This is a genomic window from Flammeovirga sp. EKP202 (genome assembly GCF_014534745.1).
Classification (GTDB): domain Bacteria; phylum Bacteroidota; class Bacteroidia; order Cytophagales; family Flammeovirgaceae; genus Flammeovirga.
Genome location: NZ_JACVVP010000053.1, coordinates 1 through 53,487 on the forward strand (window position 1 = coordinate 1; position 53,487 = coordinate 53,487).

Below are 53,487 nucleotides of genomic sequence, written 5' to 3' on the forward strand. Positions count from 1 at the left end.
CTTCACCATAATGTCAAGAAAATAAGAATATTGAAGCATGGTAGAAGAGCTAAAAGTTTCTTCAAATATGGGTTAGACTATATCTCTGATAAGTTACTAAATCCAGTGGATAGAGATCAAAATTTTCTAACTACACGTTTTTTGTCATGTACTTAGAAAAAGGAGTTGAAATTATTATCACACCCCAAGCAGAAAATAAACCTGTTTTATACGAAGTTGAAAAAGAAGTAGCTTACGAAAATGCTGAATCACCTTATCAATTAGTAGAAGGTTTTACTTATGAGTGGGAGATAAACGATAGTCAATATACATTTGAAGAAGACAAAAATATTGTTTTTCGTTCTTCCATTGATTCTAATAGAGGGGTAATTAAACCCAATATTTTTGTTGGTTCTTTGTCTATTAATATTCTAAAGGCGGGTGTAAAAGTAGATAAATTGCTTTTGGAAGTACGATCTTTAAAAGCAACTTATAGAAAGGACTATCGTCAAATGCTTTCTGATATTTCGGAGTATTGTACTGATTTAATTATGCAAGTAAATGCACCAGTAAATCAAAGCTATACTATTGACCATAAAGAAAGTTCGAAGAGTCTTTATCAAAAGTTTTCTTTTGTGAAATCTATTGTAGATTCTGATGAATTCGAGGAATCCATTCATCAAGTTTTAGAAAACCCTAATAAGAAATGGAGTCAGGAAGAGGAGTATATTGATTCCTCAAGAGTTAGAAGAATAGATAACAGAATAGCAAAACAATTTGCTAAGTCAAATGATAGAGTTCCTGTTTCTAATCAGAATGGATTATCATCTTTGCCGAGAAAGGTTTCAACCTTTAGAAGAATAGATTCTGTTGATACCATTGAAAATCAATTCATAAAATTTGTATTAGAAAATTATCTCAATTTTTGTGTTGATCTAAAAAAGATAATCAAAGAAAAGCATTCTAAAGAAAGTAAATTCAGAACCGAACTAAATCAACTTATTTACACTTTAGATAGATATTGTCAGCAGCAGTTATTCAGAGAAGTAAGTAATTTAAAAATGATGCCTGGTAATAATCCATTATTACAAAGGAAATCGGGTTACCGTGAGATTTATAAATCATGGTTAATGTTTGATCTTGCTGCAAAACTAATATGGAAAGGTGGAGACGATGTTTATGCTGTAGGAAAAAGAGATGTAGCTACTTTATATGAATATTGGGTGTTTTTTGCTCTCTTAGAAATAATAAAAGAGATATTTAAAATCAACCCAAAACAAATCGATAATCTTATTTCTAATACTAAAGATGGATTAGGACTACAATTGAAACAAGGTTTTCAAACGGCTTTAGAAGGGGAATATAATGATCAAGGGAGATCATTAAATATTAGGTTCAGTTATAATAGAACATTTAGTAGTAATCAAAATATACATGAGAAGGGAAGTTGGACAAAACAAATGAGGCCGGACTATACTTTGTCAATTTGGCCATCTGAATTCGATGAAGATCAAGCTGAATCTAAAGATGTAATTACCCATATTCATTTTGATGCGAAATATAAGGTCAATAATATCTCAGAATTATTGGGAGAAGACAACATCGAGGACAAAACTAAAAACGATTACAAAAGAGTTGACCTATTAAAGATGCATGCATATAAAGATGCAATACGACGATCAAGTGGAGCCTATGTTATTTATCCTGGGAGTAATGAAAGTGATCAGATAAAAAGTTTTCATGAAATTCTTCCAGGTCTTGGTGCTTTTCCAATGAAACCTACCAGAGATAAATACGGTCAATACGAAATCAAGAAATTTATAAAAGAAGTTGTTAACCATTTTATCAATAGATCTTCACAAAGAGAACACTTGTCGTACTTCCAAAATCAGATTCTAGAAAAAGAGAAAAATATCAAAACAGATGTGTATTTACCTGAGATGATTGGAGGTGTTCGATTAATTCCAAAAGAGGTAAATGTTATTGTAGGTGTATTTAAAAATGAAGAGCACCTTCAGTGGATTCAATCTCAGATGAAGTACAACCTAAGAGCAGATGCAGATCGTATGGGAGGAATGCGATTAACTCCTGAGTTACTGTCTTCTAAACTTTTATTATTGTATGATATTAAAGATCATAATAGACAATATATCTATGAGATCAAACCTAATGGACCGTCTATTGACCTTAAGTCTAGATTGAAAAATTATCCTTCACAAGATTCTATTGAACGCCAATACTTCATTTTTGAATTGGGAGATTTAGAAGATGGGAGGTTTAAAGACTATTGTTTTGATATACAAAAAATGGTTGTAAATTCTCATGGAGTACCTAAAGTAACAAACTTAGAAGAACTAACATCTTAAGCATAATAATATGGCAAGAGTAACAATTATTTCCTCTTTTCATAAAGAAATGGGGAAATGTAATAGTGACGAATTAATAAAAATATTAGATCAACTAAAGCCTGATGTTTTATTTGATGAATTGGATGAAAAGACATTTAAAGAAGTTTTTTCATGGTTTGGAAAACCAAAAACGGTTGAGTCCCTTGCAGTGAAAAAATTTATAAAAAAGAATAAGGCTAGACATTACCCTGTAGATACTTATAATTTTAGTTTTGATCAATTGTTTTCTATGTCTAATCTATTTAACAGAAGAGACTATATACACTTACTAAATATTCATCTAGAAAATATTTCAATAAAGGGGTTTAAATATTTAAATAGTGATGAGGTATGTAAAGTACTAGATCAATTACATGCTTTGGAAGGGTATATTTTAGATGAAAATGGATTGGGAAGAGCTATTCGTGAATATTATAATGAAGAAGAAATTCATCATAAAAGGGAGGGTGTCATGATCCAAAACATTTTGAGTATTTATGATCAAAAACCCTTTGATCATGGTGTATTTATCTGTGGTGTTCAACATAGAGTTCCATTATTAAAAAAGATAGAACTATTACCAATTAATCAAAAAGATAAAATTGATTGGGAGTTTTTTACATATTAGTTTTCTTTTAAGAAGTAAAAAGAATATGTACTATTCAATAAATATTACCCCTCAATTATATAACTACCACTTCTCCATCCCCAATTCACCAATCAAATAATCAACTTTCTCAATCAGCTTCTCAAAGATTTTCTCATAAGAGAAGTCTTGTTTTGGAATGTTCAAGGTAAGAGCGACTTCCCTTTCAAATTGATCTTTGTATTCAGAATGAGTTTGTTGCCATATATTGATAAGTTCTTTTTTTCGGGAGAGGAGTAATTTTGCTGAAGGGATTTTAGCACTTTTGTTGTTATTGGTTTCTCTTGACGCAGGAACCAAATTCCATATATCATTATTTTTCCAAAATGACCATGGGATGATATGGTCGGTTTCAAAGTTTCCTTTTAGGGGTTTAAGTGTCCATAAGCAGAAGAGTTCTCCTTTGCTTTGGACTTTTTCATAATAACTTCTAGGAGGATCAACACTTCTGATATTATTGGAATGATAGAGCAACTCAACAATTTCGTTTTTCTTGAATGGGAGTGATTTATTTTTCTTGAAATTAAGCGTTAAGTCTGCCCAGTTATTGATAATAGAGTTTTCCCCAATAAGAAATGAACCGAATAGCTCTAAACCATATCTTACCTCTGCCCTAAAAGCGATATAGCCTAAATGATCATGAATGTCATTTCTGAAAATTTCTTTACTGATATCTAATTTTTTTAGGGATGGAATAGATTTTCTTTTTTGATAAAATTGATACTCACCTTTGAAATACTGGTTCAATGTATATCGCATAGGATTTTTGTAAATACATTGAGCTATTTCGTGAATACAAGTATGGTATTTTATTCTTCTATTGGGGTTGGGAAAACCGTTTTTGATGTCTCTCAGAATACTTTTTTCAATGTCTAACAGCTCCCCTTTATAACATTGTTGTAGCTCTTTTAAAGGTTGATAAAAGACAATGGGTCCGGCTGAGTTTTGATACACTTCATGATACACGAAAGGCAAATAATAGAATAACCATTTTTCAGTCAATGGACCTAGTGGAATAAAACAGTTATTCTCTTCTTCATAGACTAAAGCTTGATTTTCAGTAAATATCTCAATAATTCCTCTGAGTAAAGCTAATTTGTAAGACGATGATTTACTATCTTTCTGTAAAATATGGCTGATCAGTTGGAAAGCCTCATTACTATTACTACTCAAACGATTCATTATGCTAAAAAATACAACAGTTAAACATTATCCCGAACTTACGGCTATTCACCGAAAAAGTATATCCTTCCCCTCACGTTTTTTACTTGAAAAAAACTTATTAGTAGGTAAAGTCCTTGATTTTGGAGCTGGGCATGGAAAAGATGTTGAAGAATTAACCCTTAAAAGAATAGATATCGAATCGTATGATAAATTTTATATTCCTGAATTCCCCAAAAGTAAATACGATACGATCATCTGCCATTATGTTTTGAATGTAGTGGACAAGGAAGAACAAACTAGAATTTTGGCTGAGGTCTCTTACTTATTAAAACCTAAAGGGAAAGCATATTTTACCGTTCGTAGAGATCTATTGAAAGAAGGGATTCGAATGCATGCAATACATAAGTTACCTACATATCAATGTAATGTTGTACTTCCTTTCCCATCTCTTTTTAAGGCCAAACATTGTGAGATTTATGTTTATCAAAAACCTTCTGAAGAAAATCTTTTAATGGAAACTGTAAGTGTAAAAGTTTATAAAAGTAAATATGGGTTCGAAATTCTAGAAAAAAGAAAATATGCTGGAAAAGCTCAAAAAGCCAAAGTGATACTCCAAGAGCTTCTCCAGTTGAGAAAATATATGTGATAGAAAAGCTTTTACTAGCCTTCTAAAAATAAAACCCAAAGTTCATATTAAATCGCATATGCCAATCGGCGTCTTCAGTTCCGTAGGCCAAAGCTGTATTAAAATTGGGATCAATCCAAGGTTGATTTTTTCCTAGAGCTCCATCAATATAAATATACATCAAGCCTGCTGTCACTAAGCAGCCTGTCACATTTTGGAAGGAGTCATAGAAACTAGCTTCCGTTTTATCGACTACACCAAAATCATTGTAAAATTCTAGGGATGAGATGGGACCCCATTCTACAGGTTGGGTGAAACTAATACCTAGTGTATAAGTGGAAGCTTCAGCGGCTACAAGATAGGGAGCTCCGTAAGCCGTTAAAGCGATTACATCTGTTCTTTCTCCATCGGGAGCATCAGGTGATTTTTTATAATGAGAAACCTGAGCCTTCAGGTTCCATTTTTTATAGTTCATTTCATAGTGAAAAGCTGCAGCATAATGTGTACCTGTACTTTTTGTATCTAGGTTATAAAGTCCTCCAAACAGTCCGGACAGGCCAATGGAATGTGTGAAATCTTCTTTTCCTAATTTTCTAAGAATTTTCGCATTCAGTTGATTAACTTCTTTGTTTCTGTATTGTAGATCACCATCACCATTTTCATCCATTGAACCCACATCATAAGCATAACGACTATTGGAAATATCTGTATTTCCTCCAAAATCTAGCTCTTCCGCATTTTTAAAAAAAGCGAAATCATAAGCCCATTTTTCATCATTATGAATGAACTTTAACCCCATATCATGATCATCTTCTAAGCCAACGTAATAATTGATGCTAAAAAACCAGTTATGGGAGTTGTAGGTGGTGATTCCAAAAGGGACTTGTGCGAGACCAAGTTGTATTTGATTTTTGTCCGAAATATCATAATCAAACCAACCTTGTTTTAAGAATATTCCACCAAAAGACTGAGAATAGAAACGAATTTCAGCATTGAGCCCGATGCCTTTGTAAGAAGCAGTGGGTTTTATAGCAAACATATCATAGCCAAATTCACCACCATTATCCTGATGATGATCTTTCCAAGTTGAATTGTTATAATTAAACCTTAAGGCTCCTCCAACCTTGATTTCAGGTTTATCTTGTGCTTCTGAGGAAATTGAAATAGATAAAAGTATAATTAAGAAAGAGACGATGTATTTCATCTGTATAGCTTTTGAGAAGTTATTGAAGAGATGTAAAGTATTGATTGAAATTAGAAAGGTAAACACTAAGTACTAAGACAAAAAAAATCATAGTTAATTCTAATTTATTTTTGTCTTAGTACTTAATAGCCGCCTACATTTTAGAAATGAGCGAGCTGTACATTATTTTTTCCTTTGATAATGCTCATCGTAATAATCGGAGAGTGCTTTGTAGAAACTAAAACACATTATGATGATGATGATGGAGAAGGGGAGTCCGGTTAGGATAGAGGCTGTTTGTAATGCGGTTAATCCACCTCCCATGAGTAAAACACCTGCGATGAGTCCTTCCATAGAAGCCCAGAATATTTTTTGTCCTACCGGTGCATCATGTCTTCCTCCTGAGGTTAAGGTGTCTACCACAAAGGAACCCGAATCAGAAGAAGTAACAAAAAAGCTTGTCACTAGAATCACGGTGAGAATTGATGCAAACGTGGTGAAAGGGTACTGTTCCAATAGAAAATAAATTGCAGTTGCTACATTTTTATTGACTGCTTCAGTGATGGAATGATTCCCAATAAGTTCTTGGTATAAAGCACTTCCTCCAAATACACTCAACCATAAAAATGTAAGTAAAGAAGGAACAATTAACACACCCAATACAAACTCTTTGATCGTTCTTCCTTTTGAAATTCGAGCAATAAAAATTCCTACAAATGGTGACCAAGAGATCCACCAAGCCCAATAAAAGACCGTCCATGAATTCTGCCAGTTTTTATCTGTGCCAACACCTTTATAAGAGTTCGTCCAAAAGCTGAGCTCAAAGAATTCGTAAACATAATAACCTATATTTTGGACAAATGATTTTAATATAAATAGAGTAGGCCCTACGAGTAAAACCATGAGCATTAATCCTAAAGCCAAACGCATATTCCATTCACTTAACATTCTGATCCCTTTGTCGAGGCCCAGTACTAATGATAAGGTAGCGAACAATGTGATGATGGCAATTAAGATCAATTCAACAGCATTGGTGGTCGGAATATCGAATAAATAATTTAAGCCGGCGTTGACTTGTGATACCCCAAACCCGAGCGACGTTGCCAATCCAAATAAAGTAGCAATCACGGCAATGATATCGATGACATCCCCAATGGGTCCATATATTCTTTTACCCAATAACGGGAAAAATATAGATCGTACGGTTAATGGTAACTTTAAGTTGAAAGTAAAAAAGGCCAATGCCAGCCCAACCACTGCATATAAAGCCCAAGCATGAACACCCCAATGCAAGAATGTTATGCCCATTGCTTTTTCGGCTGCTACAGCTTCAGAACCTCCTTCTTTGAGGAAAGGGTTGCCATTGAAATGGAAAACAGGTTCTGCTACCGACCAAAATAATAATCCAATACCCATTCCGGCACTGAAAAGCATGGCAAACCAAGCCGTTTGAGAAAACTCAGGCTTTGCATCTTTTCCTCCAATTCTAACTTTACCGTATTTGCTAAAACCTAAATAAATAGCATAAAATAAAAGACTATTGACAAGTAAAATAAATAGCCATCCTACATTATTGGCTACAGTTGTTTGTGTTTTTTTGAACCATTCTTCCATCGGTTCACCGACAATCAAAGTGCTGACAACCAGTGTAAAGATGATAAGTATGGACGTAATGGAAACGGTGGCATTTGCTTTAATGCCCCAAAAGGTTTTTTGATCACTTCTTAGGTGACTCATAAAGGTTTTTCTTTTTTTAATGCTAAAAGCTGAGATGCTTTTATGATAAAATGAGACTATTCAATCTCTGGGAGAGGGAGTAGCTACCCTAAAAAGGTGATAATGTAATACAACCAAAATCATATATTATCTATTCAAATATTGAATGAAATAATACCTCATAATATCTAATCAATTGTTTTAAAAATAGGGATAATTGTATCAAAAATAAATATTATGAGACTTTATTAAGAAATAACCTCTATGAGTGTAGTATTTTATTGAGATAATCTATTTCTGCGTTAATCCTTCCTTTTCACAATTGTAGATCCTGGCTGATTCATCAAAGCGTTTTTACATGTGCCTCTGTTTAATACTTACGACATAAATTAATTATCTTTGTTGACCATCTTTTTATTATTAGCAAACATGAAACAACAGACTTCAATTCTTTTTTCAATTTTATTATTTCTTTTATCCTTTTCATCAAAGGCACAAGTAGAGGTAGGGTTACAATTTGATACTGGAGGTAATCCTATTCATGGTTATTTCGATCCTCTTTCTTTTTCATCTACGGTTTCGGTATCGAAATCATTAGGAAGGTATATACCGGGGAAAGTATATGATATTGAAGGAAATCAGAGTCAATATTTAATGTCCTACTACGATACCAAGTTGTATAAAAAAAGTGCTCAAGGATTCATTGGGAAGCTTGATCCTAAAAGATATACCTCTTTGATGATAGGTCAGGATTCGTTTTTTGTCGCACAAAATATTCATTTTAGAGGGAAATTAAAAAAGCGAAAAACCTATGTGCAATTTGTAGCGGAGTTTGATAGTACAGTATTTGCTAAAATCTATACTTTTGGTATTGGAGGATTGATATATCAAACTTACATAGCCAAAAAGTATGAAGATGAGATTTGGGAAGAAATTCATCCCAAGAAAAAGAGTATCGATCTGATGGTTGATCATTTTTTCTCAAAGTATGATAATGTAATTGCACAGAGTGACTCAATAAAAGAGACTAACGGAGGTTACATTTCCTATTTAGGTTTTCAATATGATGAAAATTCGAATTTGGATGACAATGAAGTAGCTGGATTAATCAATATTGCTCATATGTCTCAAATGTATAATGATGATGAAAAGGTTTATTATAATGATCATTTTAAGGAAGTAAAGGATGTTTCCATAGCTAAATATTACTCAAAAGTTAAAGGTATTTTCAAAGGATATTATACAAAGCAATATTATACACTTGACGATCAACTCGTCTATGAGATTGATTATAAAAATAATAGCATGAATGTACTTCATGGAGAGTACTTCATGTATTACAATGGGAAAATTGCCATTAAGAAAAATATAGAGAATAATAAAGTGATGGATGGTGATGTGTACAAAGATGGAAAATTGATTTACATCTACAAGAATGTGGAGTTTGACTTTGAAGGAAACATTACAAAATGTTTATTTGATTTTGGCCAAGGAAGAGACTTTACAGGTACTTTTGATTTTAATGACCCTTTTGATAATACCATGAAGCAGATTACAGTGGAGAAGGGTTTGATTAAAAAAATCACTTTTACGCATGATGAACAACTTAAAAAATACCATGTGAAATATCCTAAAAATCTAAAATTCAATAGGATAGGTAGTCTTTTTCAGAAATATATAGAAGATCAATTTTTTGTTTTCTATGACGTCTATCACCCACTATTAGTAAAATTTAATATTGATCTTGATGGGTATGCAAGAAGTTATCAGATTCTAAATAAAGTAAATGAAAAGTTTGATGCGAAGGTTGACGAATTTATTAGATCTGAGATACTAAACGGAGGAACTAACAATGTGACGTTAAGTCCTAAATCAAGTAAAGAAGATGCTGTACTTGAGGTGATATTACCATTTGAGCTCTCATTTCAAAAACAGTCTTGGTTTATCTATAATAGACCAGATAATTATTATAAACCAGAACCTATCAATGTATTGAAAGTAAATCAAGTACCTTTACCTACTTTTTAGAGCCGTTACAAAACCTATTTTCCATTTTTCTTATCGCAAGTGTTAAGCCGATACTTGACATAAAGATTTATTTGAAATTTCACTCAAAAGCAATAAAGTACACAACCCATTTTTTTATTAACTTAGATTGAATTTTTTAATGTAAGCGGACTTGAAAAAACATAGAGCTTTATATTGTGCTTTTGACTTGTTTCCTACAAGTAAAGGGGCCTCTACACATATCACTTATTTTGCCAATGCCCTTTTTGATTTTTTTGCTGGAGGAATGTTGTTCACTTTAGGAAATCAAGAGTATTTAAGCGAAGAATGGGAGGGGAGTGTGCAGCTGAAAAGAATGCAAAAGCAAATTCCAAACTTTTGGAAACGTACACAATACTATGCGAATGAACTTTATAAAGAGATACAATCTTTGCCGATTTTAGAAGTAGTCCACTATAGAGATATTTGGTCAGCTCAAGCCGTATTGAGAGGGGAAAGAAATTACAAAACGGTTTTTGAGGTCAATAGTTTTCCGTCGGTGGAATTGCCTTATCGCTATCCTTTACTTTCTAAAAGTTCGATTGAGAAGATCAGGAATTTAGAGAAATTATGTCTTGAAAAAAGTGATAAAATAGTGGTGCCTTCTCAACTCATTCAAACGCGTATCATCCAAAACTACGGAATAGAAAAACAGAAAATAGACGTAATTCCTAACGGTGCGGAAATTTGTGAACTGCACTACCCAAAGCTAATCCAAGAGGAATATATCATCTATTTTGGTGCAGTTCAAAAGTGGCAGGGAGTCGATATTCTCCTTAAAAGTTTTCCTTATTTGTTGAAAATGAAGCCTGATTTGAAACTGGTGATTTGTTGTTCGACAAGGCCAAGAGAATCAAAATTACTACAAAAATTGGTCAGAAGATTGGAGTTGGAAGATCACGTGATATGGAAATATCAATTAAGTAAACAAGAACTGTCTCAATGGTTGCAGCATGCCTTAATTTCAGTAGCACCATTGAAAGAGGATGCAAGGAATATTGAACAAGGCTGTTCTCCTTTGAAAATTCTGGAATCAATGGCGCATAAGGTTCCTGTTGTTGCTTCCAGTCTACAAGTGACACAAGAGATTGTCACACATGATCAGGACGGTATTTTAATTCAATCAGAACGTCCTCGTGAATTGGGTAGAAGTCTCTACTTATTGCTTTCAGATCCCAAAAAACGAGAGTTACTCTCTCAAAATGCTTTTCAGAAAATCCAAAATCAATATACTTGGGCAATTCAAACCCAAAAATTACAAAATGTGTATCATCAATTAATTGAAGAAAATATAGTATGCTAAACATGACGCAATACCCATTACGGATCAAATATCCTGAAGCAAAGGAAAAATACGGAGATCATACTGTTTTCAGACAAAATTTGAATGCTCAGGAAATCGAATTTATTGAAAGTAGAAAGCTGGAAGGCCGATTTTCATTAAAAGAACTCTACCATTTGATTCATAAATTTTCATTGTATTACACTTTGATCAAAGGCAAACGGGATTTTATCAATGGCTATGGTATTTTTGGAAGCCTGGCACTAGCAGCATTGGTTTTTGTGGCTTATGTAAAATATGCTTTTTTCTTAGGAATCTTTCTATTCGTTTTATTAGTGATTACGGTTGGGATGACGATTTACTTTAGAAGTCAGACAAAGTATTCCCCTTTTCAGATAAATAATGAAGAGGTGTTGAAGTGTTTAGTTTATATTCTACTTCAGGATTTCGGCCCAAAACAGAAAGTTGATCTAAGCCTAGATTGTACACCTGTAAATGAAAAAGAGAAAATAATTGACCGATTTAAAAGAGGTGTGAGGAATATAGTGATTTACAAAAAAGAGTACTTGAAACTGAAGTTTAGTATTGGTGATAGTGTGAAAGTTGTTCTTCATGATGATTGTTTTTTTAGAACTCAGAATTGGAAGAAGAGGAGTAGATCAGGTAAATTGAAATACAAGAAAAAGGAAAATGCATTAGACAAAATCTCTTACAAAGTACTTTTTGATTGTCAATATTATGATGTGATGAAAAGTGAATATGCCCATTCTTCAAATAATAATTCAGGTGGGAAATCTAATTTATTTGAATTGAATAATGGAATGTGGGAATATAAAAGTAAACTCAAACTGCAAGATAAAAAAGCAAATTCAAAGGATGTACTGAATCAATGGATAGGGTTTCTTCAACAACCATTTTTACAGATCAAAAAGAAATAAACATGAATACTTGTGAACAAAAGGTAGGGATCTTTACATTGAAAAAATGTGAGAACAAGGCCGAACATCAATGTGAAGAATGTGGGAAATATATTTGCAATGATCACTTTACAGAAGAGGGGTTGTGCAAATCCTGCTATAGTTTAAGAGAGGATGATAATAGCTTGTTTTTATATGATAATTGGTATTGGTACATGCAAAGGAGAAGGTACCATGAGCAAGAAGAAGACATGGAGTTGATGGCTTATACCGATTTGATATCTGATGAGGCGGGTATAATGGTGGATGAATTTGAGCAGCAAGAAATGGATTCAGATGAATTTGATGAATCCGATGTTTCCTTTTTTGATAGTTAAACAATGAGAAAAATACTTTGGCTCACTGAAAATTATCCTCCTCAACAAGGTGGAATGGCAGAGTCGTGTGATAGAATAGTAGAAGGGCTAAAAAGTAAAGGTTTTGAAATTCATATTATTCATTTTTACAGAAAAGGAAAGCCTTTTAAAACATTGACGAAGCAGAGTGGATCATACACCTATATTCCATTTGCTCACTCTAAAGCACATACACTTCACCTTACGGCGACTTATCTGGATAATAATTTTGATGGAAAAGTGGACTGTATCATGGGATGGGGAGGTAATTTGGTCAAAGAAGGGATCTATGTTCTTCATAAATTATTAGGAGTCCCTTACTATTTTTGTTTTAGAGGAAATGATTTTGATGTTTCTTTATTCAATGCCAAGGATGCGTTTAATTTAGAACGCTTGATCCAAAATGCATCGGCCATTTTCACTAACAGTACAGATAAAATCAGAAGGATGGAGAAAGTCTTTGATTATAAAAAGGCGTATTTCACTCCCAACAGTATTGATTTGAATTTATGGAATGCTACCCCCCAAGAAATACAACAGGCCAATGCATTTAGAAGTGCTCATAATGGAAAAATCATCATTGGACTTTTTGGTTTTATCAAAGAAAAGAAAGGGTTTACTTTTTTTCTAAATGCCTTAAAACGCTCATTGGTTGCTCATCAGTTTTTATTTTTATTTACTGGAGAAATTACAGCTTCTGATCAGGCATTATTAGATGAAATAGGGGTGAAGTATGTGCAGTTGGAAAATGTAAGCAGGTACGAGTTGATTCCTTATTACTTGTACTGTGATTGGCTGAGTATTCCCTCTTTTTATGAAGGTATGCCTAATGTTCTATTAGAAGCAGGAGGATTGAAAATACCGGTGATTGCTAGTGCTGTAGATGGAATGAAAGATGTAATTGACGATGGTGAAAATGGATTGCTATTCGAAAATCTCAATGAAGAGGATTGTGCTTTAAAGCTTCAACACGTTGCTCAGATGAACGAAAATAATAGAATCCAATTAGGGGAAAACCTTTATCATGATATCAAGGAGAACTATACTTTGGAAAATGAGATAAAATCATTTGTGGAAAATATAGCAGATTAGTGCTTGAGCAAAATAACAATCACCATGAAATTATTCTATATTCTAGGAGGAGGTTTAGGACACCTTACAAGAGTCCAAAAACTTATCTCAATGCTAAATATCGATGAGGATTATCTCATTTTCTCTACAGTTTGGGCCACAAAAGTTTTTCCTAGTGATAAATGTATCGTGATTGATCCAGAAGATTTCCAAAATAAAAAAAGCCTTTTCCCTTTCTTACTTTTACAGCTTAAAAAATATTCAATTTCTGATCTGTACCTTGATACCTTTCCTTTAGGCTTATTCAAAGAAATCAACCCAGGTTTAATTCCAAATCAATGTCGATTGCATTATATAGCCCGATATTTAAGATGGGACATTTACTATGGAGGTTTAAAGAGTTTGAAAATAAATTTTGATCATACGTATATCATCGATTTCTTGGATAAAAAGCAGTTTCAATTTATTGAGGATAATGCCCAAACCATTCATCATTTAAAGCTTTATCCAACAGACTATAAAATCAAAAAGAAAACCATTGAGGAGAAATTTTATCTCATTAATCATTCAGGTCCTCAACAAGAAATAGATGCTTTGATTGATTTACTTAAAAAACATGAAACGTATAAAAAAATACCATTGCCTATAATAATCAATACACCAAAATTAACATTACAAAATGATTCCATAAAAGTGATACATCAGTACCCTGCGTTTTCATTATTTGAACAAGCAAAATTAATCGTGACAGGTTGTGGCTATAATAGTATGTTGGAAACAATTCCTTATCAAGAGAAACACATTTTCCTTCCCTTTAAACGCAGATTTGATAATCAGTTTGAAAGAGCAAAAAGAAGGAGAAATGAAAGTAGATCCTGTAAATACCTGTAAAAAAGCTGATTAAAATTTGACGAAAACTTAGTCTAGATCGGCTCGCAAGGATGTTTTTTAAAGAGCAGTAAAAAGTAAACTCCGACAAAGTCTCCACTATCAATTTTTAATTATTGTTTTTTCTTTGTTAATTTCGGCTTTTAGTTTTTTATGAATTAAATAAGAAGTGAGAGAACTTCTACCACTATTTTTTAATAATACATTGTGCACTCTCAACTACTCTAAAATTATGAAATACTTCCTACTTTTGGCTTTCTCTTTATTGTTGGTGAACATTTCTAGTTTTGCTCAAAAAGTAAAAAATGAGAAAGTAAAATTCAGTTATTTACAATATCCTTCGAAGCCTTTCCCTAAAGCAGAAAGGAAAGTAAAGTTTACTACAGAATCATCAAATAAAGAGACTGTGGCTAAAATGAAAAAGGATTATGAAACAATAATCGCTAATATCGATAAAAAGTATGCTCAGGATCTCGCCGATTTAAAAAGAAGACAAGCAGCTTATGATTCGTCATCAACAGGAAGTAAAATCATGTCTAATATTATATTAGGTGATGGTAGACCTTCAGATACTTTAGTAAAAAAGCAACCTTATCCGTTAGCTCCTGTTTATCCAAAAGTGATAGATGGCTCAGCACAAGTACATTCTCGTATTTCTTTAAAAGGGATATCAGTAGATGAAAGTGCAGCGACGACCATTAAGTTTACTTTTCTTGGAATGGAACACACTGACCGTCAATTAGTGGTTGAAAATGATACCGTTTATCATGGGTATGTGTATACGATTAAAAACCCGGTAAAAGTAACGGCAACTACCAAAGACGGAAATATTTTATACGATGGCTTTGTCAATGACTCAAATAACTTTACACGTGTAATTCGTGATGAAGAAAAAGATTCAGTACAGTTGGAAGAAATTTGGTTAAGAGAAAGAGTAACTGACATTCGTAAAAACGAAGATATGTTACTCATGCTGACGATGAACAAGGCCAATGATTTATTGAATGATTTGTTTGGTTATGTTGTAGAGGAAAAAAGCATTAAGGTGTTTATGGGGGCAAGTAAAAAAGATATTTACCCAGAACACGCTGAGGCTTACAATAATGCCATATTAGGTTATCATTTATTGGAAAATGAGTCAGATTTCAATAAAGCAAAAGAGTACCTTGATCTATCAATTGCAGTTTGGGAAAAATCTTTAGAAGAAAAGAATACAGGAGATAAGAAAGCGAAGATCAATGCAAAAGTTGCTGGAGGTTTACATTTCAATATTGTAGCAGCAGCATTATTTACTAGAGATTTTGAAAAGGTAGCAATACATTCGGCACAGTTAAAGGTGCTTGGAGAAGGAAAATACAAAAGACAACTTGCTTCAATAGATAAATTTATTGATGACTATAAAGCAAGATATACTGCTTACGTTACAGAAGCAGGAATGACAGAGTAAATTACTTTTCGCCTATACGCTTAGGTTCATGGACTTGAGCGACCAAAGAAACCTCATAAAACGATATTTCGTTTTGATGAGGTTTTCTTTTTTATTGAACAAGTTTTTTAGGGGCAGTATTTCTTAAATTCTTCTCTAAAAATTGCAAAGCATTTAAGCGAAAAATCTTATCGATCGCAGTAGATGGAGCGATCTTATTTTGAGGTTGAAGAGGGCAAGTTGGTGAAGTAAAATAGTTTTTCGCATGTGTGACAAGATTACTATATAGACTTTCTGTCTCTTTCGCTGTCCAAAAGCCATTAAGAGGGTTAATTATACCATCATAGTCACTTCCAATTGCCATATTATCCCAAACATTTGAAAGGTGTGCTCGATCTAATACTTCTACAAAATGTTGAATTTGGTTCCAAAGTAACCTCGATCTGTTTCTTAACATTCCTCTTTTGGTGAAACTCTTAGGAACATTTTTAATATCCTTTATGAGCCTTCTTTCATCTAGTTGAAAACAAAAAAGACCTTTGCTTTTTGCAATCTTGACCACTTCATCATCATAGAAATTAATTTCTCCTCCCATAAAAGATCTTCCAACAGGAATTGCATTGATAGGGCTTTTGTGACTTTTCAAACCATTTAAGGCTCCATGACTTACAATGATGGGAATATTCTCATTTGGGAAATTATATTCTAAATATTGATAATAGGCATTTCGAGATTTTTTATTCATATGTTTTACGTCGACTAGGATTCTATTTCCATTTTGGTTGTCAAGCAACTTATCAATGACCTCATAACCTAAAGTGGTAATCCCTCTATCTAACCCATAATCTTGATTTGTAATCCAATCCACAATTCCCCTTAAAGAGTTCGCATGCCCGCAGAGTTCGTTCCAAAAATGATGTGCTACCGTAGCGTACAAAACTTTATGGTCCCATGCTTTTATCTTGTCTACATTGGCTTTGACTTCGAGAGGATTACATTTACTTTTTTTGGCATTTAAACCCGTGTTTAAGGAATGTAACCCTTCGATGGAAAGCACTATAAAGATGGTTTTAATACCATTTTGTAAGTGAATTTCTTTTTCAATCTCTTGATAGTGATTGACAATTTTATACCTCACCTTTTTATTTCTGACCGTCACAATCTTATTGTCGAGTTCCTTGTAAAACTCGTACTCCATTTCAAGGTCCTTAAAGTAATTATCATGATCTTGAATAAACCCTATTCTTCTTTTTCCAACGCCCATGGCCAAACTTCCTATGGTATTGGTGATAATGCCTTTCTTGAAACGGTTGATTAAAAACCCTTTTTCAATAGGGTACATGGAAGCACTGATGACGTGCACATTACCTTCTGCCAAAGTCATTAAATCAGTTTGGGTAAACTTTGTTAAGGATGAAATAAGGTTTAATACTTTCTTAAAAACATTGGGTTTAATTTGGTGAAATATACTATTGTTCTTTTTATAATTTTGATGGTTTCTTCCAGTAATTCTATTGTCATTAAAGCTTTGTCCAAGTGGTTTTAAAGCAGGGTGACAATGGAAGTCAATGAAAAATTTACTGTTCATAAATAGTTTTTGGTGTTGAAATAGGTTTCTTGAATAATCAGTAGTGGTTTGTCTCAATAATCACAAACCTACTTTTTGTATCAGGGTTAGTCACACAAATATTTTCACTGGTCAATAATCCTATTTGTGTGTATTTTCTAAATAAATATTAGGTCTTTTTTACTTATTCAGAATGTTATATGAATATACAAAAATTAAAGTGAAATCTAATATTGTTTCAGTAAATTACTGAAAATAAATGGCTTAGTGTTTTTAGGCGTTATGAATGGATATCGTTTATCCAAGCTATCTTATCACTCCATTTAAATCAAAGTGATAAAATAGTTTTAGATAGACCAATATAGTTTACAATGTAATTTGCTACACTGTAAACTAAGCTTTCGGCCATTTGTTTTTTTTAGAAATCGGTAGGTTTCTACAGATCTGTAGGACACGAATATCGCTAACGCTTAATATTCGCGCCAGTGGACATTCTACCCAATTCGTTTGGTACTGCTTTCCTTGGCCTTGAAGGGAAAAGCGTGAAGAATTTCATTTAAGGAGCCGTTAAAAATGATTTTCTTGTTTGAGCTTTAGCGAGTTTAAAATCATTTAGGCGAGAGAAATGAAATTTAGCTTTTGACTTCAAAGCCTTGACTTTTTTGCTTCGTTTTTGTGTTAAGACAAAAATGAAGAAGAAGGAAGTTTGGAAGTAGCCTCTATAAAGTCTAGTAGGAATATGGACTGAAAGCTAACAAAAACTTAGTTTACAACTTTACTCTATCTACACCATTAAATTCTCTACTTTCTGAGTGAAATTCTTTTTCATAAAGCGTAAAGCATTCGAACGGAATATTTTGTCAATAGCTTCCGTTGGTGCTATTTTATTTTCAGCTTTTAAAGGACAATTGTTAGATTGTAGATAACTAGAGGCGTGTTTCACCAAATACTCAGAAAGACTAGCATATTCTTCTCCTGTCCAGAAACCATTTAATGGATTGACGACTCCATCAAAGTCGCTACCAATTGCCATATGATTCCATACATTAGTATAACCTCTGGATTGTAAAACCTCCACAAAATGTTGAATCTGTCTCCAAAGAAGTTGTGACTGATTGAATTTCATTTTATGCTTTGTCAAACCTTTTTTGATGTTTTTTGGATCATCGATCAAGCGTCTTTCATCAAGTTGAAAACAGAATATTCCATCACTCTCCACAATTTTAATAATTTCATCATCATAGAAGTTGATTTCACCATCCAGAAATTGACTTCCTGTAGCATGATCATGGATCGGGTTCTCAAAGTTTCGTCTACCATTTAAAGCACCATGACTTACGATTAGAGGAATATTCTCTGATGCATAGTTTGTTGAAAGATGTTTATAATAAGCCGTTCTTGACTTATGATTCATATGCTTCAGGTCAATCAACATTCGCTTCTGATAGGAGTTGTCAAGCAGTTTATCGATAACTTTATAACCTAAAGGGGTAATGCCTATGTCCAAACCATGTTCTTGGTCAGTTGCCCAACCCACAATACCACTTAGAGATGGTGCTTGCCCACATAGTTCATTCCAGAAATGATGAGCGAGTGTCACGAAAAAGATCGGATGTTCCCAGTTTTTAATCGTCTCTAAGTTCCTAAGTACTTCTTGCTCGTCGCAATTACTGTCTTCCCAATCTAATCCCGTGTTAAGTGCATGCATACCTTCCATGGATAAAACAATATAAATGGTTGTATACCCTGGCGTGGTTTCCATATTTTCGAGTTCATGGTAACCTTTCACAATTTTATACTTCACTTTTTTACCTCGAATATCCACAATTTGATTATCCAATTGCTTGTAGAAGTCGTATTCCATTTCAAGATCTGCAAAGTAATTACGATGTTCTTGAACATGATCAATACGTTTTTTACCAATTCCCATGGCTAAGTTGGAAAGTGCGTCAGAGATGAGTCCAGTTTTCAGCTTATTGATCAAAAAACCTTTTTCTACTGGATATAAAGCGGCACAAATAACGTGTACATCACCTTTTGCAAGTGTCTGTAAATCAGTTTGTGTAAACTTTGTCATGGTAGTGACAATGTTGAATAACTTGCTGATAGGGTTTGTTTTTTTCTTATGAAATAGGCTATTATTTTTTTTGAAATTAGGACTATTTTTCCCTTTTGTTTCTGAGTTATTGAAACTTTTTCCGAAGGGTTTCATTGAAGGGTGACAATGGAAGTCAATATAGATTTTCTTATTCATTGTGAAAAGTAATATTTTGATGAAGTTCTTGTCTGTTCGAATTAGTCTAACAAAATTCATAAAAAATATTCTTTTTTTAATGATAATCCTTACCAGTGATTAAAAAAATACAAAAAAGCACCTCAAACCATTTTTGATGATCTGAGGTGCTCTTAAGATGTTTAGAAAAACTAAACTAGACTATTGAGGGTTTTTAAGGTTGAAAACAAATTCACCGCCTTCATGTCCAACATTCTTTAAAGGTTTTCCCTGAGGTTCCTGCATGGTGTTACTCATTACAGATTGTCTTACGTAAAGTGCCAAGCTTGAGATTGTCAATTTCTCATTAGGGTTGTTGACAAGGTATTTTGTAAGATAAAGGTTAAATGGGCTATGTTCTCCTGCATTACCATCAGAAACTTCTGTTAATCCACCCGAAGATAAACCCCATCGTGATTTAAAGGATTCCACTCGGTCAGCATACATCATACCTCTAGAGGTACTCGCGAACATTGAACCTGAAAAACATGCATCTGAAATCAGTAAAGTATGTTTTGTTTTTAATGCTTTGATATATTTCAAGATCGTTCCATTGGGTAAGTATTGAGACATATCATCTTGTGTCATCTCAGCATTTACCGGTACCCAATAACCTTCTTCAGTAAATTCATCATAATAACCATGTCCGGAATAATAGATCAGCACCTTGTCTTCTTCACCTACTTTTGTGGCCAATTCCCTCACTAATTTATTGATTTCGGCCTTATTCACTTGTTCATTATAAAGTTCAAAGACATTGGCTTGATCATAATGATAATGTTCTAATAAGACTTTTTTGAAGTTTTGCGCGTCATTCACCGCATTGGCTAATGGCGTCCAGCTAGTATAATTATTACAAGCAATTAATATGAGGTAGTTGGTACCTTTTTGTACTGTTTTAGCAACAACAGCACCAGCATCATCAGCTCCTGATTGATCCAAGCTTAACATGAATTCTTGCATGTCAGAGCGATTTCTCAAAGAATCTTGTACCATCACTCTAAACTTGTTCTGAGGAGCCTTAATCGCTTTAAATCCTCTTGAAACGGCATTAGGTTTTGCGTAGCTTACTTCAATTTCTACATCCATTCCATCACCTGGCTCAATATTCTTTAGCTTTACAGATCTGTCGAAGTTTAGTCCAGGAACAGACATCGAAGCTAAAAGTTTAACTGTAGGAGAGAAAGACGTTCCTTTCCCCCAGTTGTCTACACGAAGTTTTATTTTGCCAGATCCACCTTTTGAAAGCGTTGTTACACCGCCATCATACACAAATTGCAAGTCAGACATCACTAATTCAGCCGGTAAAAGCTTTTCAGCCGGTTTCTTTTCTTTCACAACAGCTACAGCAGGGGTAGGTACAACAGGAGTTGTTGGAGTGGCCACTGAAGGTGTAGTTGTAGGAACAGAGGCGTCTTCTTTTTGAGGAGTTTCGGCGATGTCTACAGTTCTTTCGTTACTACTTTTCTCTGGTTGAGATGTCGTAGCTGCTATAGATGGAGTTGAAACGATGGCACCAACTGTAGGTGTTCCCATATTTAACTCTCTTGCTTGAGGACTCACGTTATCATTAAAAGAAACAACACTATTGTCTTGTGCTTTTACAGAAGCCATGGTCTCCATCATATTTTGAATATGATCAATGAGGACTAATGTAGTTTGCAGGAATTCAAATGCGTCTGTGGCATGTTTGTCACCTGAAGCCGCTTTGTCTATAAAAGGTTTCGCTTTCTTTAATAAATCAAGTGCTTCTTGGTTAAGAGCTGCACTTTGGCTTTCAAATTCTTTTAAACTCAAGTGATTCAACTTATTGATTTCACCTACTGCCTTGTTATAATAAATAGTACCAATATTGTAGTTGGCATCTAAATGGTTTGGATCTTTTTCCAAAGCCTTATTGTACATCTCTAAGGCAGCATCAATTTTATCATTTTGCTGATAAATAACCCCTAACGTATATGGAAATTCAGCATTTTCAACTACCGGAACTAATTCTTCCAATAATTTAGTAGCTTCTTCAATTTTATTTTGTTCAAAATACATTGAGAGAAGTGGCCCCCCATACACTTCAGCGTTATGAGGATAATTTCTCAGACCTTCCTTTAGTTGTTCTTCCGAAACATTTTCGCCATTGCCTAATGAGGCTTGGAACATAACTTCAGAATACTCATTAAAAGAAGGAGAGGTGTATTTGAATACCGAATTAAACTCACTTTTCAATTTTTCAAAGGCAGCATTATCGTTGGCATAGGCTGCGGCCAAAGCTCCTTCTAAATAGGCAACAGAGTCAGTTGGTAGCGTTTCTTTTGCCTTAATATAATCTTGTAAAGCATTTCCAAACTCGTCAAGTTCGTACCATTCACGAGCATTCTTCATGTGCTTTTCCCATACTTGTTCAACGGTTTGTGCTTTTGCGTTAAAAACACAAAAAGAGAAAAGTAGAAGTAGATGATAAAATTTAATTTTACTTTCCATTATTGAATGTTCTTTTCAACTACTTTTAGATTGTTTATTTTAAGTGTGATAAGCATTATCTCACTTTTACTATAGTCTTGATAATTCCTATAATCTCCCTTCACACCAATAAGATTCAGTGTATTGTCATAATCGGTGAGGGCAAAAATAGTTTGATAGGATTCACTTGAACTAAGAACAGTACCATTAATAGGTGTTCCATAATAGTCCAGTTTAAGAATACCTGTATTGAATGAACCAAAATTGTTTTGTGTACCCGTCAATACTCTTGAACCATCTAAATTAGATAGCTTGTTAATGTTGGCAACCACTAAATACTCATTAGGCAAAGCAATGATTTCATTGACCATCCCTTGCATCATTAAGTTGGTGTTCCAAAGTACTTCTCCGTCCACTTTGATGTTTTGAATGTTCAAAGTGTCATAGTTATTAATATTGTTTTTTGATCGGCCCTTGTAAGCTACCAAATAACTTTTTTGCTCTTGCATATACTGGAACACTCGTGGGTATTTATTGCTGAATAAAGACATCTCTCTCAGTAATTTGCCTGACCTTTGTTCAAAAATCAAAACTTTATTATTCAAGGTCAGCTGATTTTCTCCCACTTTAACTCCTTGTACAGTTACCATAAGGTGTAATGATCCACCTTTTAAGTTGATATATGGAATATCAATGGTTGGCAATCCTTGGTATTCTCCCTTTTTGTACGGATATCTTGTTACCCAAGAAATCTCATTAGCCGAGTCTAAATCAGCCACAAAGACTTCTAAAGATTTCTCATCCTTTATCGTACCAATTAATAGCTTATGATCATCTCTACTTGGACGAACATGCAAAGTATTGATCCTTCTAACTAAGAACTCATTACTTTCATGAACAGGTTCTAAACTGATAGAGTCTTTTTCATAAGTTACGAAATCTGCAGAATCTGCCAGGGTAGAAGAGAAGTAATTCACAATAATTTCCTTCAATAATTTCTCCGCGTTTTGTTGTTGTTCATTGATAAACTTCTTCTCATTTGAGATGTACAGAGGAAGGTTGTCATTGTATTTTGATTCGAAATACTTGGCGTGTTTTTTATATCCAACACTTTCTTTGTCTGTTGGAATGCTATTGATTCGGTCTTTTGCCTTTTCACTTTCTGTCCAAACGTCGGCTTGTGATCTGATGTATTTTAAATCTCCTTTTAGTCCTGAGTTGATCACCTTAGAATAAGCAATCTGATTTAAAAGGTTGATTTTTTGTTCTTTGTACTCGTAAATATTGACAGGGTAGGCATTCGGGTCATATTTTTTGATTTTACCTACTGTATAAAGATCCAAATAGAAACGTTCTTCGCTTGGTGTTGCTGTATTTTGTTTTTGTAGCACCAATGTCTCTAATTTTTCATCATAACTTGTCACCATTGAGCGCATCGAGATGATTTCGTCTTTGTAAAATTGCAGTACTTCATCATGCCATTTTGAATAATCCCACAAACGAATATCATCTGTTAAGAAGCTAGTTCTTGTAAGTCCATGAATTCTGTAATCCTCAATTGGAAGAACACTGTAAGTGGTAGTATATCCTTCCATAGGGTGTACTTCTAATGCCTTTTTGTAAAGCTCAAAATAGAAAAGACTCTTTTTGTAATGGGTTTTCATTGGAGCCATTTTCTCAAAAAGAGAATCATACTCCGCCATGATATACAATTCTTTGATAGTAGGGTAAGTGCCGCAAACTTCTCTGAAAATCTCATTTGCAATCAAGTACTCATTAATACTAGCTTTAAAATTGAGGTAAATACTGTCTACTTCTACTTTTTGCTTTGCTAATACTTCTTTTCTACGCTTCAGTTCATTATGAATATGGTTCATATTCACTTTTTCATCAATCAAGGTGTCATTAGCGGGGAATTTCAAAAACTCCATATAATAACGCTTCCCTTTTTTCTTTACTTCTTTTTCGTCTAATCGAGCCTCAAACAACTCAATGTATCGAAGTGCGGAATCACAAGTAGAATGAATGGCTTGGTACTCTTTGAGCACATCAAAGTCATTGATGCGTTGGAAGTAATAATCACTAACCTGAAAAACAGGGTTCAACTCCAATGGTTGATATTTCATGACTTTTTTCAAGTCTTGAAATGTATAATCGTTGATTCTTGAATCAAATGTAGGTTTGAATAGAGGAAAAAACTTTTTATAATCTAAATCCTCATATTTCTCTCTTTCTGCTTTTGTTGCTTCGTCTTCTTCTACTTTTTGTTGAGCAAATACAACGCTATGCCAACCAAGAAGGAACAGCATCAAGAGTAAAGAAATTTCTTTCGATATATTTTTGCTAAAAGTCTTCATTACTTACTTTAATTATCTTAGTTGTTGACAGAAAGAACCATTAATTCAACCCTTCTATTTTTGGCCTTATTTTCTTCAGTATCATTGGCCACTGCAGGTTGTGTTTCACCATACCCTTTAGGTACAAGTCTTGACTTTGGAATACCAAATTGCATCACGTACATAGCAACACTTTTTGCTCTGTTTTCAGACAATTTCATGTTGTATCGATCACTTCCTACATCATCTGTATGTGCCGCCAATTCAACTGTAATATTTGGATTATCCTTCATCAGTTTTACCAAACGTTTTAACTCTCGGTAACTACTCTCAATAATTTCAGATGAATTGGATTCAAACAGAATATCTTTTAGAGGTAGCTTTGTATTCGGTTTTAATTCGGTAAGTGCTACATCGAAATTCTTCTTAGAACCAGCTTTTAATTTTGAAGAGAAGAAAGAGTAACCTCTTGGACTTCTGACCTCCACTTGATAGTTGGCCCCATCTCTTACTTCTACTTTATATTTACCATCTTCACCTTTTTCTGCTGCAATGGCAATTCTTTCGTCTGTATCAGTGTTATGAAGAATAATCATTGCTTGAAGACCTTTTGCAGTAACAGCATCTTCAATATTGAATTCCATTTCGATTTTTACAGGATCTAATTCAATTGATTTTTCAAAAGACTGGTAAAGTAAAAATCCTGTTAAGTCAAATTGGAAGGCTTGAGGTTTAAAGTTTTCTTTCGTAATTGTTACTTCATACTTATCGTTTAGAGGTAATGCTAATTGATAGGTTTTGTTCTCCTGTTTAAAAGAAACAGTACTTAGGAACTGCTGTGTAGTAAGGCTTTTTACTTTAATATCAGCTGGAATTTTATGCATGATATCTGCATCAAAAACCTCTAAATTAAGCGTTGCAGTACTAAACAATCCAAAATCCTTTTCCTCCCTAGCATAATGATCTAAACTCATTAAGTTTTCAGAGAAAATCGTTGTGGAGTAACCTTCTTTATTGACTGTGATTTCGTAATCAATACCTTCTGTCAATACCAATGCAAACTGCCCATCTTCGGCAACAGGTAATTCAAAGAGTTTTTCCGTTGTCGAACGGTCTCTTACAATAAATGAAGCTTGAACTGGAGTGTTGTTGGCAATATCGAATATTCTACCTTGAATAGTTTTGTTTTTATACTGCTTGAATTCCTCCGGAATATAGACCGTGAAAATGTCTTCTTGTCCTTTCTCTTCAGGGAATTTCTTTAATACTTTTGGATCAACAGCACCTCTGTTTAGGAAGTAAAGGTCTTCGCCAGATGCTGAAATTGAGGCATAAAGGTCAGCAGTTTTTGTATTTACAAAGTGCATATTGATAGGTTCTGACCATTCGCCATTAAAGCCTAGTTTACTCATCCATAAATCATAATCACCTTTACCACCTGCACGAATAGAAGAAAAAATCAACGTTCTACCGTCTGAAAGTATTCTTGGTGCTTTTTCACAACCAATATTGATAGGTGCTGGCAACGCTTCTGGTTCCCCCCATTTTCCATCACTTTGTTTGTGAGATACCATAATTTCAAAACAATTGGAACCATTTTCAGTTTGTGCGGTGTCCATTCTCATAAAGTACATCTGTTGACCGTCGGCAGTAACTGATGGGAAACTTTCATGAAGTTTCGAGTTGATCGGTGCACCAATATTTTTAGGGGTACTCCATTTATCACCAATTCTTGTTGAGTAATAAATATCTTCAGCACCAATACCATCGTCAAAGTGTGCGAAATAGTATAATGTATTACCATCATAAGAGATGGAAGGTCCACCAATTAGATCATTTTCTGAACCATAATTATTCACACTATCAACCCCAATAGGGTCAGACCAAGTTTTACCTTCGTCTTTAGTAATTGTTTCGTAAATACCCCATTGTCTATTCTCTCCTCTATTCGCTTGAAATATCAGTATATTACCTTCCGCATTCAAAGAAGGAGCATACTCTCTATACATTGGAGAACTAACATTGTCTGGCAATTTGATTTGTTTTTTATTCTGAGTTTGAGCTGAAGAAAAAGTACTCAGACCTAAAAGTAATGTAAGCGATAACCATATAACTTTAGTATAGCTTTTTATATACTTATATAATGGCATAGAATCGATCATAATTGATACTAGACGTTAAAGAAGTTGTTGTAATAGTTGTGCACTTAGCATGAAATCTAAATAGCAATCATGCAAATTTATTAATAATGTTAAAAATAGAATGACATCTATAAGCCTTATTTGAATTAATTTGCAGGTAGGGTGGTGATTAATACCCTTTTTTCCGCAAATGCCACTTCATTGGCTCCCTCTATTTCACTATTCTCAATAATTATTTTTCTATTTTTTGCATTGATTGTTTCAATATCATCACTAATAAAAACGTAACCTTGTTGGTTTGTAGTATTTAGAGGTTCAAAGTTTCCGCCTGTTTTTGCAAATGCTTGAAGCGTTTCAATTCCAAAAGGGGGATAACATTGAAACTCTTGGCTTACTTTTACCATTTGATTCACTTGATGTTGACCAATGGTATAGTTGTCCAATAGCAATACTTTTGTTCCATCTGCCATGTGATAAATAAACCTTACTTTACAAGGGCGGTTAGCTTTTACGTATAATGACATTATGTCTCCCATAGCGAAGATGGGGCTGTTATTTCCTTTATTGGTGATGACCTCTAATGATAAACCACTATTCTCAATAACATCACTGGAGAATTGTTGTTGTACCATCATGGCCTGCTGTAGGTTTTGAGGCTTGTAGGAGAGATTATTTAAAGCTTCAATACTGATTTTACTTTCAGAACTACCAATAATACTTTTGGTGGCAATATCTCTTAAAATTGAGATGACTGAAAGTTGGCCTTCATTTTCCCAAATCGTACCCGTAATCACATATTTGTTAGAGGGGCTTTCAGTGTTTGTTACTTTAAACATTCCTTCAGCACTCAATGACAATTCAAGAAGTTGATTGAGTTTTCTTGAAAATTTACTACCCATCTTAGTGTCTTCAAACGTAAAGTTTTCTAATAATAAACCTTGATTAGAAACTTTGATTTGATCTGAAAGCGTTGATGAGATTTCATTTGCCAACTCATTAACAGATGCAATTTCTCTATTGTTCAATCGAGCCATTAGCTGGGAAACCTCTGTTTCTAGCAGTAAAAACTCCTCATAATCTAATCCAACTTTATCACCTAACGTGATGGAAACAGAATACAATTCTTCAATTTCACGGAATGTAGGTAAAACACGTCTTAATGCTTTTTTTGCTAAGGCTGAATTTCCTGCGCCTATATTGTTCTCGGCTTGCTGTTTAGTGCTTTTAATTTTTTCGATGTAAGTCGCTACTCTAGTTCTGTTACTTTGAAGTAATTCTTTGATATTGACATATGCAAAAACATACAGAATTAATTTCTTTTCATCATAATATGTTTCCACTTTGACTCCTGAAAGACTTACATTAGAAAAAGAAGTGCTATTTTGTTTGAAGTTTTCGTAGGATGCTCCACTTGCGGAACCAATATCTAGTTTACTCACACTTTCAATTCGAACAGATACACTTTCTGCAAGCTCATTTTGTGCTAACTGTTTTAAGTTTTTCAGGTTTTCTTCCTTGAGTTCTACTGTTGTATTCTCAGCGACTTGAAATCCAACTAAAAATTTGTCTTTTGGGAAATAAGCCTCTCTGTATTCTCTTCTAATCCATGTTGGGTCTCCTTTTTTTAAGGGCGAGAAAGCAAAACTAAGTAGAGGTAATAATACACACAACGTAACATGTAACAGCTTTTTGGATGTTTGCATATAGGATGATTGTATATTGAAGTTATGAACAGTAAAAAAATCTAATTGTAAATATATGAAAACGCAATATCATATAATAATTTATAATGTTATTCTATGAAAGAACTGGATATTTATTATTGTTTTCTTTTTATTTGTTGAGCACTTTTATAAATGAATAAATTTTCATTTTATTAGATGCTATTTTACCAATAAAGAGTAGGTAAGGTTTGATCGTTCTTTTATGGAATGTAATGATCTCCTACGCGACAACACACATAAATAAACACAGTAATAATTGATGAACAAGATTTCAGTAATCGGTTCGGGAACGATGGGTAACGGAATAGCCCATGTTTTTGCCCAAAATGGGTATGATGTTTCACTTGTTGACATCAACGAACAGGCACTAGACAAAGCGATTGCCACTATTTCAAAGAACTTAGATCGCTTAATCAAAAAGGAAAAGATCACAGAAGAGGTAAAAACACAAACGTTGAATAACCTCACCACTTTTACTTCATTAGAGGAGGGTGTTGCTGATGCTGATTTAGTAGTAGAAGCGGCTACAGAAAATGTTGAGATTAAGCTTCAAATTTTTAGAGATTTAGATCGTCTCACGAAGCCTTCCGCAATTTTAGCTTCCAACACATCTTCTATTTCCATCACAAAAATTGGAGCCGTCACACAAAGACCTGAGAAGGTCATCGGTATGCATTTTATGAACCCTGTACCGATGATGAAGTTGGTAGAAGTAATCAATGGCTATTTAACTTCAAAAGAGGTGACAGATCAAGTGATTGAGGTTTCTAAGAAGATCCATAAAGTACCGGTTCCTGCTAATGATTATGCAGGTTTTGTAGCGAATAGAATTTTAATGCCAATGATTAATGAGGCAATTATCTCGTTGCAAAATGGAGTAGCAGGTGTTGCTGAAATTGATACCATCATGAAATTGGGAATGGCACACCCTATGGGACCACTTCAATTAGCGGATTTTATCGGACTGGATGTTTGCTTATCCATTATGAGGGTTTTACAAGATGGGCTAGGTGATGATAAATATGCTCCATCTCCTTTGTTGGTGAATATGGTAGAAGCCGGAATCTTAGGTGTAAAATCGGGAGAAGGATTTTATGATTGGGTCAAAGGCAATAACAAAGAATTGGTGGTTAGTGCACGTTTTGAATAAAAAGGTGTTCAAACCCTATCAAATACATCAGTCTTAAGATAAAAAAATGGGGATTAATGTTCAATCATCAATCCCCATCTTTATTTAATTTTTTGAATTATTGATGCTGCGTCTTTACGTAGGTATCAGCAAGCGGTCCAAGATTTAGAACATCGTAAATTTGCCATCCGGTAGGTGTTTTTCTAAACTTTACGTGTACATCATTCGTTTCGGTTGCCCCATCAAGTTGAAGAACAAAAGTAATTTCAGCTTGATTTTCTGAGATCTTTCTATCTTTCGTTCCTTTAAAATTGGCACCGTCTCCGTTTGCAATAGTCATTAGACCTAAAACTTCAGCACTGATGCTCATTTCCGTTGGGATTTCAATCTTCCCTTGCTCAATACTGTTTCTAATTTCTTGTTTTACCATCTCAATAATAGAGGGACGCATAAAGGCAATCAATCCCGTTGCAATATCCAATTCTCCATTATTTTTTGTGGTCATGTATGCTATATATTGATCGATTACACTATTGACTACTTGATCAACGTCAACACATTCGTTGAATGTTTGTAAGTCCTTGTTATCAATTGATCTTTTTATCTTAATAAAGGTCATTTCAGGTGTATCGCTTTGAAAATAAAAGTAGGCTCCACCACCTATTAAAAGTACTACTAAAACACCTAAAAGTATTTGAACTGTTTTTTTATTCATTCTATTGAGATTTCATTTCTAAGCATAAATAAACAAAAACAGCACTTGAAATCATATTCCAAATGCTGTTTTATTCTTATTTAAGTTTTTTTACTTCGAAGAAAAGAGATGTAATAATCCTGCAATTGGAGTGTAGAAAAGTACAATTCCAGGGTTGTCTAACAACGTGTCTACCACTGTTTCTACGGTGATTTCTATGTCTTTATCATGATCAACTACGGGTTGAACAACCTCTAACTGTTCTTCAGTTTTCTGAGGATAAACTCCTCCATTATTCAAGGCCGCCTTTTCTCTAGTTTTAACAAAATCGTCTTTATGTTTATTGAAAAGGATAGGCCAAAGGGCAGGGAAGAATTTAAATGTTCTACCCATATTCTTAACACTAACTTCCAAGAGATCCCATAAATCATAGGGCTTTTGTCCATAGAGATCTACAGCTTTTTGTAGCTCCACTTGCATTTGATCATGTATTGTCTCACTCAGTTGTAAAATTTCCTCTTCAGATATATCCTCAATATTCCTATTGCCAAGCATTTCATAAGGCTTAATTCTTTTTCCTCTAACAAACGTAAGGTTGGCAGGGAAAGCAAAATAAAATAGCCAAGGTTGAATAGGGATTAATGTTGTCATAAATCCAATAGGCAGAAACGGAATACCGAGCTTTTGCACGAAATCATTCAACAATGAAACACTATAGCTGAAAGGGTTGATAAACTCTCCATTGACAGTGGCAAATGGAATGATATCCGTCTTATATTTAATACTCATTCTCAGCGTAGAGGTGGCTAAACGCTGTAAGGTATATTTATTATTAAATCCTTTTCCAATACCAGGTACTCCTTCAGGGTAAACCAATATATTAGAGCCATTATAATGCATGGCCGTTTCATAATTGAGCCAAGTAGCATCAATAGCTCCTAGTTTTTTCCAGAAGTTTTTGATTAGAAAAGGGTTCATGAATTGACTTCTTGATAATGCAGGAGCGGTGATAGCTCTTACACTGTTCTTCATTTCAAAATTATTTTTCTCAAATAATCCCGAAACAAAACTAATCGCATCCCATGGGAAAGCCATACCAGAATGATTGCTGGCGTATATTAATGGATGATCAGGATTATTTCGCTCTGGAATAGTATCAAAACCAACAAACTTGACTCTAAAATAGCCACTATTAATATGCTTTAATAAAACTTGAGTGATACTGTAGGCATAGCCAGCATCAAAATAATCATCAAGAATATGTGCGTTATCCTTTATTTCCTTTGGTGCTGATTCAATGATTAGCTCCTCACTTACTGACGTTTTATTCATGTTTTTGGTGCTATTATCCAAAATGTCATTTTTTATATTTTGAAGATCAGTTTGTTGAGTGGTCATTTTTTGAATTATTAAAGGTCAATCAATTGGACTAGTAGTGAACAAATTTAAAGCTTTTCATCCAATTAATTAAAAAATAATACAGAAATAATCATTCACTTATTCTGATTTTGAGTAATGTTTTGTTGTAATTCAAAATATATAATTGGAGCTGTTTTGATTCATTAGACCTTTATCCTAAAAGCATTTCACCAAAATGTAAAATACTTTCCTTTAAATCGTCATGTTCCAAAGAGTGTCCGCTATTTTTGATGATATTGATTTCAGAATGCGGAAATAAACTTTTGAGCTTCAGTGCGGATGCAGCAGGGGTTACTAGGTCATTTCTACCATGAGTGATATAGATAGGGAAATCAAAATCTACATTTTCCAATAGGTGTTCTACTTCTTGTCCATTGATTAACAAAGGGACATTAAGGAAATAATGGTTTTCAATTTTAGCACAAGCAATGGCTTGAGAGGAGGCTTGCCATTGATTGAAATCTTCAAAAACAGGATCAGGATGTTCAGAGGTAAATGCTTCCCATAACAGCCATTTTGTAGCATATTGTTTGACAAGTTCTGGTACTTTGAGTTTTTTTTCAAAATCAGAAAACAATGCTTGAGGAGAATGGGTAGGGGAATTATCAAACAGCTTGGAAAAGATGTCGGAATACATAACAGGAGCGGTGTCTTTATACAGCCAATTGATCTCTTGTTGATTGCAAAAAAAAATGCCCCATAAGTTCAGTCCTCTGACTTGCTGAGGGTGAAAATAGGAATAAGCTAATGCTAAAGTTGAGCCCCAGCTTCCTCCAAAAATATACCATGAAGAAATATGCAGATGTTGCCTGATTTGTTCAATGTCTTTGACTAAAAATTCAATACTATTGTTTTTAAGACTTCCTAAGGGCTTGCTTTTTCCTGCACCTCTTTGATCTATGCCGATAAGTCTAATATTCTGTAAAGAAGGGAGTAGTAAATGATAGTCAGTGTCTAACCCAGCACCGGGACCTCCGTGCAAATACAAAACAGGCATCCCCATAGGATGCCCACTTTGTTCAAAATATATAGAATGACCGTCTTCGGTTTCATAATAACCTACATCGTAAGGATTCATTGGGTATTAGTCTGGCTTGATTTCTTCTAATTCGTCCACTTCCATGATCCACTCTTCCCAAGTCTCCGTTACTTCTTCTAAATCCTCCTTCACTTGAGCGTAAGTAGCATTCACTTCTGCTAATTTATCAGGATTTCCGAAAACTTCAGGATCTGCTAAAGAAGATTCTATTTCTTCTTTCTTTTCTTCAAGCTCCATCACTTTTTCTTCTGCCTTTTCCATTTCCTGCTTGGCTTTCTTAAAGCGTTTCTGCCATTCCTTCAGCTCATTATTAGACATTTTTTTCTTCTTGCTTTTCTTCTCTTTTGGCTGATCTTCCTCATCCAATTGAGCCAATAAAGCATTCTCTTCCTCCATTTTCTTTTTCCAGTCCACCCATTCTGCATAAGTGCCCGGGTATTCTTTCAGTTTGCCATTTTCGATGTACCAGATCTTATTGGCTACTCTAGAGATAAAGTGTCTATCATGGGATACCACTAAGTAAGTACCCAAATATTGTTGTAAAGCTTGGATAAGGATGTTTACAGAAGGAATATCCAAGTGGTTGGTCGGTTCGTCAAGCATTAAGAAGTTGGCTTCTGAAATCAACGTTTTTGCTAATGCTACTCTTGATTTCTCTCCACCTGAAAGGACTTTGATTCTTTTGAAAATTTCATCACCTCCAAATAAGAAACAGCCTAGAACACTTCTCAATTCTTGTTCTGTCTTTTCAGAACCTGCTTGTTTTAATTCATCAAGGATTTCATTATCTACATTCAGGTCTTCCAATTGATGCTGAGCGTAGAAAGCAGTAATCACGTTATGACCACCTTTTCTTTCACCTCTGTCAGCCCCTTCACGACCACTGATCAAACGTAATAAAGTAGATTTACCTTTACCATTGGCGCCGATTAATGCAATTTTGTCACCTCTCATCAGTGTCAAGTCAGCTCCTTTAAAAATGACTTTATTGCCGTACGCTTTATCAAAGTCTTTGATCTCACTGATCACTTTTCCAGGTTGCTGTGTGAATTTGAAGTCCATATTGATTTCCGGATTGTCATCTCTAACGTCCTCAATCATGTCCATTTTATCCAGCATTTTTACTCTGGACTGTACTTGCTTGGCTTTTGTTGCCTTTGATCTGAATCGCTCAATAAAGCGTTCTGTCTCTTTTATTTTTTGTTGCTGATTTTCGTAAGCGTTTTTCTGAAGTTCAGCTCTTTCTTTCTTTGCTTCAAGATAGTATGAATAGTTGCCTGGATAAGAAGTCAATCTACCTGAAGAAACTTCTACCGTTTGATTGATGGCTCTATCCAAGAATTCTCTATCATGGGAAACGATCAATACAGCACCTTCATACGTAGAAAGATAGTTTTCAATCCATTGAATAGAAGGGAGGTCAAGGTGGTTGGTAGGCTCATCAAGCATTAGAACATCAGGTTTCATCAATAGTAATTTACCTAACATTACTCTCATTCTCCACCCACCAGAAAAACTGTAAAGAGGCTGTTCCATTTCCTCATCCTTAAAACCTAATCCGGCAAGAATTGTCTCCGCTTTAGATTTTATGGTGTAACCTTCCATCGATTCAAACTTCTCTTGGAGGCTCGCTAATTTTTCAACTAATTCTTCTTTATAATCGGTTTCCATTTCATGAAGAATTTCATCAATCTGCTCCTGAATTTTCAAAACAGGACCGAAAGCTTCCATCGCCACATGAAGAATAGACTCTTCTGTTTGATAAGACAAAAGGTCTTGATTAAGGAAACCAATTGTACATTCCTTAGGCATTGAGATTTGACCTTCATCAGGAGCGAAATCACCATTAATAAGTTTCAGCAGCGTTGTTTTACCCGCACCATTATGCCCAACTATACCTATTCTGTTTTTGGGGTAAACAGTCAATGAGGCATTTTTATACATTGTACGACTTCCGAAATAGAAGGAAACATTACTTATCGATAACATATTAATACTGTGGTATTTTATAAAGATTCAGAAGAAGGGTATTTTTTACCTTTTCCTTCCGAAGTTTATGAATCTAAATGGTTGAAAAAATACTATTTATTGAAATTGAGTCTTTTATAGAATCACTCAATAAACTTTTATGCAATATAAAAAAAAGACCTATAACACTGACGGCTATAGGTCTTCTTAAGTCTTACAAGAAGTAAATTATTTTACTTTCTCGATTACTGCTTTGAATGCTTCAGGGTGGTTCATAGCAAGGTCTGCAAGAACTTTACGGTTCAATTCAACACCTGATTTGTTCACTTTACCCATGAATACAGAGTAAGACATATCACCATACATACGAGTCGCAGCGTTGATACGTTGGATCCATAATGCACGGAAGTTTCTTTTCTTTTGTTTACGACCAACGTAAGCGTAGCTCCATCCCTTTTCAACGGCATTTTTTGCTACTGTCCAAACGTTTTTACGAGCACCGTAATATCCTTTAGAGAATTTTAAGATGTTCTTTCTTCTAGCGCGAGACGCGACGTGGTTGACCGATCTAGGCATTTTTTTCTAATTTTAATAAGTTTTGTAATACAATTTGGTTGATTTGATAAATGTGACTGCTTGGTATTATAACCAAAGCATTTTCTTCACGTTTACTGTATCAGCCTTGTCTACCTCACCCATTAAAGTTAGGTTACGCTTTTGCTTAGTAGTCTTTTTCGTTAAGATGTGAGACTTATAAGCGTGCTTTCTTCTGATTTTGCCAGTACCTGACAACTTGAAACGTTTTTTCGCTCCAGATTTTGTTTTAACCTTTGGCATTTTACCTTTCAGTTATTTAGAGCCTGAACCCTAAAGGTGAAACATTTATTTAATTTCTGATTACCTACGGCAGCCAATCGCCTCGGTATCTCAGTTGCATTTTCTATGAAAAAACATAAAAAATGCATGCCTGAATAAATTCAAGCATGCAAATGTATAAATAATTATTGTAAGTTCAATACTTCAATAACTTATATTTACTTTTTAGGAACATTTGGAGAGATGAACATGATCATTCTTCTACCTTCTACGCGCATACCGCCTTCTACTTTTCCATGTTCTTTGATATTCTCTGCAAAGTCTTTCAATAATTGCTTTCCTCTATCTTTATAGATAATAGTACGGCCATGGAAGTGAACATAAGCCTTCACCTTATTCCCTTCACCAAGGAATTTGATGGCGTGCTTTGTTTTGAAGTCTAAATCGTGTTTGTCGGTGTTAGGACCAAAACGAATTTCTTTTACTACAGTTTTAGAAGCTTTAGCTTTTAGTTCTTTTTCACGCTTCTTTTGTTCGTATTTGAACTTCGAGTAATCTATGATTTTACAAACTGGGGGTTTAGCGTTCGGAGAGATCTCTACTAAGTCTAATCCTAAGCTCTCTGCTTTACGGAATGCCTCGTCTCTTGAGTATACTCCATTTTCTACATTGTCACCCACTAATCGTACTTCTTTGACTCTGATTTGGTGGTTTGTTCTGTGCGAGTCTTTTGCCATCTAGGTCGTAATTATGTTAAAATTTTATCAAAAATTAGGTTAATTAGTGTAACTTTACACTGATAACCGTTATCAATTAAAAGAGAATTTTTTTTCTCGATGCTAAGGTAACAACTTTATTACTTCTATGTTATAAAAATTAATAGAAAAGTTAGAAAACATCTATTTTTTGTATAAACACACAAACATTAACAGAATATGTTGACCAATTTAATGAAAAAAACAATCCTGCTATCAATTATTATTGCTCTCTTCGGGTGTGAAAAAACATCTGATCCTGTTGGCTCTAAGCCAATCTCGGATATGGCTTTTCTAGAGGGCTTAATGAAGGAATGGTATTTATGGAATGATGAACTTCCAACAATCAATATTGATAATTATAGTTCTCAAGATGAGATGCTTGTATCTTTGAGAAACTCACAAGATAAGTGGAGCTTAATACAAGACAGAGCAGAGTATGAAGCCTATTACAGTTCAGGTCAACTGACAGATGGAAATGAAGGAGTGCATGGTATTTATTTATATTATGCTTCTGCTGATGATTTGTTCATCCGTTTTTCTTATCCTGGCTCCAATGCTTTTGAAGCAGGCTTGACAAGAGGTACTCGTATCAATAAAATAAATGGTCAAGCTGTAAGTGATGTCACTTCAGAGGAAATCAGCAATTTATTGGGTGAGAATTTGAAAGGAGTAGAAAATACTTTTGAAATTACAGTCCCTTCGGTGACAAAATACATCAACGGGCAAAAAGTAGAAGTAAGTCCAGAAAGAGATACGACCATTACAATTGCTAAAGAAGAGCTTATTGTAAAGCCAGTTTTACTTTCAGAAGTCATCGAATTACCAAACGGTAAAAAAGTTGGACACTTGGTGTTTAAGTCTTTCATTGAAACTGCAGAGGAAGCGTTAGCGAATGCTTTTGCTGAATTTAAAAGTGCTGGAGTTTCTGAATTGATCCTTGATCTTAGATATAATGGTGGTGGTAGAGTAAATATTGCAGGTCAAATTGCAGGTTTTGTTCTTCCAAGTTCGGCTAATGGAAAGGAGCTTTTTAAATACCAACATAATTCACTTCAAGAAGACAGTAATTTGAGCCAAGAAGTAGAACTATTGGAATCTAACTTGAACTTGAGCAGAATTTTTATTTTTGGAGAAGGAGGGACAGCATCGTCTTCAGAATTGGTGATCAATAGTTTAAAGCCTTACATGGATGTGCAATTATTAGGACAAAACACATACGGTAAGCCGGTAGGTAGTTATGCATTTACCAATGAACAAAATGATGCTTATATATACTCTATCATTTCATTAAGAATTTTGAATGCCAATGGAGAAGGAAATTATTTTGATGGTATTCCAGTAGATTTTGAAGTGGAAGACAATATGATGTATGATTGGGGAGATATAAACGAACCTATGTTATATCAAGCACTTTATAAAATCCAAAATGGAGCTTACGATCTACAGCCTATTAGTAGTGCTAGAATGAATGCAACAAATTTGGAATATAAGAATAAAGCATTTAAGATCGCAGAACCTAAAGAAGAGCAATTCAATACCATAATGGAGTTTAAGAAATAGGACTCTATATAAAAAGGAAGGGCTTCTGATAACATAATTTCAGAAGCCCTTTTTTCATCTCCTTAATTAATAGCAAGATGAAATTGTATCTTTTAATAATAAATAACCTAAAGATCCTTTAGGCAAAAGTTGATATTGTAAACCTTAATAACTCATCCTTAAACTCCATGTAATCGTTGGTAAGATTGTCTAATTTTTCTTTGAAATAATGGTATTTTTCAAATGTTTCCTCATTCATTTCTTTATCGTTATCTTTCCCGATTAATGAATTGTCAAATTCCTCTATTTCTTGAATAATTTCTAGAGCATTTGAATTAAGGTTTGAATTTAAAGTTTTAAAGTTTCGTAGTTTATTTTCTTGATAGTCATTAATATCTCGTTCCAATAAACTGTCTAATCTAATGTGCAATAACTTGATCTCATTGAGGTAGAAATTAATTTCATTTTCCCAAAATTGTATTTCATTTTTCACATCAGAAATGTATTGTAGCAAACTAATGGTCATCTTTCTGAAGGTTTTGTTTAATAATTTTATTCTATACAACGCATTAAATTTTGGGAAGTTGTCTTTATTAATTTTTATTGTTTTAAAAGTCTGAGACCCCGTTTTATTGTATTAGGATAGCGTGTGAAACTTTCTATTTAAATTCTTTTCTGAGAAATACTCCAAGATTGATATCAGCGTAAGTGAATCTACTTTCATTACCATTAATTGCAAACCCGAACTGATTCCCTTTTCTATCTAAACCTATCCTAAACCGCTGGACACTACTGAGGTGCCCAATTGCTGAAAAGGCAGAAAACAGTTCTAGGCTTGTATACAATTTCCATTTTTCGTTTAAATCAGGTGTGAACCGAACGATTGAGAACCAGCTATACAGGAGTTCTCTGTTGATATTGATGGAAGGGAGGGCATAAATTACCCACTTTTGTGATGCTTTAAAATAGTGAATACCTGCATCAATACCGGCACTATTGGTAGAAATACGTCCTAAGACCGTCCCTCCAAAGCCTGATTTTGTAGTGTAATTTAGATACGCCCCTGTAAATAGGTCAGTTTTATTTTCATCATATTCAGCTGTTGCCCTAGCTCTTGAGAAAAGAGAAAATCTATTCTTGTTTTCAAAGAATTTGAGATATTGAGCATCAATAAAAATACGTTGATGACCTGTCATAACTTCAAAGCTTTGCCCCAAAGCCGCATAGCTAAACAAACTGAATAGGATGAAAAATAAGAACTTCATGATGGAGAAAATCTATTTTGAAAGAGTAGAATTAGTGAGATAATTGCTCAATAACTAATCTTGCAGCAGCTGTACCAGAGTTCTGCTGTTGTCCTGTAATTAAGTTGCCGTCTTCAATTGCATAAGAACTAAAAGGTGTAGCCACTTTGAAGTGTGTATTTGGTAATTTTCGAGCTTCTTCTTCAATCCAGTAAGGTTGAATTTTTTGCCCTACAGCTTTGTCAGCATATTCTTCTTCAGCATTCGCGAAGCCTGTCCATGTTTTACCATCTACAATTAGTTTTCCATTCGATTTTTTGGCTTCCAGTAATAACGTTACAGAATGACAAACAGCAGCACTTGGTTTTCCTGCTTCATAAAAGTTGGCAAATAGCTGTTCTAAAGCAGTATTTCCTTTGAAGGTGTACATTGGACCTTGACCGCCGACTAAGAAAATTGCATCGTAAGTATCAGGGTTTATTTCAGTCAATTTTTTTGTATTTTCTAGCATTTGATTGAACCAGTCGGTTTGCATATAACCCAATGAGATCACATCATGAGCAGAATAACCACTTTCATCAGTAGGGTTAGAATAACCATCCATGACTACTTTTCCACCTTCAGTGGATACTAATTCAACTTCATAGCCCGCTTCTTGAAAAACATGTAGAGGGTGGGTTAATTCGGCAGCCCAAAAGCCAATGGGCCATCCAGTTTGTGTAGAGACAGTAGGACTGCTTGCTACCATTAATATTTTACCTTTGAAAGGCATTCCGTGAGCATGTACATAGTGATTGATTTCTTTGATTTTTGATTCCATTACATCTTCGTTTTTTAGGTTTTGAAAGGATTGAGCATAACCAATGTTAAGTGTTAAAAGCATTAGTAATAATGAGAGAGATGAGATGATTTTCATTTTGAATAGTGTTTAAGTGAATTACTATTACAAAGTTATTTTTTATACTTACCTTTAGCAATATACTTACTCAATAGAGAGGTACTAACTTTTAGGAAAGTATGGATAAAAATTATCATTATGCCTGATTTCATATACAATAATAAAGTTTACTATAACCCCGTGGAGTTTGCCATGGATAGAATAGGTGGTACTTGGAAAATGCCAATTCTTTGGAGATTAAAGGAAAGAGTTTTCCGATTTGGGGAATTAAAAAAGGATATACCACATATTACAGATAAAATGCTTACCACTCAGCTAAGACAACTGGAAGCAGAAGGGTTTGTAAATCGAAAAGTCTATCCAGTTGTTCCACCCAAAGTAGAATATTCTATCACAGAAAAAGGAATGTCTGCCATCCCCATTATTGAACATATCCGTAACTATGGGTTGGAATTGATGGCAATGGAAGGAATTGATCATAAGAAAAAATAAAAGGTGTTTCCTCAGGTGATTTGATGATCAATAATGGTACAATGAATAGAGATTTGTCTCATTAATATTTAGAGGTGTAATTCATTAAAATATTGATTCTGAATCATCAAAAATTGTATCTAAAAACTAAGATTTATAAAATCAGTAATGATCACTTTTTCTTCCTATAATTTTTATTATTTTGCTTCAGCATTGCACTAAATGCTTGAATTTTTTTATTAAAATACCCATCAAAATAGAAATACATATGAGCAAGATCGTCACTTTAGAAAATGCTATACTACAAGTACAAATATCAAAGAACGGAGCGGAATTACATTCCATTTATCATAAACAACATCAGCATGAATACCTATGGCAAGCAGATAAAGAGGTCTGGGGAAGACATGCACCAGTTTTATTCCCAATTGTTGGGCAAGTAGAAGATGGTTTCTATGAGGTGGACGATGTGAAATACAAACTTCCTCAACATGGATTCGCAAGAGACATGGAGCACAAATTGGTCACACAAGATGAATTAAGCTGCATTTTTGAATTGCGTTTTGATCATGACACCATGACAAAGTTTCCTTATAAGTTTGTATTCAGAACTATCTATGAGATCAAAAGAAATAAGCTTTCCATTACATACCAAGTAGATAATTTAGATACAGAAGAAATCTATTTTTCAGTGGGTGCACATCCTGGCTTCAATACCGATTTTATTAAGAATACTTCTTTTGAAGATTATACTATCGAGTTTTCAGATAAAGAAAAGTTCCAACGATTATTATTGGACAATGGATTGAGAAGTGGTGCCATTCAGGAAGACGCATTGAACGGTGCACAATCTTTGGATTTGAAATATGATACTTTTAAAGATGATGCTATCATTTTTGATCATTTCAATTCAGAATCACTAGATATTGTTTGTCGTCATGATGATTCAAGAAAGTTAAGAGTAGCCATTAAAGATTGGCCTTTATTGGGTATTTGGACTCCAGTAGGTAAAAGAGCCAATTTTGTGTGTATTGAACCATGGTATGGAGTTGCAGATTTGAGAGACGAAAATCATAACTTCAAAGAGAAGTATGCGAATCAAAAACTTCAAAAAGAAGAGACATTCAGTTGTACCTTCTCTGTAGAAATCATTGATAAAGATGAATAAAGAAATTGAGGGGATTTGGTACGAGGAACAGGTAGTGAAATCGTACCAAATTGGCCCTAATTATACCCTAAAGCCTACAGCTATTTCAGAACTATTCCAAGAAGCTGCCGGTAATCATTCCAACGCAAAGCAATTTGGATTAAGGGAGATGATGAAAGTCGGTAAAGCATGGGTGCTAGGAACGTATAAATATGAAGTTTTTCATTGGCCCAAATGGACTGACCAACTGAATATAGAAACTTGGGTATTTGACATTCAAAAATTTTCTTCACAAAGGAATTTTAAAATTCTTGATCAAGAAGGGAGATTGATGATTCAAGGTTCTTCAAATTGGTTTGGGTTGGATTTGAAAAAAAGACGCCCGACCACTATTCATGAATTTGAGGATTGTGTACATGTTAGAGGTGACCTCACGACTTCCGGCCCTCCAAAGAAATTGAAAGGAGTGGAAAAAGTTGATTTTTCCTCGGAAAGAGAAGCATCTTACAGTGATTTGGATCCGGTGAACCATGTCAACAATATCCGTTATTTCGAATGGATGTTAGATAGCCTGACGACTGATATCACACAAAAGAAAATACTGAAAGCGGTAGAAATTAATTACATCGCTGAAGTTGTTTTGAGTGAAAAAGTAAAAATCATACACGAGGTGATTGATGATGGAGACATCAAGGTGATTTCAGCAATAATGAAAGAAAATAAACCGGCGTGTATTATTCATTCGGTTTGGAAATAATGAATATCCCATCACAGATTATGTCTTTGATGGGATGTTTTTTTACTAATTTCTACTATTTTTGAACTTCTTTTATCGCAAACTAAACTTAAAGCATTTATTACTATGAGAGAATATAGAATAGCAAAAGGGTGGGCAATTTTTATCTATGTTACAGCCACTTTAATGAACATTGTTTTTTTATTTGTATTAGGGTATGGGATATTACATCCTGATGAAGATGCAATGTTGTTTTTTGGAGTGGTCTCAGTACCTATGATCATTTTAATGACAGTGGGAATTATTGATACGGCTAAAAGTAAACTAATTATTACGAATACGAGTATCGGTAAACGTTCCTTTTTGTCCAATCGTGATATTCCTATTTCAGAAGTTTTGGGATTTAGATCTGATGACAAATACACTTACATCGAGCCAAAAGATAAAACGTATAAGAAAATCCGTTTCGGAAAATCTCTTGAAAAACGACAAGAAATATTTGAGTGGCTTTATTCCAATTTTAAAGATTTGGATGAGCTGAGTAAAGAAATTGAAACACAAGAGATTCTATCAAGTGAAGATTTCGGAAGGAATGTTGAAGAAAGAGAAGAACAACTAGGCTTGGCTAAGAAGGTAGCTACTGGAATTAATATTTTTGGTGGTGGAGTTGGGGTATATACCTTATTTGTTTCAGAACCGTACGAGTTGTGTATTATTTTCTCAATTTTGACTCCATTAATAGCACTTGCAATTCTTCCTTTCTTTAAAGGTTTAATCAGAATTAATGAACAAAAAGGGAGTGCTTATCCGACTATTTATTATGCTATTTTAGCACCATCGATAGGATTGATGGGTAGAGCCTATTTTGATTTTAATATCTATGATTATAGTAATTTTTGGGTACCATTCGTAGTCATAGCATTACTATTATTAGGTGCTAGTTTAGCAGTTTCTAATGAATTTAACTTAAAAGAGAATAAGCATATTGGAGCTTTATTTGGTCTTGCGCTGTTCTTTTTGATGTATAGCGGTGGAGCCATCGTTACAACAAATTGTTATTATGATGAGAGTGAAGCGATCAATTATAAAGCTGAAATAATACAAAAGACCGTCCATACAGGTAAAACGACAACGTATAAATTTGAGTTGACTCCATGGGGAGATCAAATAGAACCAGAAACCGTCACCGTTTCGGAAGAATTTTACGAACAGATGGAATCTGGAAACACAGTCAATGTTTATTACCTGAAAGGGTATTTTAATATTCCTTGGCTGGTTGTCACAGAATAGCAAATTAAAACTGTAAGGGAGACTTTACAGTTTTTTTTATAATTTTTCTCTAACAATTGAACCTTTCAATTTCCCATGTGTACTATGACAAATCAACTTTAATTTTTTACACATGAAAAAGAATTTTATAGCACTCTTCACTTTCATTTTGATCTCCTCATTTTCGTATGCACAAGAAGCTCAAGAAATACTAGGTATTGCAAAGGAAACAAAGACAAGAGAATACTATGAGCAACAATCCAAACTTTGGAAAGCGAAAACATCTTCAGAACCTCAAAATGCTGCTGCTTGGTACAATTATTACAAAGCAATGCGTGCGTTTTACCAAAGAAGCGATGAGCAATCATGGAACAACGATAGAGCAATCACTTTCAAAAAACTTCAGCCTATCATCAATAAATCAAAATCTTATATTGGTCAGAAATATGAGTATTTTTTGATGGAGAGTGTCAATACAGATGATAAAGAGAAGTCCTTTAATTATCTCAAAAAAGCATATGTTATTAATCCTAACCGAATAGAAACTTATGAGGGCCTTTTGACAAGGTATATAATCGATCAAGAATGGGATGATGCAAAAGAAGTGGCCCTAAAAATCTATGAAAATAACGTGTATTCTAACCAAGCCTACCTCTGGAATCATAATGTATTGGTGTCAACGAGAGGGAAGTCAATTATTTTTTCACATGGTGATATGGATACGTTGCCAAGGCATGTATTACAATTGGTGAAAAATGTAGGGGAGAATGCAATGATCATCAACGAGTGGTTATTGGGTTATCATAAAAACTATAGAGATAAAGTATGTCAGCATTTAGGGATTAAAAAGTATACTAAAGAATTGGGTGAATTTTCAAATATGGCAGAGTTTAAGAATGCTATCATAGGTCATATTATTGAAGAATCTAAAAGTGATTATCAAATCTATTTTGGTTGCGGAACTGATATACAACTTTTTGAGAAAATGGGAATCAAAGAGAATATGTATTTAACAGGAGTAGTTTTTCAATACAGTGAAGAAGCATTGGATAATTTATCATTGGCTATTGATAATTTTGAAAATAGATATAACCTTGATTATTTGAATACGAACTTTCAGTTTCATCCACACGATGCCATCATTCAGAAGTACCTCAACGCTACTTATATTCCAGGCATGAACAAGTTGAAAAAACATTATAATACAATTGAGCAGGGTGAAAAGTCAGAGAAATATGCTCATTTGATGCATCAGATTGCAGTGAAAAGTGGTAGACAAGCTGAAATTGAGTCTTGGTATAAATAATCCTCTAGCCAATGAATCACTTGACAGATGAAGAGTTAATGACTCAATTTATAGATAGAAATAACACCAAAGCGTTCGAAGTTTTATACCACAAATACTTTGTACTACTGGCTAAATATCTTGGTTGGCTAAGTGGTAATATGGAATTGGGGAAAGATATTGCTCAGAGCACTTTTTTGAAAGTTTTAAATAAGTCTTATGTTTTCAACACAAAGAAGAGTTTTAAAGTATGGCTTTATGTGATTGCCAAAAATAATTGGTTGAATGAACAAAGGAAGTTGGATCGCTATACTAAAGAGGAGAATACAGAACCTTCTATACAGGAAGATCTTTTTGATACCAACAATGAAGTAGACCAACTCCAAAGAATGAATGTGATATTAAATACATTGAGTGAGTTGCATAGAGAAACGTTTGTATTAAAATACTTGGACAATTTGAGTATTCAAGAAATTGCAGAAACGATGGATTGTAGTGAAGGTACGGTGAAATCCAGGTTATTCTATGCCATGAAAAATATGAGATCTAAAATGAAGGAATTTAAAACAGAATACAATGGAAAATTTTGAAGATAGATTATTTGAACTTTTTTCTCAAAAAAGTTTTAAGGAACTGACTTTAGAAGAGAAAAAAGAGGTACTCAAAGTTATGACACAACAGGAGTACCAAGAGAATTATCAAATGGTGCACGAATTTAAAAATGTGAATGATGGTATTTCGATGGCTATACCTCCATTAGAACCTAAATCACATAAAAAAGCACTGTTTTTAGAGCAATCTATTCCGATCTATAAAGCCGCTGCAGCAATTGTAATAGGCGTGTTATTAAGTATTTCTGTTCAGTTTTTTGTTACTCAAAATTCAAAAGAGATTCCCATAAAACAGGAAGTTACAAAACAAAGTACCCCCCTTTCTGAAGAGAACTATCCCAAGGGACTTGTGGTTAATTTGTAGAGCTAGACATTCATTCAATACTTAGATGTCATGAATGAAACGATGCAAGTTAAGAGTAGGCTGAAGGTCTTACTCTTAACTTTTCCTTTTATATTTTATCCTGTTTTAAAGGTTGAAATAATGCACATTTAGCAAAAATAGATTAGATTCAAGGTGTATTTAGCATTTTTCATTTTAATCTCATCTCATTTTGAGTAAATCAACGGTTTTACTGCCCTTAATTGGTTTTGAGCATAAAAATATCCTTTCTGTAGAAGGGCAGCTACTTATTTTTAAAACAGGACTACTTGATCTTTCTAAAAAGCCTGAAGGTTTTAGAAGGCATGTATCTCGTTTGTGGAAGTTGTATAGTCAAAACCCTATTACACAAGCACATATTTATGCAAAAATTGAAACTGAAGTTTTTGAGATTAGTTTAGATGAGAATGGGTATTTTAGATCAGAATTTACTTTAGAAAAAAACTATACGGACAAGGAGCTCAATACATCATTAAAATTTTATTTAGATAAAGCTTTAACCCAAAAAATTAAATTACCCAGTATTTCAAAAGGAGGGATAAAAAGGATTTCAGAATCGAGAAAATATATGGTCATCTCAGATATTGATGATACCGTATTGATTACCCATGCTACATCATTTTTAAAACGTATTCCTCAAACCATTGTAAGACATGCTTTCAAGAGAAAAGAAGTGAAAGCAATGAGTAAGTTTTATAACGAAATGAAAGCCCAAGGAGCATCATTTTTTTATGTTTCGAATAGTGAAATGAATTTATTTTGGATCATCAAATTGTTTTTAACAACGAGAGAGTTCCCAAAAGGCCCTATCTACCTGAGGTATCATAAAAACTGGAAAGACTTTATTTCTAATCGAAAGAAAATTGGCATTGGTTTAGAAAAATCTCAACATAAAATTGATAGGATTTCTTATTTGATCGATAAGTTTCCAAAAAGTAAATTCTTATTGATAGGGGATAGTGGACAGAGAGATCCATACACCTATAAATTTATAGCAGAGAAATTTCCTGAGAACATTTCGGGTATTATGATTCGTGATGTTTCTTCTGGGAAAAAGGATGTTGAGATGTTGAAAATCAAGAAAGAGTTATTAGAATTGGACATTCCTTTCCATATTTTTCATGACCCTAAAGAAGCGATGCGATTGGAGAGACGTTGGTACAAGCGTCAAAGTTTAAAGGACGAAAATTTCTTTTCTCATAAATAAGCGATAGCGATTTTAATGGTTTCTAATTCTTCGAGTTGAAGTTTGTATTCGACAAAGTCACCTTTTTGTACTTTGATCATTGCTGTTTTTGGGATTGAATTTTCAAAAACCGTTTTAATTTGACTTTTAAATTCAATATTTAGCTTTCCAAAAGCCTTATAAATTGCTTCTTTGATTGTCCAAATCTGAGTCGCATTGGCAGGATCTTCTTCATGATTTTGGGCAAAAGCAAGCTCTTCATCATTCGCAAACCTAGGAATTAAGCGAAGCACTTTAGGTTGAATGTTTTCGATATCAATCCCAATGTTTTTTTGTGAGCGGTCAATAATGGCAGCAGCAAATCCTTTGGAGTGAGAAAGAGAAATACCATACTCATCATTAATTAACGAAGGCTTTCCACTTTCCTCTTTTTTAATCCCTTTGAAATCTACAGGACTGTCTTCCAGTAAATGTTGTAAAGCAACCCTTGCAGCAATACTTTCCAACCTTACTTTTTGGTTTTTAATATGTTCAAAATTGCAATTGGTATTTTCAAGAAAAGCTAAAAGTTCTTCTTCACTTTCCTCAATTGCCCATACTAAATAGGAGATGTTTTCTGTTAGATGTTCATGTTTAACGATACCCATTTCGCAAAGATATAGGAAGCGTATTGAATAAATGAAACAAAAAAGTAAGATATTTGTTAAGTAGCAGAGCAAAAATAAGGTACATTTCGTTAGAGTGTGTTTAATTTTGTAATGTAACTTACTACAATGTAAACTAAGTTTTCGAAGATTAATGGTATTTAGAAATCAGGAGATTTCTGCTGATCTGTAGGACACGAATGACGCTATCGCTTAACATTCGCGCCAATGGACTTTCTACCCAATTCGTTTGGTACTTCTTCCCTCGGCCTTGAAGGGAAAAGCGTGAAGAATTTCATGAATTGAGCCGTTAAAAATGATTTTCTTGTTTGAGCTTTAGCGAGTTTAAAATCATTTAGGCGAGAGCAATGGAATTTAGCTTTTGACTTCTAAGCCTTGAATTTTTTGCTTCGTTTTTGTTTCAAGACAAAAATGAAGAAGAAGGAAGCTTGAAAGTTGATCCTATAAATGCTTATTGAAAGGTCGATTAAAAGTTGATGATAGTTTAGTTTACATTGCACTTACTACAATTAAATTTCAAGATGAGACAGATTTTAGAAGTAGAAAAATTGGCCACATTTGGAGGTCATAAAGACGGATTATACAGTGTAATACACTTTGATAATAAAGGAAAGTTTTATACAGCTGGCGCAGATGGATTTGTGGTAGAATGGCAATTGGATGACCCTGATAAAGGTAAACTCATTGCCAAAGTACCCAATACAGTATATTCGATGTGTCCTTTAGTAGAAGAAAAATTATTGGTGGTAGGTCAAAACAGTGATGGAATTCACTTGTTAGATATTTCTTCTGGTAAAGAGTTAAAATCGTTGAAGTTAACGGATCAGGCTGTATTTGGAATAGAACGTTTCGAAAACGAGTTGTTTGTGGGTACTGGTGATGGATGGTTATATGTTGTTGATTTACCAACATGGACTATTACAAAGAAAGTAAAGGTCTCAGAAAAATCAATTCGTTCCGTAGCTGTTGATACAAAAAGGAAAAATGTTTGGGTAGGGTGCAGTGATCATACCATTAAAGGATATACCATGGAAAACTTATCGGAGGTAAGAGAATTAATAGGGCATTCCAATAGTGTATTTGCACTTACAGTTACACCTGACCAACAATTTTTAGTGAGTGGGAGTAGAGATGCACATTTAAGGGTGTGGAATTTAGATGGCTTTGTCGAAACACAACAGGATATTGTTGCACATATGTATACCATCAATGATGTCGTATTCAGAAAAGACGGAAAATACTTTGCGACTTGTAGTAAAGATAAATCCGTTAAAATCTGGAGAACTGAAGATTGGAGGTTGCTTAAAGTTGTAGATAAGGCGAGGCATGCAGGTCATGGTACCTCTGTCAATCGTCTTTCTTGGGTTGGAGAAGACACTGTAATTTCAGTTTCAGACGATCATTCGGCTTCAGCATGGAAAATTAAGGGATTATAAGGTGAATTTTTGTGAAAAATACCTCTTTATGGGTATTGACTCCTTTGCCCAGAGTCTCTACTTTTACGTAACAATATTCTAAATTATAGAAATAGCAAAAAACAAATATGTTACGACATATATTGTCATAAAGACTTTTAATTAAAAGTAAAGCTTTTAATTATTTTGAGCGAAAAATAATAAACGCCTTGGTATTGCCGAGGCGTTTTTTTATGCTCAAAATTGAGCAATAAAAAAGCCACAACGCTAATTCTTAGACATTGTGGCTATTCACACTAATAAGTGAAAAGTAATCGGATTAGAAATCCAAGTTCATTCTTACACCAGCTCTCAACCATCTTCCTGGCTGAGGTACATTTCCAATATCGTTATATTGTACATCAAATAGGTTGCTTCCTTCACCATAGAAATATAGGTTCTTCCAGGTGTAACTGATTCTTAAATCAACAGTAAAGAAAGGATCATATGGCGTTTCAACACCCGTACCTTCAGGATTATATGCAGTGTAAGTACCATTTCTATCTTGATAAACCAATTGCCAATCAGCATTTAAATTCTTTAAGAATAAATGATGTGAAATACCCATAGTGGCTTTGTGATTTAGGTGGTCTAATACATAGTTTGAAATTAGATCCTCACTAGCTTCCTTATCTACATTCAAATAGATGTAAGAGAAGCGGATATTTTTTAGGAAAGCTTCTTCATGTAAAATTTGTCTGAAATTCAGGCCTGCATTTAATGTCAAACCAGAAGTGGTCAATGAAGTAAGGTTTTGTGCTTGCCATTGATCATCAGAACTTGTTCTTACCCAGTCAATGATATTTTTTCCATATCTTCTAAAAACGGAAGCACTACCAGAAAAACCTTTTTTCTCAATCTTGTATCCCAATTCAATAGTTGTTGCTCTTTCTTCTTTTAAAGAGTCGTTACCCACGTTTGTTGGCCCATCATAATATAAATCAGTGTAAGTAGGTATACGCATTGCTGTATTGATAGTACCAAAAATTCTAGAACTTTCACTAATTTGGTAAGAAAGGTCTGCACCTGGGAAAATATCAAAACCATCACTCGACTCTGCTAACTGAGTGTTGTAATTGAACATTAAGCCTGCTGATGCAGTGAATTTCCCTAATACAATATTGTGTTCTAAGAAAAGACTATAATTATATCTTTCTTTTCCGTGAGTATATTGAGTGTTTTCTACACCATCAATTCCAATTGGATTGTCAAGAGGAGTTCCTAGCACATTACTTAAAATACCTTCATAGCGAGCATCAACACCAATTGAAGTAACACCAAGTTTTGAAGGAATGATAGTATTAACATTCACACCTGCCGCATCCATTTGGTGGTAATTGTGGTGAGTGTACCAAGAAGCTGGGTTCTCTCTGAACAGTTCAAATCTATCGTATGTTCTATTCCAATAAATTGTAGGGCTAACTTTAATTGCTCCGTTATTAGTGAACCTTAAAGAACCGTGATACAATTTATTTCTTTCATACTGATTAGGGTAAGCCGGAGTGTAGAAAGAGTTTGCACCAAAACCTTTATCAGAAAGACCAGCTGTTAAATCAAAAGTACCACCTTTTACATCATAACTGCCGTGATAGAATGCGGTTACATCATTAAAGTCAGTATTATCAATGTAGCCGTCTGATTTTTTATGTGATGCAGTAATCAAGTGACGTGTTTTACCTGAAGTTAAGTTAACTCTTCCTGTATATTTCTTAAGCCCATGTTCACCAGCTAATGCATGTAAATAGATATTATTTTTATCAAGAGGTTTTGTTTGAATATTGATAGCTCCAGTAAATGCATTGGCACCAAATACTCTAGAGGCAGGACCTTCCAATACTTCAACCGCATAAGCCGCTTCCATATCCACTGGAACAAATAAATTGAGGTGTCCAGTTTGAGGATTGTTCATATTGACGCCGTTCAACATGATTAATGATTGGTCAAAAGAACCGCCACGAATATTAACATCTCCTTGAACCCCAAAAGGTCCACGTGATCGCATATCCACACCGGCTACATTACCCAGTACTTGATCAAAACTTTGTGCAGGCATTTCTTGTAAATCTTCTGCATTGATATAAGTGATAATTCTAGCCTGTTCAGAATATACTTGAGGAACACGACCTGAGCTTACAGCCACTTCTTCTAAATAGTACGAAGAAATCTTAGAACTGTCTTGTTCCATTTTTTCTTGAGCGAAACCTAAGGTTCCAATCGTGAAGAATAGTAAGAATGCAACTAAATTAGAGTAGTATTTTTTCATGCCTAAAAATAGAAAAAGCACTGAATATTAGATGTTTATATCTATATTCAGTGCTTTATTGTATTGAAATATTACAAAGTTATGGTTCAAAGGTCCCAATTTGGGAGTTTTGTTCACAATAACTTCATTAAAAACTAAAATTGAATTAAAATCAGGAGTTGATTCTGAAGAAATAGCTTGATAATCAGTCTCTTCATCAGTCATTAATAAGGTTCTCGCAATACGACCTTCTATGATGATTTGAGGTGATTGGAAATGAAGTTGAATATCAAGCATACCAATTCTGATCTCTTTTTTCAAAGAGTTAAAAACGGCATAGCCTTTTCTGGTCCATCTACTAAAAAATACTTCTTCTCCCATGATCTTGAATTACATCACAAAGTAAGGAGAAAAAAGTGTTATAGTTATATAATTTTAATCAACTGATAACACATATTAACAGTGACTTTGAAACACTTTTTAGGGTGTGTAAAGTCAATTTATTTGAAATATTTGTTAAGATATGAAGCCACAAAGTTTTCTATTTTGAAGCTGTTGTTCTTGATAAGTTCCACGGTTTCAACTCCATCACATATTGATTTTTGAGCACCATGGAATTTGATATTTTTAAAATCTTGTTCACCTTCAGTATTGAGAAGGTTTTGCATTTGCGAAACGATAATTTTGATGTTAGACTCCTGTTTTCGGTCTTGCTTGTTCAAACTGAGTACAGAAAGATCACCAATACGACTCATTGCTTTTTCTGAGTTACCATCAAAAAGAGATATGATATTTGTTTGTGTTTTAGTTCTGAAATTTTGGTACGATTCAGAGGTTGCAATTGATGTTTCTTGGGCAAAAGCACCCGAACATAGTATGCTAAAAATTGAAAATAAAATTAGGCGATTCATTGTATTAGGTAAAATAAGTTTTTTCATTTAGTTTCGATACTCAAAATTAAGAAATATAGACCACTTGACATGATGCGTTTTGACTTGTTATGTTAAAAGTTGGATGTTATACAAAATCAAAACACTTAAAATCAGATTATTATGGTAGTCGTAACCGGAGGGACCAAAGGAATAGGAAGAGCAATCATTGAGAAATTTGCCAAGGAAGGTAAAAATATTGTAGTATGTGCAAGAAACAAGGAAGACCTATCGGCTTTGAAAGAGGCAGTTGAAAATGCACACAATGTTAAAGTGGCGACATTTTCTGCAGATGTTTCTAAAAAAGAGGAGTGTAAAGCATTTGTGGAGTTTGTAAATGAACAATCAGAAGATATTGAAATTTTAGTAAACAATGCTGGTGTTTTTGTACCGGGCTCAATTCATGATGAAGACGAAGGAGCTTTTGAAATGATGATGCAAACAAACATGTATTCTACTTATTATATCACTAGAGGTTTGATCAAAACAATGATCGACAATAAGAAGGGGTACATTTTCAACATAGCTTCAGTAGCTTCATTTATGGCTTATGCAAATGGTGGTTCTTACTCTATTTCGAAACATGCAATGTTAGGATTTTCGAAGTGCTTAAGAGAAGAAATGAAACCTCACAATGTGAAGGTGACTTCAGTAATGCCTGGCGCAACTTTCACCAACAGTTGGGCAGGGGTAGATCTTCCTGAAGACCGCTTTATGAAATCTGAAGATATTGCTGATTTAGTGATGTCTGCGTATAAATTGTCGGATAGTGCTGTGGTAGAAGATTTGATAGTTAGACCTCAATTAGGAGATATCTAACAAGCATTTATTGTAAAGTACATTACTATATACCCATGATCTGAATCGTGGGTATTTTTTTAAATATAGGAGAAGGATTTGGTGTTACTCCATTGAGTCCACAATCCGCCGAAATGTTGAATATGGGCTTGCCTGAAGGGATGACTCCTTTTGAGAATAATGTCAAAAAAGATATTCTAGGAAAAGCATTTCCAATGTTTAAAATAGAGGAAGGACAAATTACAAAGGATCATGACCTTATCTATTTTTAGAGCGGATTGCTATTTATGGGGGCTAAGCATGTAGACGGGACTCCATTTGATAAACCTGAAAACAGACCCCACCAACTGCAAATTCCATTAAAAAGAATATGACTAAGAAATAAGCTGACGGTTTGGATGAAAGTTCAAACCGTTTTTTGTTTACTTTTTGGAGATGTACTTAGAAGATTCAGTTTTATTTTTCATATTTTGAAAATCAATTCATCTTAAATACAAATTGATTTATTCATCGAAGTCATTTAAAAATTAAAGTTAACTTTTAATCGGTTTCTCAAAAACATACTCATAAATGCTATGTAGTGTGATTG

Annotated in this window: 46 protein-coding genes and 1 pseudogene; 24 read left to right on the forward strand and 23 right to left on the reverse strand. The window is 34.1% G+C overall.

Translation table 11 applies throughout. The annotated features are described in order from the left end of the window. From IC221_RS29620 to IC221_RS23570, 3 genes and pseudogenes are all read left to right on the forward strand, one after another. Positions 1 to 156, forward strand: a pseudogene (locus IC221_RS29620) (IS4 family transposase); the annotation flags it as partial. Further along, a complete protein-coding gene (locus IC221_RS23565) occupies positions 147 to 2,345 on the forward strand; it encodes a DUF2357 domain-containing protein (RefSeq protein ID WP_188171300.1) in 2,199 nt (732 codons plus the stop codon). The pseudogene IC221_RS29620 and the gene IC221_RS23565, both read left to right, overlap by 10 nt. A gap of 10 nt (positions 2,346 to 2,355) precedes the next feature. Then, a complete protein-coding gene (locus tag IC221_RS23570; protein ID WP_188171301.1) occupies positions 2,356 to 2,994 on the forward strand; it encodes a hypothetical protein in 639 nt (212 codons plus the stop codon). Positions 2,995 to 3,057: 63 nt separating this feature from the next. Here IC221_RS23570 and IC221_RS23575 read toward each other — a convergent pair whose 3' ends face one another. After that, positions 3,058 to 4,194, reverse strand: coding sequence for an HNH endonuclease domain-containing protein (locus IC221_RS23575; RefSeq protein ID WP_188171302.1), 1,137 nt, complete (start codon positions 4,192 to 4,194; stop codon positions 3,058 to 3,060). Position 4,195: 1 nt separating this feature from the next. Here IC221_RS23575 and IC221_RS23580 point away from each other — a divergent pair, with 1 nt between their 5' ends. Beyond that, positions 4,196 to 4,822, forward strand: a complete 627-nt coding sequence (locus IC221_RS23580; RefSeq protein ID WP_188171303.1) for a methyltransferase domain-containing protein — start codon at positions 4,196 to 4,198, stop codon at positions 4,820 to 4,822. Between the two features lie 22 nt (positions 4,823 to 4,844). On the opposite strand, the gene IC221_RS23585 is transcribed toward IC221_RS23580, so the two are convergent. Continuing rightward, entirely contained in the window at positions 4,845 to 6,005 is a 1,161-nt protein-coding gene (locus IC221_RS23585; RefSeq protein ID WP_188171304.1) for a hypothetical protein, read from the reverse strand. A 162-nt stretch (positions 6,006 to 6,167) separates the two neighbouring features. After that, positions 6,168 to 7,721: a BCCT family transporter gene (locus IC221_RS23590; protein WP_188171305.1), complete on the reverse strand. Its 1,554-nt coding sequence runs from the start codon at positions 7,719 to 7,721 to the stop codon at positions 6,168 to 6,170. 408 nt (positions 7,722 to 8,129) lie between these two features. Between IC221_RS23590 and IC221_RS23595 the strand changes: the two genes are divergently transcribed. From IC221_RS23595 to IC221_RS23625, 7 genes are all read left to right on the forward strand, one after another. Beyond that, entirely contained in the window at positions 8,130 to 9,728 is a 1,599-nt protein-coding gene (locus IC221_RS23595) for a hypothetical protein (RefSeq protein WP_188171306.1), read from the forward strand. A gap of 151 nt (positions 9,729 to 9,879) precedes the next feature. Next, on the forward strand, positions 9,880 to 11,049 hold the full coding sequence (locus tag IC221_RS23600; RefSeq protein ID WP_188171307.1) for a glycosyltransferase family 4 protein: 1,170 nt from the start codon (positions 9,880 to 9,882) through the stop codon (positions 11,047 to 11,049). Continuing rightward, entirely contained in the window at positions 11,043 to 11,966 is a 924-nt protein-coding gene (locus IC221_RS23605; RefSeq protein ID WP_188171308.1) for an HXXEE domain-containing protein, read from the forward strand. The genes IC221_RS23600 and IC221_RS23605 overlap by 7 nt, the downstream gene beginning before the upstream one ends. Positions 11,967 to 11,968: 2 nt before the next feature. Further along, complete coding sequence (locus tag IC221_RS23610) at positions 11,969 to 12,322, forward strand: hypothetical protein (RefSeq protein WP_188171309.1); 354 nt, start codon at positions 11,969 to 11,971, stop codon at positions 12,320 to 12,322. 3 nt (positions 12,323 to 12,325) lie between these two features. After that, positions 12,326 to 13,432, forward strand: a complete 1,107-nt coding sequence (locus tag IC221_RS23615; RefSeq protein WP_188171310.1) for a glycosyltransferase family 4 protein — start codon at positions 12,326 to 12,328, stop codon at positions 13,430 to 13,432. A 24-nt stretch (positions 13,433 to 13,456) separates the two neighbouring features. Further along, positions 13,457 to 14,302 (forward strand): hypothetical protein, encoded by an 846-nt coding sequence (locus IC221_RS23620; protein ID WP_188171311.1) that lies wholly within the window; start codon positions 13,457 to 13,459, stop codon positions 14,300 to 14,302. A 229-nt stretch (positions 14,303 to 14,531) separates the two neighbouring features. Beyond that, entirely contained in the window at positions 14,532 to 15,746 is a 1,215-nt protein-coding gene (locus IC221_RS23625; protein ID WP_188171312.1) for a hypothetical protein, read from the forward strand. A 91-nt stretch (positions 15,747 to 15,837) separates the two neighbouring features. Here IC221_RS23625 and IC221_RS23630 read toward each other — a convergent pair whose 3' ends face one another. From IC221_RS23630 to IC221_RS23655, 6 genes are all read right to left on the reverse strand, one after another. Then, positions 15,838 to 17,313, reverse strand: coding sequence for a membrane dipeptidase (locus tag IC221_RS23630; RefSeq protein WP_188171313.1), 1,476 nt, complete (start codon positions 17,311 to 17,313; stop codon positions 15,838 to 15,840). 763 nt (positions 17,314 to 18,076) lie between these two features. Continuing rightward, positions 18,077 to 19,546 (reverse strand): membrane dipeptidase, encoded by a 1,470-nt coding sequence (locus tag IC221_RS23635; protein ID WP_188171314.1) that lies wholly within the window; start codon positions 19,544 to 19,546, stop codon positions 18,077 to 18,079. Positions 19,547 to 19,726: 180 nt separating this feature from the next. Continuing rightward, positions 19,727 to 22,039 (reverse strand): caspase family protein, encoded by a 2,313-nt coding sequence (locus IC221_RS23640; protein WP_188171315.1) that lies wholly within the window; start codon positions 22,037 to 22,039, stop codon positions 19,727 to 19,729. Further along, positions 22,039 to 24,375: a hypothetical protein gene (locus IC221_RS23645; protein WP_188171316.1), complete on the reverse strand. Its 2,337-nt coding sequence runs from the start codon at positions 24,373 to 24,375 to the stop codon at positions 22,039 to 22,041. Before IC221_RS23645 ends, IC221_RS23640 begins: the two co-directional genes overlap by 1 nt. Positions 24,376 to 24,392: 17 nt before the next feature. After that, the gene (locus IC221_RS23650) at positions 24,393 to 26,504 is read right to left on the reverse strand and encodes an OmpA family protein (RefSeq protein ID WP_188171317.1); all 2,112 of its coding nucleotides are present in this window, start codon (positions 26,502 to 26,504) and stop codon (positions 24,393 to 24,395) included. A 137-nt stretch (positions 26,505 to 26,641) separates the two neighbouring features. Next, a complete protein-coding gene (locus IC221_RS23655) occupies positions 26,642 to 28,198 on the reverse strand; it encodes a hypothetical protein (RefSeq protein ID WP_188171318.1) in 1,557 nt (518 codons plus the stop codon). 280 nt (positions 28,199 to 28,478) lie between these two features. Between IC221_RS23655 and IC221_RS23660 the strand changes: the two genes are divergently transcribed. Beyond that, a complete protein-coding gene (locus IC221_RS23660) occupies positions 28,479 to 29,369 on the forward strand; it encodes a 3-hydroxyacyl-CoA dehydrogenase family protein (RefSeq protein ID WP_188171319.1) in 891 nt (296 codons plus the stop codon). A 97-nt stretch (positions 29,370 to 29,466) separates the two neighbouring features. Here IC221_RS23660 and IC221_RS23665 read toward each other — a convergent pair whose 3' ends face one another. The 7 genes from IC221_RS23665 to infC all read right to left on the reverse strand — a co-directional run bounded on the left by IC221_RS23665 (position 29,467) and on the right by infC (position 36,021). Further along, complete coding sequence (locus IC221_RS23665; RefSeq protein ID WP_188171320.1) at positions 29,467 to 30,063, reverse strand: hypothetical protein; 597 nt, start codon at positions 30,061 to 30,063, stop codon at positions 29,467 to 29,469. 90 nt (positions 30,064 to 30,153) lie between these two features. Continuing rightward, positions 30,154 to 31,440 (reverse strand): glycerol acyltransferase, encoded by a 1,287-nt coding sequence (locus IC221_RS23670; RefSeq protein ID WP_188171321.1) that lies wholly within the window; start codon positions 31,438 to 31,440, stop codon positions 30,154 to 30,156. 172 nt (positions 31,441 to 31,612) lie between these two features. Next, a complete protein-coding gene (locus tag IC221_RS23675; RefSeq protein ID WP_188171322.1) occupies positions 31,613 to 32,539 on the reverse strand; it encodes an alpha/beta fold hydrolase in 927 nt (308 codons plus the stop codon). Positions 32,540 to 32,545: 6 nt separating this feature from the next. Further along, a complete protein-coding gene (abc-f, locus tag IC221_RS23680; RefSeq protein ID WP_188171323.1) occupies positions 32,546 to 34,489 on the reverse strand; it encodes a ribosomal protection-like ABC-F family protein in 1,944 nt (647 codons plus the stop codon). 207 nt (positions 34,490 to 34,696) lie between these two features. Further along, positions 34,697 to 35,044, reverse strand: coding sequence for a 50S ribosomal protein L20 (gene rplT / locus IC221_RS23685; RefSeq protein WP_044200948.1), 348 nt, complete (start codon positions 35,042 to 35,044; stop codon positions 34,697 to 34,699). A gap of 66 nt (positions 35,045 to 35,110) precedes the next feature. Beyond that, the gene (gene rpmI / locus IC221_RS23690) at positions 35,111 to 35,305 is read right to left on the reverse strand and encodes a 50S ribosomal protein L35 (RefSeq protein WP_044200946.1); all 195 of its coding nucleotides are present in this window, start codon (positions 35,303 to 35,305) and stop codon (positions 35,111 to 35,113) included. Positions 35,306 to 35,502: 197 nt separating this feature from the next. Further along, a complete protein-coding gene (gene infC / locus IC221_RS23695; RefSeq protein WP_044200944.1) occupies positions 35,503 to 36,021 on the reverse strand; it encodes a translation initiation factor IF-3 in 519 nt (172 codons plus the stop codon). Between the two features lie 198 nt (positions 36,022 to 36,219). Here infC and IC221_RS23700 point away from each other — a divergent pair, with 198 nt between their 5' ends. Further along, positions 36,220 to 37,602 (forward strand): S41 family peptidase, encoded by a 1,383-nt coding sequence (locus tag IC221_RS23700; protein WP_188171324.1) that lies wholly within the window; start codon positions 36,220 to 36,222, stop codon positions 37,600 to 37,602. A gap of 118 nt (positions 37,603 to 37,720) precedes the next feature. On the opposite strand, the gene IC221_RS23705 is transcribed toward IC221_RS23700, so the two are convergent. From IC221_RS23705 to IC221_RS23715, 3 genes are all read right to left on the reverse strand, one after another. Further along, on the reverse strand, positions 37,721 to 38,107 hold the full coding sequence (locus IC221_RS23705; protein WP_044200941.1) for a hypothetical protein: 387 nt from the start codon (positions 38,105 to 38,107) through the stop codon (positions 37,721 to 37,723). A 133-nt stretch (positions 38,108 to 38,240) separates the two neighbouring features. Then, positions 38,241 to 38,846 (reverse strand): hypothetical protein, encoded by a 606-nt coding sequence (locus tag IC221_RS23710; RefSeq protein ID WP_188171325.1) that lies wholly within the window; start codon positions 38,844 to 38,846, stop codon positions 38,241 to 38,243. A gap of 31 nt (positions 38,847 to 38,877) precedes the next feature. Then, the gene (locus tag IC221_RS23715; protein ID WP_223241469.1) at positions 38,878 to 39,741 is read right to left on the reverse strand and encodes a type 1 glutamine amidotransferase domain-containing protein; all 864 of its coding nucleotides are present in this window, start codon (positions 39,739 to 39,741) and stop codon (positions 38,878 to 38,880) included. A 120-nt stretch (positions 39,742 to 39,861) separates the two neighbouring features. Here IC221_RS23715 and IC221_RS23720 point away from each other — a divergent pair, with 120 nt between their 5' ends. The 8 genes from IC221_RS23720 (at position 39,862) to IC221_RS23755 (ending at position 46,831) form a co-directional block, all read left to right on the forward strand. Continuing rightward, positions 39,862 to 40,215, forward strand: coding sequence for a helix-turn-helix domain-containing protein (locus IC221_RS23720; RefSeq protein WP_188171326.1), 354 nt, complete (start codon positions 39,862 to 39,864; stop codon positions 40,213 to 40,215). Positions 40,216 to 40,462: 247 nt separating this feature from the next. Then, complete coding sequence (locus IC221_RS23725) at positions 40,463 to 41,362, forward strand: aldose 1-epimerase family protein (protein ID WP_188171327.1); 900 nt, start codon at positions 40,463 to 40,465, stop codon at positions 41,360 to 41,362. Continuing rightward, the gene (locus IC221_RS23730) at positions 41,355 to 42,098 is read left to right on the forward strand and encodes an acyl-[acyl-carrier-protein] thioesterase (protein ID WP_188171328.1); all 744 of its coding nucleotides are present in this window, start codon (positions 41,355 to 41,357) and stop codon (positions 42,096 to 42,098) included. The genes IC221_RS23725 and IC221_RS23730 overlap by 8 nt, the downstream gene beginning before the upstream one ends. A gap of 105 nt (positions 42,099 to 42,203) precedes the next feature. Next, positions 42,204 to 43,367: a hypothetical protein gene (locus IC221_RS23735; protein ID WP_188171329.1), complete on the forward strand. Its 1,164-nt coding sequence runs from the start codon at positions 42,204 to 42,206 to the stop codon at positions 43,365 to 43,367. Positions 43,368 to 43,479: 112 nt separating this feature from the next. Beyond that, a complete protein-coding gene (locus IC221_RS23740) occupies positions 43,480 to 44,652 on the forward strand; it encodes a hypothetical protein (RefSeq protein WP_188171330.1) in 1,173 nt (390 codons plus the stop codon). An 11-nt stretch (positions 44,653 to 44,663) separates the two neighbouring features. Next, a complete protein-coding gene (locus tag IC221_RS23745) occupies positions 44,664 to 45,221 on the forward strand; it encodes an RNA polymerase sigma factor (protein WP_188171331.1) in 558 nt (185 codons plus the stop codon). After that, complete coding sequence (locus IC221_RS23750) at positions 45,208 to 45,606, forward strand: hypothetical protein (RefSeq protein WP_188171332.1); 399 nt, start codon at positions 45,208 to 45,210, stop codon at positions 45,604 to 45,606. Before IC221_RS23745 ends, IC221_RS23750 begins: the two co-directional genes overlap by 14 nt. A gap of 190 nt (positions 45,607 to 45,796) precedes the next feature. Beyond that, positions 45,797 to 46,831: a phosphatase domain-containing protein gene (locus IC221_RS23755; protein ID WP_188171333.1), complete on the forward strand. Its 1,035-nt coding sequence runs from the start codon at positions 45,797 to 45,799 to the stop codon at positions 46,829 to 46,831. Here IC221_RS23755 and IC221_RS23760 read toward each other — a convergent pair. Beyond that, a complete protein-coding gene (locus tag IC221_RS23760; protein WP_188171334.1) occupies positions 46,822 to 47,457 on the reverse strand; it encodes a 4'-phosphopantetheinyl transferase superfamily protein in 636 nt (211 codons plus the stop codon). The two genes, IC221_RS23755 and IC221_RS23760, sit on opposite strands and share 10 nt — an antisense overlap. A 539-nt stretch (positions 47,458 to 47,996) precedes the next feature. Between IC221_RS23760 and IC221_RS23765 the strand changes: the two genes are divergently transcribed. Beyond that, complete coding sequence (locus tag IC221_RS23765) at positions 47,997 to 48,911, forward strand: WD40 repeat domain-containing protein (RefSeq protein WP_188171335.1); 915 nt, start codon at positions 47,997 to 47,999, stop codon at positions 48,909 to 48,911. Positions 48,912 to 49,209: 298 nt separating this feature from the next. Here the strand turns inward: IC221_RS23765 and IC221_RS23770 are convergent, their stop codons facing one another. The 3 genes from IC221_RS23770 to IC221_RS23780 all read right to left on the reverse strand — a co-directional run bounded on the left by IC221_RS23770 (position 49,210) and on the right by IC221_RS23780 (position 52,082). After that, the gene (locus IC221_RS23770; protein ID WP_188171336.1) at positions 49,210 to 51,192 is read right to left on the reverse strand and encodes a TonB-dependent siderophore receptor; all 1,983 of its coding nucleotides are present in this window, start codon (positions 51,190 to 51,192) and stop codon (positions 49,210 to 49,212) included. Between the two features lie 27 nt (positions 51,193 to 51,219). After that, entirely contained in the window at positions 51,220 to 51,552 is a 333-nt protein-coding gene (locus IC221_RS23775; RefSeq protein WP_188171337.1) for a hypothetical protein, read from the reverse strand. A gap of 119 nt (positions 51,553 to 51,671) precedes the next feature. Next, positions 51,672 to 52,082 (reverse strand): hypothetical protein, encoded by a 411-nt coding sequence (locus tag IC221_RS23780; RefSeq protein ID WP_188171338.1) that lies wholly within the window; start codon positions 52,080 to 52,082, stop codon positions 51,672 to 51,674. A gap of 141 nt (positions 52,083 to 52,223) precedes the next feature. Between IC221_RS23780 and IC221_RS23785 the strand changes: the two genes are divergently transcribed. Then, complete coding sequence (locus tag IC221_RS23785) at positions 52,224 to 52,919, forward strand: SDR family oxidoreductase (protein WP_188171339.1); 696 nt, start codon at positions 52,224 to 52,226, stop codon at positions 52,917 to 52,919. A gap of 47 nt (positions 52,920 to 52,966) precedes the next feature. After that, the gene (locus IC221_RS23790) at positions 52,967 to 53,170 is read left to right on the forward strand and encodes a hypothetical protein (protein WP_188171340.1); all 204 of its coding nucleotides are present in this window, start codon (positions 52,967 to 52,969) and stop codon (positions 53,168 to 53,170) included. Positions 53,171 to 53,487: the final 317 nt, after the last annotated feature.

What these genes read in the sequence shown, in the direction of transcription:
- IC221_RS23725 (WP_188171327.1), top strand. Translation starts at nt 40,463, where the DNA reads ATGAGCAAGATCGTCACTTTAGAAAATGCTATACTACAAGTACAAATA.
- IC221_RS23765 (WP_188171335.1), top strand. Translation starts at nt 47,997, where the DNA reads ATGAGACAGATTTTAGAAGTAGAAAAATTGGCCACATTTGGAGGTCAT.
- IC221_RS23660 (WP_188171319.1), top strand. Translation starts at nt 28,479, where the DNA reads ATGAACAAGATTTCAGTAATCGGTTCGGGAACGATGGGTAACGGAATA.
- IC221_RS23775 (WP_188171337.1), bottom strand. Translation starts at nt 51,552, where the DNA reads ATGGGAGAAGAAGTATTTTTTAGTAGATGGACCAGAAAAGGCTATGCC.
- IC221_RS23590 (WP_188171305.1), bottom strand. Translation starts at nt 7,721, where the DNA reads ATGAGTCACCTAAGAAGTGATCAAAAAACCTTTTGGGGCATTAAAGCA.
- IC221_RS23745 (WP_188171331.1), top strand. Translation starts at nt 44,664, where the DNA reads ATGAATCACTTGACAGATGAAGAGTTAATGACTCAATTTATAGATAGA.
- IC221_RS23665 (WP_188171320.1), bottom strand. Translation starts at nt 30,063, where the DNA reads ATGAATAAAAAAACAGTTCAAATACTTTTAGGTGTTTTAGTAGTACTT.
- IC221_RS23595 (WP_188171306.1), top strand. Translation starts at nt 8,130, where the DNA reads ATGAAACAACAGACTTCAATTCTTTTTTCAATTTTATTATTTCTTTTA.
- IC221_RS23780 (WP_188171338.1), bottom strand. Translation starts at nt 52,082, where the DNA reads ATGAATCGCCTAATTTTATTTTCAATTTTTAGCATACTATGTTCGGGT.
- rplT (WP_044200948.1), bottom strand. Translation starts at nt 35,044, where the DNA reads ATGCCTAGATCGGTCAACCACGTCGCGTCTCGCGCTAGAAGAAAGAAC.
- IC221_RS23785 (WP_188171339.1), top strand. Translation starts at nt 52,224, where the DNA reads ATGGTAGTCGTAACCGGAGGGACCAAAGGAATAGGAAGAGCAATCATT.
- IC221_RS23565 (WP_188171300.1), top strand. Translation starts at nt 147, where the DNA reads ATGTACTTAGAAAAAGGAGTTGAAATTATTATCACACCCCAAGCAGAA.
- IC221_RS23705 (WP_044200941.1), bottom strand. Translation starts at nt 38,107, where the DNA reads ATGACCATTAGTTTGCTACAATACATTTCTGATGTGAAAAATGAAATA.
- IC221_RS23620 (WP_188171311.1), top strand. Translation starts at nt 13,457, where the DNA reads ATGAAATTATTCTATATTCTAGGAGGAGGTTTAGGACACCTTACAAGA.
- IC221_RS23730 (WP_188171328.1), top strand. Translation starts at nt 41,355, where the DNA reads ATGAATAAAGAAATTGAGGGGATTTGGTACGAGGAACAGGTAGTGAAA.
- IC221_RS23715 (WP_223241469.1), bottom strand. Translation starts at nt 39,741, where the DNA reads ATGAAAATCATCTCATCTCTCTCATTATTACTAATGCTTTTAACACTT.
- IC221_RS23570 (WP_188171301.1), top strand. Translation starts at nt 2,356, where the DNA reads ATGGCAAGAGTAACAATTATTTCCTCTTTTCATAAAGAAATGGGGAAA.
- IC221_RS23670 (WP_188171321.1), bottom strand. Translation starts at nt 31,440, where the DNA reads ATGACCACTCAACAAACTGATCTTCAAAATATAAAAAATGACATTTTG.
- IC221_RS23635 (WP_188171314.1), bottom strand. Translation starts at nt 19,546, where the DNA reads ATGAATAAGAAAATCTATATTGACTTCCATTGTCACCCTTCAATGAAA.
- IC221_RS23605 (WP_188171308.1), top strand. Translation starts at nt 11,043, where the DNA reads ATGCTAAACATGACGCAATACCCATTACGGATCAAATATCCTGAAGCA.
- IC221_RS23625 (WP_188171312.1), top strand. Translation starts at nt 14,532, where the DNA reads ATGAAATACTTCCTACTTTTGGCTTTCTCTTTATTGTTGGTGAACATT.
- IC221_RS23580 (WP_188171303.1), top strand. Translation starts at nt 4,196, where the DNA reads ATGCTAAAAAATACAACAGTTAAACATTATCCCGAACTTACGGCTATT.
- IC221_RS23615 (WP_188171310.1), top strand. Translation starts at nt 12,326, where the DNA reads ATGAGAAAAATACTTTGGCTCACTGAAAATTATCCTCCTCAACAAGGT.
- IC221_RS23575 (WP_188171302.1), bottom strand. Translation starts at nt 4,194, where the DNA reads ATGAATCGTTTGAGTAGTAATAGTAATGAGGCTTTCCAACTGATCAGC.
- IC221_RS23650 (WP_188171317.1), bottom strand. Translation starts at nt 26,504, where the DNA reads ATGCCATTATATAAGTATATAAAAAGCTATACTAAAGTTATATGGTTA.
- IC221_RS23750 (WP_188171332.1), top strand. Translation starts at nt 45,208, where the DNA reads ATGGAAAATTTTGAAGATAGATTATTTGAACTTTTTTCTCAAAAAAGT.
- abc-f (WP_188171323.1), bottom strand. Translation starts at nt 34,489, where the DNA reads ATGTTATCGATAAGTAATGTTTCCTTCTATTTCGGAAGTCGTACAATG.
- IC221_RS23720 (WP_188171326.1), top strand. Translation starts at nt 39,862, where the DNA reads ATGCCTGATTTCATATACAATAATAAAGTTTACTATAACCCCGTGGAG.
- IC221_RS23585 (WP_188171304.1), bottom strand. Translation starts at nt 6,005, where the DNA reads ATGAAATACATCGTCTCTTTCTTAATTATACTTTTATCTATTTCAATT.
- IC221_RS23645 (WP_188171316.1), bottom strand. Translation starts at nt 24,375, where the DNA reads ATGAAGACTTTTAGCAAAAATATATCGAAAGAAATTTCTTTACTCTTG.
- IC221_RS23710 (WP_188171325.1), bottom strand. Translation starts at nt 38,846, where the DNA reads ATGAAGTTCTTATTTTTCATCCTATTCAGTTTGTTTAGCTATGCGGCT.
- IC221_RS23770 (WP_188171336.1), bottom strand. Translation starts at nt 51,192, where the DNA reads ATGAAAAAATACTACTCTAATTTAGTTGCATTCTTACTATTCTTCACG.
- IC221_RS23610 (WP_188171309.1), top strand. Translation starts at nt 11,969, where the DNA reads ATGAATACTTGTGAACAAAAGGTAGGGATCTTTACATTGAAAAAATGT.
- IC221_RS23740 (WP_188171330.1), top strand. Translation starts at nt 43,480, where the DNA reads ATGAAAAAGAATTTTATAGCACTCTTCACTTTCATTTTGATCTCCTCA.
- IC221_RS23760 (WP_188171334.1), bottom strand. Translation starts at nt 47,457, where the DNA reads ATGGGTATCGTTAAACATGAACATCTAACAGAAAACATCTCCTATTTA.
- IC221_RS23655 (WP_188171318.1), bottom strand. Translation starts at nt 28,198, where the DNA reads ATGCAAACATCCAAAAAGCTGTTACATGTTACGTTGTGTGTATTATTA.
- IC221_RS23735 (WP_188171329.1), top strand. Translation starts at nt 42,204, where the DNA reads ATGAGAGAATATAGAATAGCAAAAGGGTGGGCAATTTTTATCTATGTT.
- IC221_RS23640 (WP_188171315.1), bottom strand. Translation starts at nt 22,039, where the DNA reads ATGGAAAGTAAAATTAAATTTTATCATCTACTTCTACTTTTCTCTTTT.
- IC221_RS23675 (WP_188171322.1), bottom strand. Translation starts at nt 32,539, where the DNA reads ATGAATCCTTACGATGTAGGTTATTATGAAACCGAAGACGGTCATTCT.
- IC221_RS23700 (WP_188171324.1), top strand. Translation starts at nt 36,220, where the DNA reads ATGTTGACCAATTTAATGAAAAAAACAATCCTGCTATCAATTATTATT.
- infC (WP_044200944.1), bottom strand. Translation starts at nt 36,021, where the DNA reads ATGGCAAAAGACTCGCACAGAACAAACCACCAAATCAGAGTCAAAGAA.
- IC221_RS23630 (WP_188171313.1), bottom strand. Translation starts at nt 17,313, where the DNA reads ATGAACAGTAAATTTTTCATTGACTTCCATTGTCACCCTGCTTTAAAA.
- rpmI (WP_044200946.1), bottom strand. Translation starts at nt 35,305, where the DNA reads ATGCCAAAGGTTAAAACAAAATCTGGAGCGAAAAAACGTTTCAAGTTG.